The sequence below is a fragment of the Microbacterium paraoxydans genome (genome assembly GCF_900105335.1).
GTDB lineage: Bacteria > Actinomycetota > Actinomycetes > Actinomycetales > Microbacteriaceae > Microbacterium > Microbacterium paraoxydans.
The window spans coordinates 1335269-1390549 of record NZ_LT629770.1 but is presented as its reverse complement, the minus strand read 5'-3'; the positions used below and the strand labels follow the sequence as shown (position 1 = coordinate 1390549).

Annotated in this window: 55 protein-coding genes and 1 tRNA gene (2 of these 56 only partly in view); 30 read left to right on the top strand and 26 right to left on the bottom strand. The window is 71.6% G+C overall.

Annotation, left to right across the window (positions count from 1 at the left end):
- The 4 genes in view from BLU02_RS07030 to BLU02_RS07015 are tightly spaced (at most 40 nt apart) and all read right to left on the bottom strand, a layout consistent with a single transcriptional unit that may run on beyond the window.
- Window positions 1–66, bottom strand: partial view of a glutamine amidotransferase-related protein gene (locus tag BLU02_RS07030; RefSeq protein WP_060922826.1) — the 5' portion only. Its footprint begins 651 nt before the window's first position; only the first 66 of its 717 coding nucleotides appear in the window; the start codon lies at window positions 64–66; its stop codon lies beyond the left edge, outside the window.
- Between the two features lie 40 nt (window positions 67–106).
- The gene (locus tag BLU02_RS07025) at window positions 107–856 is read right to left on the bottom strand and encodes a LysR substrate-binding domain-containing protein (protein WP_025102476.1); all 750 of its coding nucleotides are present in this window, start codon (window positions 854–856) and stop codon (window positions 107–109) included.
- Between the two features lie 10 nt (window positions 857–866).
- Window positions 867–1142: a hypothetical protein gene (locus tag BLU02_RS07020; protein WP_060922827.1), complete on the bottom strand. Its 276-nt coding sequence runs from the start codon at window positions 1140–1142 to the stop codon at window positions 867–869.
- On the bottom strand, window positions 1139–2701 hold the full coding sequence (locus BLU02_RS07015; protein WP_083370915.1) for a PspC domain-containing protein: 1563 nt from the start codon (window positions 2699–2701) through the stop codon (window positions 1139–1141). Before BLU02_RS07015 ends, BLU02_RS07020 begins: the two co-directional genes overlap by 4 nt.
- A 114-nt stretch (window positions 2702–2815) precedes the next feature.
- Here BLU02_RS07015 and BLU02_RS07010 point away from each other — a divergent pair, with 114 nt between their 5' ends.
- Together BLU02_RS07010 and BLU02_RS07005 are read left to right on the top strand one after the other, a co-directional pair.
- Complete coding sequence (locus BLU02_RS07010) at window positions 2816–4042, top strand: ATP-binding protein (protein ID WP_060922615.1); 1227 nt, start codon at window positions 2816–2818, stop codon at window positions 4040–4042.
- Window positions 4035–4694, top strand: coding sequence for a LuxR C-terminal-related transcriptional regulator (locus BLU02_RS07005; protein ID WP_025102472.1), 660 nt, complete (start codon window positions 4035–4037; stop codon window positions 4692–4694). The genes BLU02_RS07010 and BLU02_RS07005 overlap by 8 nt, the downstream gene beginning before the upstream one ends.
- A 6-nt stretch (window positions 4695–4700) precedes the next feature.
- Here the strand turns inward: BLU02_RS07005 and BLU02_RS07000 are convergent, their stop codons facing one another.
- From BLU02_RS07000 to BLU02_RS06970, 7 genes are all read right to left on the bottom strand, one after another.
- Window positions 4701–5108, bottom strand: a complete 408-nt coding sequence (locus BLU02_RS07000; RefSeq protein ID WP_025102471.1) for a DapH/DapD/GlmU-related protein — start codon at window positions 5106–5108, stop codon at window positions 4701–4703.
- Window positions 5109–5189: 81 nt separating this feature from the next.
- Window positions 5190–5963, bottom strand: coding sequence for a DNA-formamidopyrimidine glycosylase family protein (locus tag BLU02_RS06995; RefSeq protein ID WP_060922617.1), 774 nt, complete (start codon window positions 5961–5963; stop codon window positions 5190–5192).
- On the bottom strand, window positions 5963–6757 hold the full coding sequence (locus BLU02_RS06990) for an EI24 domain-containing protein (RefSeq protein ID WP_060922618.1): 795 nt from the start codon (window positions 6755–6757) through the stop codon (window positions 5963–5965). Before BLU02_RS06990 ends, BLU02_RS06995 begins: the two co-directional genes overlap by 1 nt.
- 18 nt (window positions 6758–6775) lie before the next feature.
- The gene (locus BLU02_RS06985; protein ID WP_060922619.1) at window positions 6776–7042 is read right to left on the bottom strand and encodes a Txe/YoeB family addiction module toxin; all 267 of its coding nucleotides are present in this window, start codon (window positions 7040–7042) and stop codon (window positions 6776–6778) included.
- Window positions 7039–7287, bottom strand: a complete 249-nt coding sequence (locus BLU02_RS06980; RefSeq protein WP_025102467.1) for a type II toxin-antitoxin system Phd/YefM family antitoxin — start codon at window positions 7285–7287, stop codon at window positions 7039–7041. Before BLU02_RS06980 ends, BLU02_RS06985 begins: the two co-directional genes overlap by 4 nt.
- Before the next feature lie 47 nt (window positions 7288–7334).
- Window positions 7335–11918, bottom strand: coding sequence for an ATP-dependent helicase (locus BLU02_RS06975; protein ID WP_060922620.1), 4584 nt, complete (start codon window positions 11916–11918; stop codon window positions 7335–7337).
- A 150-nt stretch (window positions 11919–12068) separates the two neighbouring features.
- Complete coding sequence (locus tag BLU02_RS06970) at window positions 12069–13751, bottom strand: ABC-F family ATP-binding cassette domain-containing protein (RefSeq protein ID WP_060922621.1); 1683 nt, start codon at window positions 13749–13751, stop codon at window positions 12069–12071.
- A 281-nt stretch (window positions 13752–14032) separates the two neighbouring features.
- Here BLU02_RS06970 and BLU02_RS06965 point away from each other — a divergent pair, with 281 nt between their 5' ends.
- Window positions 14033–14305 carry a hypothetical protein gene (locus BLU02_RS06965; protein ID WP_060922622.1) on the top strand — a complete coding sequence of 91 codons (273 nt, stop codon included), beginning with the start codon at window positions 14033–14035 and terminating at the stop codon, window positions 14303–14305.
- Here BLU02_RS06965 and BLU02_RS06960 read toward each other — a convergent pair.
- Window positions 14278–14958 (bottom strand): alpha/beta hydrolase, encoded by a 681-nt coding sequence (locus tag BLU02_RS06960; protein ID WP_060922623.1) that lies wholly within the window; start codon window positions 14956–14958, stop codon window positions 14278–14280. The genes BLU02_RS06965 and BLU02_RS06960 overlap by 28 nt on opposite strands.
- A gap of 65 nt (window positions 14959–15023) precedes the next feature.
- Here BLU02_RS06960 and BLU02_RS06955 point away from each other — a divergent pair, with 65 nt between their 5' ends.
- Together BLU02_RS06955 and BLU02_RS06950 are read left to right on the top strand one after the other, a co-directional pair.
- Complete coding sequence (locus tag BLU02_RS06955) at window positions 15024–15629, top strand: DUF4916 domain-containing protein (RefSeq protein ID WP_025102462.1); 606 nt, start codon at window positions 15024–15026, stop codon at window positions 15627–15629.
- A 223-nt stretch (window positions 15630–15852) separates the two neighbouring features.
- The gene (locus BLU02_RS06950; protein WP_060922624.1) at window positions 15853–17634 is read left to right on the top strand and encodes a sunset domain-containing protein; all 1782 of its coding nucleotides are present in this window, start codon (window positions 15853–15855) and stop codon (window positions 17632–17634) included.
- Window positions 17635–17729: 95 nt separating this feature from the next.
- Here BLU02_RS06950 and BLU02_RS06945 read toward each other — a convergent pair whose 3' ends face one another.
- Window positions 17730–18797, bottom strand: a complete 1068-nt coding sequence (locus BLU02_RS06945; protein ID WP_025102460.1) for a threonine aldolase family protein — start codon at window positions 18795–18797, stop codon at window positions 17730–17732.
- Between the two features lie 60 nt (window positions 18798–18857).
- On the opposite strand from BLU02_RS06945, the gene BLU02_RS06940 reads away from it, so the two are divergent.
- Window positions 18858–20291, top strand: a complete 1434-nt coding sequence (locus tag BLU02_RS06940; RefSeq protein ID WP_060922625.1) for an MFS transporter — start codon at window positions 18858–18860, stop codon at window positions 20289–20291.
- Window positions 20292–20309: 18 nt separating this feature from the next.
- Here the strand turns inward: BLU02_RS06940 and BLU02_RS06935 are convergent, their stop codons facing one another.
- Window positions 20310–20969, bottom strand: a complete 660-nt coding sequence (locus BLU02_RS06935) for an SDR family NAD(P)-dependent oxidoreductase (protein WP_083370914.1) — start codon at window positions 20967–20969, stop codon at window positions 20310–20312.
- A gap of 102 nt (window positions 20970–21071) precedes the next feature.
- Complete coding sequence (locus BLU02_RS06930; RefSeq protein WP_060922395.1) at window positions 21072–22523, bottom strand: DUF6421 family protein; 1452 nt, start codon at window positions 22521–22523, stop codon at window positions 21072–21074.
- 72 nt (window positions 22524–22595) lie between these two features.
- On the opposite strand from BLU02_RS06930, the gene BLU02_RS06925 reads away from it, so the two are divergent.
- Complete coding sequence (locus BLU02_RS06925) at window positions 22596–23054, top strand: Lrp/AsnC family transcriptional regulator (protein ID WP_060922394.1); 459 nt, start codon at window positions 22596–22598, stop codon at window positions 23052–23054.
- 7 nt (window positions 23055–23061) lie between these two features.
- Here BLU02_RS06925 and BLU02_RS06920 read toward each other — a convergent pair whose 3' ends face one another.
- The gene (locus BLU02_RS06920) at window positions 23062–24087 is read right to left on the bottom strand and encodes an ArsR/SmtB family transcription factor (RefSeq protein ID WP_060922393.1); all 1026 of its coding nucleotides are present in this window, start codon (window positions 24085–24087) and stop codon (window positions 23062–23064) included.
- Window positions 24088–24132: 45 nt separating this feature from the next.
- Here BLU02_RS06920 and BLU02_RS06915 point away from each other — a divergent pair, with 45 nt between their 5' ends.
- The 3 genes from BLU02_RS06915 to BLU02_RS06905 are packed head-to-tail and all read left to right on the top strand — an operon-like array spanning window position 24133 to window position 25802.
- A complete protein-coding gene (locus tag BLU02_RS06915) occupies window positions 24133–24492 on the top strand; it encodes a cupin domain-containing protein (protein WP_060922392.1) in 360 nt (119 codons plus the stop codon).
- A gap of 14 nt (window positions 24493–24506) precedes the next feature.
- Complete coding sequence (locus tag BLU02_RS06910) at window positions 24507–24797, top strand: DUF4287 domain-containing protein (RefSeq protein WP_060922391.1); 291 nt, start codon at window positions 24507–24509, stop codon at window positions 24795–24797.
- A 36-nt stretch (window positions 24798–24833) separates the two neighbouring features.
- A complete protein-coding gene (locus BLU02_RS06905) occupies window positions 24834–25802 on the top strand; it encodes a 1,4-dihydroxy-2-naphthoate polyprenyltransferase (protein ID WP_060922390.1) in 969 nt (322 codons plus the stop codon).
- A gap of 260 nt (window positions 25803–26062) precedes the next feature.
- Here the strand turns inward: BLU02_RS06905 and BLU02_RS06900 are convergent, their stop codons facing one another.
- The gene (locus BLU02_RS06900; protein WP_060922389.1) at window positions 26063–26353 is read right to left on the bottom strand and encodes a DUF4229 domain-containing protein; all 291 of its coding nucleotides are present in this window, start codon (window positions 26351–26353) and stop codon (window positions 26063–26065) included.
- Window positions 26350–27288: a hypothetical protein gene (locus BLU02_RS06895; protein WP_060922388.1), complete on the bottom strand. Its 939-nt coding sequence runs from the start codon at window positions 27286–27288 to the stop codon at window positions 26350–26352. The genes BLU02_RS06900 and BLU02_RS06895 overlap by 4 nt, the downstream gene beginning before the upstream one ends.
- A gap of 369 nt (window positions 27289–27657) precedes the next feature.
- On the opposite strand from BLU02_RS06895, the gene BLU02_RS06890 reads away from it, so the two are divergent.
- The 5 genes from BLU02_RS06890 (at window position 27658) to BLU02_RS06870 (ending at window position 33539) form a co-directional block, all read left to right on the top strand.
- The gene (locus BLU02_RS06890) at window positions 27658–28635 is read left to right on the top strand and encodes a glycosyltransferase family 2 protein (RefSeq protein WP_060922387.1); all 978 of its coding nucleotides are present in this window, start codon (window positions 27658–27660) and stop codon (window positions 28633–28635) included.
- A complete protein-coding gene (locus tag BLU02_RS06885; RefSeq protein WP_060922386.1) occupies window positions 28635–29999 on the top strand; it encodes a polysialyltransferase family glycosyltransferase in 1365 nt (454 codons plus the stop codon). Before BLU02_RS06890 ends, BLU02_RS06885 begins: the two co-directional genes overlap by 1 nt.
- 11 nt (window positions 30000–30010) lie before the next feature.
- Window positions 30011–31171, top strand: coding sequence for an acylneuraminate cytidylyltransferase (locus tag BLU02_RS06880; protein WP_060922385.1), 1161 nt, complete (start codon window positions 30011–30013; stop codon window positions 31169–31171).
- A 92-nt stretch (window positions 31172–31263) separates the two neighbouring features.
- Window positions 31264–32136, top strand: a complete 873-nt coding sequence (locus tag BLU02_RS06875; protein WP_060922384.1) for an N-acetylneuraminate synthase family protein — start codon at window positions 31264–31266, stop codon at window positions 32134–32136.
- On the top strand, window positions 32133–33539 hold the full coding sequence (locus BLU02_RS06870; protein ID WP_060922383.1) for a DUF6716 putative glycosyltransferase: 1407 nt from the start codon (window positions 32133–32135) through the stop codon (window positions 33537–33539). The genes BLU02_RS06875 and BLU02_RS06870 overlap by 4 nt, the downstream gene beginning before the upstream one ends.
- Window positions 33540–33557: 18 nt before the next feature.
- Here BLU02_RS06870 and BLU02_RS06865 read toward each other — a convergent pair whose 3' ends face one another.
- Window positions 33558–34385, bottom strand: coding sequence for an SDR family oxidoreductase (locus BLU02_RS06865; protein WP_060922398.1), 828 nt, complete (start codon window positions 34383–34385; stop codon window positions 33558–33560).
- A 220-nt stretch (window positions 34386–34605) separates the two neighbouring features.
- Between BLU02_RS06865 and BLU02_RS17415 the strand changes: the two genes are divergently transcribed.
- Together BLU02_RS17415 and arfB are read left to right on the top strand one after the other, a co-directional pair.
- A tRNA-Met gene (locus BLU02_RS17415) sits at window positions 34606–34681 on the top strand.
- Window positions 34682–34722: 41 nt separating this feature from the next.
- The gene (gene arfB / locus BLU02_RS06860) at window positions 34723–35163 is read left to right on the top strand and encodes an alternative ribosome rescue aminoacyl-tRNA hydrolase ArfB (RefSeq protein ID WP_060922382.1); all 441 of its coding nucleotides are present in this window, start codon (window positions 34723–34725) and stop codon (window positions 35161–35163) included.
- Here the strand turns inward: arfB and BLU02_RS06855 are convergent.
- Window positions 35129–35794 (bottom strand): TetR/AcrR family transcriptional regulator, encoded by a 666-nt coding sequence (locus tag BLU02_RS06855; RefSeq protein WP_025102437.1) that lies wholly within the window; start codon window positions 35792–35794, stop codon window positions 35129–35131. The genes arfB and BLU02_RS06855 overlap by 35 nt on opposite strands.
- 70 nt (window positions 35795–35864) lie before the next feature.
- On the opposite strand from BLU02_RS06855, the gene BLU02_RS06850 reads away from it, so the two are divergent.
- Window positions 35865–37142, top strand: a complete 1278-nt coding sequence (locus BLU02_RS06850) for an MFS transporter (RefSeq protein ID WP_231919654.1) — start codon at window positions 35865–35867, stop codon at window positions 37140–37142.
- Between the two features lie 38 nt (window positions 37143–37180).
- On the opposite strand, the gene BLU02_RS06845 is transcribed toward BLU02_RS06850, so the two are convergent.
- From BLU02_RS06845 to BLU02_RS06835, 3 genes are all read right to left on the bottom strand, one after another.
- On the bottom strand, window positions 37181–39253 hold the full coding sequence (locus BLU02_RS06845) for a bifunctional lysylphosphatidylglycerol flippase/synthetase MprF (RefSeq protein WP_060922396.1): 2073 nt from the start codon (window positions 39251–39253) through the stop codon (window positions 37181–37183).
- Between the two features lie 49 nt (window positions 39254–39302).
- Window positions 39303–39956: a DsbA family protein gene (locus tag BLU02_RS06840; protein WP_060922381.1), complete on the bottom strand. Its 654-nt coding sequence runs from the start codon at window positions 39954–39956 to the stop codon at window positions 39303–39305.
- 64 nt (window positions 39957–40020) lie between these two features.
- Complete coding sequence (locus BLU02_RS06835) at window positions 40021–40440, bottom strand: hypothetical protein (RefSeq protein WP_060922380.1); 420 nt, start codon at window positions 40438–40440, stop codon at window positions 40021–40023.
- A gap of 74 nt (window positions 40441–40514) precedes the next feature.
- On the opposite strand from BLU02_RS06835, the gene BLU02_RS06830 reads away from it, so the two are divergent.
- Genes BLU02_RS06830 through BLU02_RS06820 form a run of 3 tightly spaced genes read left to right on the top strand, consistent with a single transcriptional unit; the run spans window position 40515 to window position 43388 of the window.
- Window positions 40515–40865, top strand: coding sequence for a PLD nuclease N-terminal domain-containing protein (locus tag BLU02_RS06830; protein ID WP_025102432.1), 351 nt, complete (start codon window positions 40515–40517; stop codon window positions 40863–40865).
- A gap of 14 nt (window positions 40866–40879) precedes the next feature.
- Window positions 40880–42529 carry a 2-succinyl-5-enolpyruvyl-6-hydroxy-3-cyclohexene-1-carboxylic-acid synthase gene (menD, locus tag BLU02_RS06825; RefSeq protein WP_083371073.1) on the top strand — a complete coding sequence of 550 codons (1650 nt, stop codon included), beginning with the start codon at window positions 40880–40882 and terminating at the stop codon, window positions 42527–42529.
- A 16-nt stretch (window positions 42530–42545) separates the two neighbouring features.
- Window positions 42546–43388, top strand: a complete 843-nt coding sequence (locus BLU02_RS06820) for a polyphosphate kinase 2 family protein (protein ID WP_060921231.1) — start codon at window positions 42546–42548, stop codon at window positions 43386–43388.
- Between the two features lie 11 nt (window positions 43389–43399).
- On the opposite strand, the gene BLU02_RS06815 is transcribed toward BLU02_RS06820, so the two are convergent.
- Window positions 43400–44653 carry an isochorismate synthase gene (locus BLU02_RS06815; RefSeq protein ID WP_060921232.1) on the bottom strand — a complete coding sequence of 418 codons (1254 nt, stop codon included), beginning with the start codon at window positions 44651–44653 and terminating at the stop codon, window positions 43400–43402.
- A 35-nt stretch (window positions 44654–44688) separates the two neighbouring features.
- Between BLU02_RS06815 and BLU02_RS06810 the strand changes: the two genes are divergently transcribed.
- Genes BLU02_RS06810 through BLU02_RS06785 form a run of 6 tightly spaced genes read left to right on the top strand, consistent with a single transcriptional unit; the run spans window position 44689 to window position 50644 of the window.
- The gene (locus BLU02_RS06810; protein ID WP_060921233.1) at window positions 44689–45252 is read left to right on the top strand and encodes a DUF402 domain-containing protein; all 564 of its coding nucleotides are present in this window, start codon (window positions 44689–44691) and stop codon (window positions 45250–45252) included.
- Entirely contained in the window at window positions 45249–45968 is a 720-nt protein-coding gene (locus BLU02_RS06805; protein WP_060921234.1) for a class I SAM-dependent methyltransferase, read from the top strand. The genes BLU02_RS06810 and BLU02_RS06805 overlap by 4 nt, the downstream gene beginning before the upstream one ends.
- A 43-nt stretch (window positions 45969–46011) precedes the next feature.
- Window positions 46012–47073 carry a polyprenyl synthetase family protein gene (locus BLU02_RS06800; protein ID WP_060921235.1) on the top strand — a complete coding sequence of 354 codons (1062 nt, stop codon included), beginning with the start codon at window positions 46012–46014 and terminating at the stop codon, window positions 47071–47073.
- Between the two features lie 58 nt (window positions 47074–47131).
- A complete protein-coding gene (locus BLU02_RS06795) occupies window positions 47132–48505 on the top strand; it encodes an FAD-dependent oxidoreductase (RefSeq protein ID WP_025102425.1) in 1374 nt (457 codons plus the stop codon).
- Window positions 48506–48565: 60 nt separating this feature from the next.
- A complete protein-coding gene (locus tag BLU02_RS06790; protein WP_060921236.1) occupies window positions 48566–49597 on the top strand; it encodes a hypothetical protein in 1032 nt (343 codons plus the stop codon).
- Window positions 49598–49633: 36 nt separating this feature from the next.
- Entirely contained in the window at window positions 49634–50644 is a 1011-nt protein-coding gene (locus BLU02_RS06785) for an alpha/beta hydrolase (RefSeq protein WP_060921237.1), read from the top strand.
- Here BLU02_RS06785 and BLU02_RS06780 read toward each other — a convergent pair.
- Entirely contained in the window at window positions 50635–51267 is a 633-nt protein-coding gene (locus BLU02_RS06780; RefSeq protein WP_060921238.1) for a GntR family transcriptional regulator, read from the bottom strand. The two genes, BLU02_RS06785 and BLU02_RS06780, sit on opposite strands and share 10 nt — an antisense overlap.
- Before the next feature lie 413 nt (window positions 51268–51680).
- On the bottom strand, window positions 51681–52169 hold the full coding sequence (locus tag BLU02_RS06775; RefSeq protein WP_025102421.1) for a YajQ family cyclic di-GMP-binding protein: 489 nt from the start codon (window positions 52167–52169) through the stop codon (window positions 51681–51683).
- Window positions 52170–52253: 84 nt separating this feature from the next.
- Here BLU02_RS06775 and BLU02_RS06770 point away from each other — a divergent pair, with 84 nt between their 5' ends.
- The 3 genes from BLU02_RS06770 to BLU02_RS06760 form a co-directional block, all read left to right on the top strand.
- Window positions 52254–52727, top strand: a complete 474-nt coding sequence (locus tag BLU02_RS06770; RefSeq protein ID WP_231919653.1) for an NUDIX domain-containing protein — start codon at window positions 52254–52256, stop codon at window positions 52725–52727.
- A gap of 170 nt (window positions 52728–52897) precedes the next feature.
- A complete protein-coding gene (locus BLU02_RS06765; RefSeq protein WP_060921240.1) occupies window positions 52898–54109 on the top strand; it encodes a sugar ABC transporter substrate-binding protein in 1212 nt (403 codons plus the stop codon).
- 72 nt (window positions 54110–54181) lie between these two features.
- Window positions 54182–55281: the 5' portion of an ABC transporter permease subunit gene (locus tag BLU02_RS06760; RefSeq protein WP_060921241.1), read on the top strand. 505 nt of this gene lie beyond the right edge of the window; 1100 of the gene's 1605 nt are visible here — the first part of the coding sequence; the start codon lies at window positions 54182–54184; its stop codon lies beyond the right edge, outside the window.

Below are 55281 nucleotides of genomic sequence, written 5' to 3'. Positions count from 1 at the left end.
CGAGGCGTGCTCGGCATCCGCCGCCCCGGTCTCGGGTCGCACGCAGACGTAGAGAAGCGAGGCCATCAGGCGATTCTAACGAGGGGGAGGGTCCGGTCCTGACGGCTCAGCGGGACGAGTTCGCGGTGCGTCCTCGGACGATGCCGACGAACGTCTCGACGTCGGGCGTGGTCCGGTCGCGCGGCCAGGCGAGGGCCACGGTCGAGACCGGGCCGTCGGCGAGGACGCGGTAGTCGGCGTCCTTCCGGTGGTGCAGTCGGGCCAGCGACATCGGCACGAGGACGATGCCGACACCCGTCGCCGCCGTGGCGATCGCGTCGGCGGTCGGCAGGGGTCCGACGCGTGCGGGGATGGTGCCCGGCACCTGCACCGGCCCGAGCACGTCGTCGGACAGGGAGTGCAGCACCTCGCCGTCGAGGTCGGCGGTCGTCAGCTCGTCCGCCGCGAGCAGGTGCGAATCGGTCGAGGCCACGACGACCGGGACCTCGTCGTACAGCGGGATGACGTGCAGGGCGTCGTCGTCCAGCGGGAGGCGCACGAGGGCGGCGTCGAGATCGTCGAGCGCCTCTCGCTGCCCGGCTACCTCGATCGGGACGAGTTCGAGGGCCACGTGGGGCAGTCGCCGCTTCCACGTGTCGATCCACTTGCCCGGCGTCGCTCCGGGCACGGCACCGAGGCGGAACGTCCGCGGCTCCTCGGGTGCGGCGGTGGGCGCGTCGAACACGACCTTCTCGGCGCGGGGTGAGCGGCGCGGGGCCGGCTTCCCCTGGCGTGAGCCGCCGCCCGCGGCACGGCCCCGGTGGGCGGGGGAGCCCTTGCCGGAGCCCTTCGCGGGTCGTCGTCCCTGGTGCGCCATGGGATCCAGGCTACTCGGCGTGCTCGGAGTCCTCGGCGGGGGAGTTCCGCTGGGTCCGCCGGACCAGTCCGGCGACACCGCCGACGAGGAACAAGGCCCCCGCCGTGAGGAGCACGATCGTGAGCAGGGTGGCGGGAGTCATCGTCCCGACGCCGTCGGCCAGCGCGGCGCGGCGCTCCGCATCCGTGAGGAACCACAGCGCCCCCGCGGCGATCGCGGCGAAGGTCGTGCCCCAGATGATGGATGCCCAGCGCACCCGGGGTGCGGTGATGGTCTCGGTGCTCATTCCTGGCCCTCCTCGGGCTCTTGCAGGGTCACGACGATGACGCCGCTCGCCTGGTCGATGGTCACGGGCTGGATCGTGGAGGGACTGCCCTCCTCGGCGGAGATGTTCGCGGCGAGGACGTTCTCGTCACCCCGCGGCGTGGCGGCGATGACGCCGGTGTCCATGACCATCGGGTCTTCCGGATCGACGCGGAGCCAGCTCACCTCCACCCCGTCGCCCACAGTGCCGCGGAGCTGCAGCTGCACGCCGGCATCGACGAAGATCTCGGTCCGCCCCGACCCCTTCTCGATCTCGATGGGGCGGGGGCCGCCGTCGTGCCGGTGGAGCTGCAGGTACAGGTCGCCGAACGGCTGTCGGACGTGCGCCTCCTGGTTGTTCGTGAGCGAGGCGTACCCGAGGGTGAGACCGGGCATCGTGGACAGGAAGCCCGTGAGGAGACCCGCGGCCAGCGTCAGCACGGTGAGGAAGGCCAGGGCGCCACTGCGGCGACGGAGGGCTCCTGCCGTGATCATCGCCAGGGCCAGGACCAGCGCGCCGGACAACAGCCCCAGCGCGCCGCCGAGGGCTTCACCGACGGCGAGTCCCACGCCGGCGCCGACGACGATCGCGAGTCCGAGGGCGGTCATGACGAAGGGGAAGCCGGCGCGCGGATTCGACGCGCGGCGGACGCGTCGGCGCTCCGCGGCTGCGGCGGCGAACACGGCCGCCTCGGCCTGACGCTCCCGGCGGAGCTGGTCGCGTGCGGCGCGCTCCGCATCCTGCTGCTGCCGGCGCCAGGCCTGATCCTGCTCCTTCCAGGCGGCGTGCTGGGCGCGCCAGGTCTCCAGCGCGGCGGGGTCCTGGGTGCCCGGAGGCAGGGGTGCCGGAGGTGCGGGGATGGCGAGGACGTCGGGCCCGATGGTGTCGGCGAGCGGTACCGAGACCGGAGCGTCCGTCGCCGTGGAGGGAATGGCGTCCGCCCCCGTGGCGGGACCCGAACCCGCGTCGGGGGCGGACGCAGCCGGGGCCGCCGGATCGGCGGAAGCCCCCGCCGGATCCGGCGCGGAAGCGCCCGGAGTGCGGCGCGCGGCACGCACGATGAGGAAGAGCAAGGCGGCGGCGAGCACGAGCCCGACCACCCAGGTGAGGGTCGACAGTGCCGACCAGCCGTCGTAGCCGAGGCCGAACAGGCGCCCGGCGAGCGGTGCCGTCGGGAAGAGCCCGATCACGGCGAGGGCGAGGATGCCGAGTTGCACGGGATCGTACCGGCGCTGCAGCAGATCACGCAGATGCACGCGGCCGTCGACGTCCGGCAGCACCGCCCAGGCGAGGGCGTACAGGAACAGGGCCGGAAGACCGAAGAGGGCCGCCACGACGAGGACCCCGCGCACGATCAGCGGATCGATGCGGAGGCGGATCGCGATGCCCGCCGCGACACCGCCGAGCCAGCCGTCGGTGCGCACCACGCCGAGGCCGGCGACCCACAGCAGGAACCGGTCGGCACCGCGCGGCCGGCGGGGGGCTTCCGGTGCCGATGCCTCGTGGTCGGCGGGCGGTGGCGGAGCGGTCGGAATCGTCATGAGTCGATCCTCGCGGTCCGCAGCGCCGCGGGGCCATGGGGGGATCCCCTGAGCACACCCTGATTCCGCGCCGGGGAGGTCCCGGAGAGGGGAGGCGGATGATTGGATGACGGTATGCCCTCCGCCGTCTCCACACTCCCCGGCTCCGCGCCGGCGACCGTGCGACCGGCGCTGACCCGCGACCGCGACGCCCTCGTGACCGGGGTGAGCGCCGGACTCGCACGCCACCTCGGTGTGCGCGTCGGGCTGGTGCGGGCGCTGTTCGTCGCTCTGACGCTCTGCGGCGGTGCGGGCGTGCTCCTGTACGCCTGGTGCTGGACCTTCATGCCGTGGACGGACGGGACGACCGCGCCGACGCGTCGCCTCCCGGTCGCCTGGCTCCTGCTGGTCCCCGCGGCCGTCGGCGCCCTCGTCGTCGTGGTGTGGCGCGGGGGCAGCGACTGGCTGAACGGATCGATCCCTCCGGGCACGGCGGCCGTGGTCGTCGGCGGCACCACGCTGTGCGCGACCGCCTCCGGGCTGTGGGCGACGCTCATCGATCGCACCGACACGGCCCGCGGCCCTCGGCACACCACCACCGTCCGCATCCTCGCGGTGCTCGTCCTCGGCCTCGTGGTCCTCCTGCTCCTCTCGTGGCCGATCGCGCGCTCGGGTGTCGTGCTCGTTCTGCTCCCGCTGGCCGGGCTGGTGACGGTGGTGGCCTCGGCCCTCATCCCGCGCTGGCGGGAACTGGCGGGGGAGCGGGTGCGCCGCATCCGGGAGGAGCAGCGCAGCGTCATGGCCGCCCACCTGCACGACTCGGTGCTGCAGACGCTCGCCCTCATCCAGAACCGGGCCGGGGCATCGAGCGAGGCGGCACGACTGGCCCGCGCGCAGGAGCGGGAGCTGCGTGCCTGGCTGTACGACGGCGATGCTCCGGCGGACAGCGACCTGCCGACCGACCTGCGCGACTACGCCGGAGCGCTCGAGATCGACCACCCGGTCCGGATCGAGGTGGTCTCCGCCGGGCTGTCGGCGGAGCGGGCGAGCGGGGAACTGGCAGCTGCGGCCCGGGAGGCGATGCTGAACGCCGCCCGGCACGCGGGCGGCGAGATCTCCGTCTACATCGAGGGTCGTGTCGACGGGGTCGACGTGTTCGTGCGCGACCGCGGTCCCGGATTCCGGCTCGACGAGGTGCCCGGCGATCGGCTCGGCGTGCGGGAGTCGATCATCGGGCGGTTGCGTCGCGCGGGCGGCACGGGGTCGGTGCGCAGTGACGACGCCGGTACCGAGGTGCATCTGCGCCTGCCCACCATCTCGTCCCCGGAGCGGGGACCGATCCGACAGGAGCCCCGTGGCTGACCCGCTTCGCGTCGTGATCGTCGACGACCACTCCATCTTCCGCTCGGGCCTGCGGGCCGATCTCGATGCGAGCGTGCAGGTCGTGGGCGAGGCGGCGGACGTGCCCTCGGCGATCGCCGTGATCGTGGAGACGGACCCGGACGTGGTGCTCCTCGATGTGCACCTCCCCGGCGGTGAGGGCGACGACGCGACGGGTGGGGAAGCCGTGATCCGAGGGACGCGGCCGACCACGACGCGGTTCCTCGCGCTGAGCGTCTCCGATGCGGCGGCCGACGTCGTCCGGGTCATCCGGGCCGGGGCGCGCGGCTACATCACGAAGGGGTCATCGGGCCGCGAGGTGAGCGAGGCTGTGCGCGCCGTCGCCGAGGGGGACGCGGTGTTCTCGCCGCGGCTCGCGGGATTCGTGCTCGACGCGTTCGGCGCCGTCGCCGGCGAGACCGCCACCGCGACGGACGAGCTCGACCGCCTCTCCTCGCGCGAGCAGGAGGTGATGCGACTGATCGCCCGCGGCTACGCCTACAAGGAAGTCGCCGCCGCGCTGTTCATCTCGATCAAGACCGTCGAGACGCACGTGTCGTCGGTGCTGCGCAAGCTGCAGCTCTCCTCCCGCCACGAGCTCACCGCCTGGGCGTCGGAGCGGCGCCTGCTCTGAGAGCGGTCAGGCCGCCAGCCAGAGACCTTTCTGATCGGTGGCGACGGTGAGCCCCGCCGCGACCGTCTCGTCGTCGCCGATGCGGGCGCCTCGCACGATGCGGGCGCCGGCGCCGATGTCGGTGCGGACTCCCACGTGCGCGTGATCGCCGACCGCCGCGCCCTGGCCGACGTGCGCGTGGGCGTCGATGTACGCGCCCTCGCCGATCACGGCGTCCTCGTCCACCCACGCACCGCGGGCGACGATAGCCCCCGCTCCGACGCGTGCTCCCGGTTCGATGTAGGCTCCCGCCTCGATGTGCGCCTTCGGATGCACCTTGGCGCCATGCGCGACGAGACCGCGACCGTTGGCGTGCTTGCGGTACCGCAGCGTCGCTCCGTGGTCGTTCTCGATGTCGACGTAGTTCTTGCCCACGATTCCTCCCGTGCTCCGGAGTTCTCCGGATATATCAACAACCACGGGAGGGGGAGATTCATTCCCGCGGATGGATACGGCTCAGCGCTGGCACCGGGGGCACCAGAACGTGATCCGCTCTCGGGTCGGATCGGCCCCCAGCTCCCCGCGACGGATGAGCGTTCCGCAGCGCCGGCAAGGGCGTCCGGCGCGTCCGTAGACCCACGTGGCCTGGCCCGGACGATCGATGCCGGTGAAGGTGCGGTTGCGGCGGTCGCGGTTCGCGCGGATGGTCCGCACACCCAGGTCGAGGAGGGCGGCGACGTCGACCTCCGGGGTCGGGGTGGTCGGCAGGATTCCGCGGAGGAACAGGAGTTCTGCCGCGTACTCGTTGCCGAACCCCGCGACGTTGCGCTGATCGAGCAGGGCGACGTGGATGGCCCGGGTGTCGGCGCCGAGCCGGCGCGCGGCCTCGATCGCGTCCCAGTCGGCGGCGAGCGGATCGGGGCCGAGGTAGCCGACGAGGTCGTCTTCATCGCGGGTGGGGACGACTTCGACTTCGGCGATGTCCACGCCCACCGCCTCGCGCTCCGCCGTGCCGACGATCGCCCGCACCTTGAACGCGGGATGCCGCCACTTCTCGCCGGGCCGGTACACGAACCAGGCGCCGTCCATGCGCAGATGCGAATGCAGCGTGCTCTCGCCGATCCGCAGCAAGAGGTGCTTGCCGCGGGGGATGGCGCCGTGCACCCGCTGTCCGGTCAGATCGAGGGTCGCGAAGCGCGGCACGCGGAGGTCGAAGCGCGTTACCTCCCCGCCCGCGAGGGCCTCGTCCAGGCGGCGGGCCGTGCGGAAGACGGTATCTCCCTCGGGCATCAGGCGATCCCCGGAGTGCGGTCGTGCCGTCCCGGGGCCGGTGCAGGGGTGGCGACGGCGAGCGGGGTGCGGGCCTGCATGTCGCGCGCCAGCATCGTGCTTCCCGCGACCGCGGCCGGCATCATGGCGACGGCGCCGCCCGGGATGAGGAAGCAGAGCTGGGTGGCGACGCCGAAGCCGAGCACGCGGGCGCGACTGCCCGAGAACAGCGCGGCGCGGGCGGCGGGGCTGAGATCGCGCGCATCGAAGGCGCGACCGGTCAGCTCCCGCGCGAGCAGGCGGCCCGTGAGGACCACGCCGGACACCGCGCCGAGGACGCCGCCGACACCGGGTACGAGGCCGATGAGGAGAACGAGGACGGCGATCAGGAGGCCGAGCACGACCAGTCGGAGACCTTCACCGACGGTGGTCCAGAAACTGCCGCCGTCGGCGGGAGGCGGGTCGCCCAGGTCCTTCTCCACGGCATGCCAGATGCGCTGATAGAACGGGTCGCCGATCGTGAGGGTGAGGGCGCTGAACACCGAACTGGCCAGCGCGAGCGCGGCGGCGACCACCACGAGGCTGACCGCGGTCCGCAGGAACCCGCGCCAGGGCTCGACCCAGCCGTCGGCGAAGGGGGTGAGCCACGCGGACAGCGACGGCATCGACAGGATCAGCGGCACGAGGACGGCCGCGAGGAGCACGAGCGCGATGACCGCGGGGACGAGCCCGAGCGCCATCAGGCCCGGACGGGTGCGCCACACGCCGAAGCCGCGGAACAGGGTGCGGACGCCGGCGGCGAACTCTCGGATCATGGCTCCAGGGTAGGGGGGTCAGTAGTGATAGCGGGCCTGCAGGATGGTCACGTGGCGATCGGTCGCCGTGTAGACGAGGCGATGAGCCTCATCGATGCGCCGAGACCAGGCGCCGGCGAGCGCGTGCTTGAGGGGCTCGGGCTTGCCGATCCCCTGGAAGGGGTCGTCGCGGAGGGTGTCGGCGATCAGGAGGTTGATTCGCTTGAGAGCACGACGGTCCTCCGTCTGCCAGTACACGTAGTCCTCCCACCCTTCGGGTGTCCAGACGAGGTGCCGGGCCGTCATGCCTCGTCGAGGTCGTGCTCCGAGACGTCGCCGTCGCGGGCAGCGGCCAGGGCGCTGAGGAGTCGCTGAGCGTTCGCGGGCGAGCGCAGCAGGTAGCTCGTCTCCACCAGGGAGTCGTACTCCGCCTTGGACATGAGGACGGCACTTCCTCGGCGCGAGGTGATCTCCACTTCGCTGTGATCGAGGTTCACGCGCTCGATCAGGCCGAACAGATCGCGCCGCGCTTCACTCGTCGTGATGGCCATGTCGTTCCCCTTCTGGTACGGAATATGGTACCACTCGTGAGGCCGAGTCAGACGGCCTTGCGAAGGGTGAAGCCGCGCGGCGTCTGGACGAAGCCCGCCTCCTGCAGGGCCCGCCCGAGGATCGTGCCGTACACGCCCTCTCCGTTCACCTTCTCGACCGTGAGGGTGTCGAGGCGGCGGTCCCTGGCCGTCGTCGCGAGGTCGGCGGCGGCGGCCTGCAGCACCTCCTCGTCGTCCGTGAAGCACAGCACGGTCCGTCCGCCGCGCTCGAGCGACAGGACGAGGGCGCCGTCGACGAGCACCACGAGCCCGCCGGCCTTGCGCCCCGGGCGATGCGAGACGCCCTCCAGCTTCGGCCACCCGAGCGCCGCACCGTAGGGGTTCGCGGGGTCGGTGGCCGCCAGGGTGACGGCCTTCCGCGGCGGCGGATCGGCGAGGCCGGCGTACGTGCGGAGACGGTCGACCGTGGCGGAGGCGGCGAACTGCGCGGCGCCGAGCTTCTCGATCACGTAGCCGCGACGGCAGTGCCCCGCCTCCTCGAATCCGGCCAGCACGCGGTACGCCTGCGCGAAACCTCCGGGGACGCCCTCGGACTGCACGGCCCCGCGGGTGACCACCCCGTAGCGGTCGAGGAGCAGTCCGGCGGTGACGGTCGCGCGCCTCGCCGGATCGGTCTCGACCTCGGGGAGCAGCGACCAGCGACCGCCGATGGAGGTCGGGCGCGGAGCCGTGCGCGTGAGCGACATGCCGCGATAGGTGCGCGCACGCGGAGCGCGACGCTTGACCTTGTGGGCCTGGGAGCCCCCGGTCAGCAGCGAGCGGATCGGCGCGAAGGTGTCGTTGGTCACGTGCCCGGACCAGGTCAGCGACCACAGGGCCTCCAGCACCGACTGCTCGTTCTCGGCGCCGGTCATCTCCTTGAGCTGCGCGGCGAAGTAGGCGCCGCCCGCCGCGAGGGCCGCGAGGAGGCGCGCCTCCAGCGACTCCGCGGCGATCTCCGCGTCCGGATCGGGCAGGGTGAACGGGGCGAGATCGGCCGGGTGCAGCGAGACCCACCCGTCGCGGCCGGGGAGCGTGCCGTGTCCCGACCAGATCACCTCGCCCGCGGCCGTGAGTTCGTCGAGCATCGCCGGGGTGTAGTCGCGCACCCGCGACGGCAGGACGAGCGACTCCCAGGCGCTGGCGGGGATGGGGACGCCGGCGAACTGCTCGATCACGGTGAGCACGCCGTCGATGCCCTCCAGGGGTCGACCGAGATGCTGCCAGTCCGGCAGGAACCGGGCGTAGGCCTCCGGGGAGACCGGCTCGACGGACCCGCGGATCGCCGCGAGCGACCGCATGCGCAGCCGCCGCAGCACCTCGGTGTCGCACCACTCGATGTCGTCGCCGCTGCCGGCCGCGGTGGGGAGGAAGTACCCGCTCGTGAGGCGGCCGTTCGTCTCCAGGCGTTGCAGGGTGTGCCGGGCGACCGCGGTGCCGAGACCGAAGCGCTCAGCGACGGACGCGGTGGTGAAGGGGCCGTGGGTGCGGGCGTGACGGGCCACGAGGTCGCCGAGGGGATCCGCCAGCGGCTCGAGGAAGGCCACGGGGATGCCGGTCGGCAGGGCTGCGCCGAGAGCGTCGCGCAGGCGTCCGGCGTCCTCGATCGCGGCGACCCTGGCCACCCCGGCGATAGTGACGGGGATGGCCCGCCGCGCGGTCACGAGGTCGTCGAGCAGCGTCGCCGCGGTCGCTCCGCCGGTGGACTCCGGATCGAGGCGTGCCGCCACCTCGTCGGCGTCGAGCGGGCCGAGCAGCCGGAGCAGGTCGGCGACGCCCTCCACGCCGCGCGCCCGACGCTCCGGGTCGAGGCGCTGGGCCTCGCGCTCGAACTGCGCGATGACGTCGGGGTCGAGGAGCTCGCGCAGCTCGACCGTGCCCAGCAGCTCGCCCAGCAGTGCGGGATCGACGGACAGGGCGGCCGCTCGGCGCTCGGCCAGCGGCGAGTCGCCCTCGTACATGAACGCGCCGACGTAGCCGAAGAGGAGGTCGCGCGCGAACGGCGACGGCTGCCCCGGCTGGGTCTCGACGAGGCGGATGCGGCGGTCGGCGATGCTGGTCGCGAGCTTCCGGAGCGACGGCAGGTCGTAGACGTCCTGAAGCACCTCGCGCAGGGTCTCCAGGATCACGGGGAAGGTGGGATGCCGGCGGGCGACCTCGAGGAGCTGGGCCGAGCGCTGGCGCTGCTGCCAGAGCGGCGTGCGGCGGTTGGGGTTCGTGCGGGGCATGAGCAGCGCCCGCGCGGCGCACTCGCGGAACCGCGAGGCGAACAGCGCCGAGCCGCCGACCTCCTGCGTGACGAGCTGCTCCAGCTCGTCCGGATCGAACACGAAGAGCTCCGCACCGGGCGGCTCCGACTCGGCGTCGGGGATGCGCACGATGATGCCGTCGTCGCTCGCCACCGCGGAGCCCTCGACGCCGAGACGCTCCCGCACGCGCGCATTGATCGCGAGCGCCCAGGGCGCATGCACCTTCATGCCGTACGGGGAATGCAGGATGACCCGCCAGTCGCCGACCTCGTCGTGTCCGCGCTCCACGGTGAGCGTGCGGTCCGTCGGCAGGGTGCCCGTGGCCTCCCGCTGCTCGGAGAGATGCGCGAGGAGATTGGCCCGCGCCTGCTCGTCGAGCCCGGCTGCGATGAGACGCTGCTCCGCCTTCTCCGGCTTCGCGGCGGACACCTCGCGGGAGAACGTCCCGAGCGCCTCGCCCAGCTCGAACGGGCGGCCGATGCCGTCGCCGTGCCAGAACGGCACCTTGCCCGGCTGGCCGTAGGCGGGGATGACGTTGACGCGGTCGTGGGTGATCTCGGCGATGCGCCAGCTCGTGGTGCCCAGGGTGAACACGTCGCCGACGCGGGACTCGTAGACCATCTCCTCGTCGAGCTCGCCCACGCGGGCACCCGTGGACTCGCCCGCCACGAAGACGCCGAAGAGGCCGCGGTCGGGGATGGTGCCGCCGCTCGTGACCGCGATCCGCTGTGCCCCCGGGCGGCCGGTGAGCGTGCCGGCATCGCGATCCCAGACGAGGCGCGGCCGCAGCTCGGCGAACTCGTCGGAGGGGAAGCGGCCGGCCAGCAGGTCGAGGGTGGCCTCGTACGCGGAGCGGGGGAGCGACTGGAACGGGGCGGACCGGCGGACGGTCTCGAACCACTCCTCGACGCTGATGGCGCCGAGGGCGCTGGCCGCGACGGTCTGCTGGGCGAGGATGTCGAGCGGGTTCCGCGGCACCTGGATGGCCTCGATCTTCCCCGCCAGCATCCGCTCCGTCACGATCGCGGTGTGCAGCACGTCGCCGCGGTGCTTCGGGAACAGGGCCGCGCGGCTGATCTCGCCGACCTGATGTCCAGCGCGACCCACGCGCTGGAGTCCGGAGGCCGCGGACGGCGGCGCCTCGACCTGGATCACGAGGTCGACGGCACCCATGTCGATGCCGAGCTCCAGGCTGCTCGTGGCGACGACGCACCGGAGCACCCCCGACTTCAGCTCCTCCTCGACCTGCGCGCGCTGTTCTTTCGACACCGAGCCGTGGTGGGCCTTGGCGAGCACCGGATCGGCGCCCGCGGTGGTTCCCGCCTGCGCCATCATCGCGGCGGGCACGGCCGGCTCCGGAAGCGCGACCCCGATCCGCTCCGCATAGATCTCGTTCAGCCGTCCGGTCAGCCGTTCGGCGAGGCGGCGGGAGTTCGCGAAGACGATGGTGGAGTTGTTCTGGAGGATGCGGTCGACGATCGCCTCCTCGACGTGCGGCCACACCGAGCCGGTGACCTCGGTGTACTCCGCATCGATCCCCGGGGCCTCCGGCGGCGCCCCGGGCGGGGGTGGCGGGTTGGTCATGTCGTCCATCGGCACGACGACGCCGAGCTCGAAGGTCTTCGATGCCGGGGGAGCGACGATCTCGACCGGGTCGGCGCCGCCGAGGAACCGCGCGACCTCGTCGATCGGGCGGACGGTGGCCGAGAGGCCGATGCGCTGCGCTGCGGTCTCCGCGCCGTGGGAGCGGCGGAGGGCGTCGAGGCGCTCCAGGCTCACCGCGAGGTGCGCGCCGCGCTTGGTGGCGGCGACCGCGTGCACCTCGTCGATGATGACCGTGTGCACGTCGCGCAGGGTGTCGCCGGCCCGGCTCGTGAGCATGAGGTACAGCGACTCGGGGGTCGTGATGAGGATGTCGGGCGGATCGGATACTAGTTTGCGGCGATCGCTCGACGTGGTGTCTCCCGAGCGGACGCCCACGGTGATGCCGGGGGCGGTGAGACCGAGCCGCCGCGCGGACTGCCCGATGCCGATGAGGGGCGAGCGCAGGTTGCGCTCCACGTCCACACCGAGGGCCTTGAGCGGGGAGATGTAGAGGATCCGCGTGCGGGACCCGTCCTTCTTCGGCTCCTCCGGGAGGGCGGCGCGCTCGCGGAACACGCTGTCGATGGCCCAGAGGAACGCCGACAGCGTCTTGCCGGAACCGGTCGGAGCGACGACGAGGGCGTGCTTGCCGGCGGAGATCGCCTCCCACGCGCCCGCCTGCGCCGGCGTGGGTGCGGTGAAGGCACCCCGGAACCAGTCCTGTGTGGCCGGGGTGAAGCGGTCGAGCACGTCGCTCATGCCTCCATCATTCCCGACCCCACCGACATCCGGCCCGGACCTTGACAGCCCCCTCTCCCGCCCGCACGACCCGGTCCCGCCCGCACGACCGAACCGTGGTTCCGGTCGTGCGGGCGGACAAGGGTCGTGCGGGCGGGAGAGGTGACGAGGTCACACGACCTCCTGCAGCACGCCGTCCGCGTCGATCTCGAGCGTGAGGTCGAGGTCGAGTCGGGAGAGGAAGGCGTCGTCGTGACTCACCACGAGCACCGCCCCGCGGTAGGCCCGCAGCGCCTCGACGAGCTGGTCGACCGTGTCGAGATCGAGGTTGTTCGTCGGCTCGTCGAGGACGACGAGGTGCGGAGCCGGATCCGTGAGGAGCAGCCGGGCCAGAGCGACCCGGAACCTCTCCCCGCCGGACAGCGCGGACACCGGACGGTCGGCCGTCCCGCCCCGGATGAGGAACCGCGCGAGCCGGTTGCGGAGCTCCTTCTCCGGGACCTGCGGTGCCGCGACGGCCACGTTCGCGAAGGCGGACAGGCTCTCGTCGAGACCGTCGACGCGCTGCGGGAGGTAGCCGATCCGGTCAGTGAGCGCCTCCGCCCGGAGCTCCGGCCGTTCACAACTCAGGAGATCGCGCCCGATCTCCGCCTTCAGCGTCGGATTCGGACGTTCCGGCGCCTCTTGTCCTGAGTTGTGAACGGCCCCGTCGACCAGCCGCTCCAGCAGGGTCGTCTTGCCGGCGCCGTTGCGTCCGACGAGGGCCACGCGCTCCGGGCCCTGGATCACCCATGACCGCTCCGGTCCGCCGAGCTCGGCGATCCGGCGGCTCCGCGACACGTCGGGGTCCGGAAGCTCGATCTTCATCGAGGCGTCGGAACGGACCCGCCGTCCCGCGGCATCGTGTGCCGCGCGCGCCGCGTCCTCCTTCGCGCCGACCTCGGTGCGCAGCCTCCCCGCGGACACCTCGGCGGCCATCTTGCGACCGTGCGCGACGATCTTCGGGACGCGCTTCTCGACCTCGGCCTTCTTGGCGGTCCGGGCCCGGTGAGCGAGCTTGACCTCGGCCTCGATCCGCTGGCGCTTCTCCTTGCGGAGCACCTGGGCGGCGGCGACCTCGGCCTGCTTCGCCGCGTCCTGCTCCGCGTCCAGCCAGGCGCGCCACTCGGAGTAGGGGCCGCCGAACACGGAGAGGTTCCGTCCGTACAGCTCGGCGGTGTCGTCCATGAGCTCGAGCAGAGCGAGGTCATGGCTCACGACGATGAGCGTGCCCTTCCACGACTGCACCATCGCGGCGAGGGCCGCCCTGGCGTCACGGTCGAGATTGTTCGTCGGCTCGTCGAGGAGGGTGAGGGGAGCCCGCCGCAGCCGGATGCCGGCGATCGCGACGAGCACGGCCTCCCCTCCGGACAGCTCGCCGACCGTGCGGTCGAGGAACGCGGGGGCGAGCCCGGCCTCCGCGAGGGAGGCCTCCGCCCGCGCCTCGATGTCCCAGTCGTCGCCGACCGCGTCGAAGTGCGCGGGGTCGACGTCACCGGCGGTGATGGCCCGCACGGCATCGAGGGCGGCCGTCACCCCGAGGAGGTCGGATACCCGGCGGTCCACGTCGAGCGTGAGCTGCTGGGGGAGGAAGGCGACCTCGCCCGAGGTGCTGAGCGTTCCGGAGGTGGGGGAGAGTTCCCCGGCGATCAGCCGGAGCAGCGTGGACTTGCCGGCGCCGTTGCGGCCGACCAGTCCCGTGCGCCCGGCGCCGAAGGCTCCGGACACGCCGTCGAGGGCGACCGTGCCGTCGGGCCAGGTGAGGGAGAGGCGGTCGAGGACGACGGCGGCGTGCGAGGAAGAGGGCTGTGACATGGGGTGTCTCCTGTCGAGTGCGAGGGTGCACTGACACCGAGCCCTTCGGACCGTGGAGTCACGGAAGCGGAGGAGGGCGTCTGCCGGGGAGTCGGCGATCGTCGGGTCAGCGCGCGAGAAGAGGGGCGCGGAGGCGACGATTCAGATCAAAGGACTTCCAGACACGGCGGACAGGACGCCACGACGATACCCGGGCGTGTCGCGCCGCGCAACTCCCGGGCGTGTCGCCGCTCCGTCGCGCGGGGGATGCGGGGCCGCGCGACGGCTCGTACCGTGGAGGCATGTCAGACGATCGGAACCCCAGTCCCGAGGAGATGCGCGCCAGGACCGGCCTCGGCATCGGTCTCGCGCTCGGCGTCGCCATCGGTGTCTCCATGGGCGTCGCGTTGCAGAACTGGGCGCTCGGCCTGGTCTTCGGCGTCTCGATCGGCATCGCGCTGTCCGTGGCCTTCCGTGGATCGGGAGGCAGCGCCGAGAAAGGGTCGGAGGACGACGACGACGCCGGATCGGACTCCGCCGACGGCGCTCAGGACGGCCGGGACCCCTCCGCCTGATCCGCGCCGATCCCCTCGACCCAGGTCGTGAGGAACCGGTGCACGTCGCCGAGCTCCTCCTCCGAGATGCTGTGGGTCAGTCCGCTGTAGACGCGACCGGACAGGGACGTGTGCGCGGGGAGCCATTGCGCCGTGTGGGCGATCAGCGGCGCGGGGATGACGTCGTCGCGCGAACCGCGGCCCCAGAACACCGGGGGGCTGACCTCCGCGAGGTGCGCATCGCCGGGAAGGGCGTCCGGGGCGGCGTAGCCGCTCAGCGCGACGACCGCGCCGAACCGTTCGGGGGCCAGCCGCAGGGCCTGTAGCGACACCGCGGCGCCCTGGGAGAACCCGAGCAGCGCCACCGACGGCGCGTCCGCCGCGGCGTCGTCGAGCCAGCGCAGGAACGCCTCCGCCGCGAGGGTGACGGCGGCGGAGCTGCGTCCGTCGAGCCCCTCGATCGGGTACCAGGAGCGACCGGGGGCCGGCCACGGCGGAGTCAGCGGTGCGGCGACGGAGGCCACCGCGACGTCGGCGGGGAGATACGGGACGAGGCCGAAGAGGTCGTGCTCGTCGGCGCCGTACCCGTGCAGCAGCACGAGCAGCGGGAGCCCGGCGCGGTCGGTGCGCGACCAGCGCGTCGCCGCATCGTCGATCGTCAGGTTCTCGGTCACACCGTCATCCTGCCAGGGCTCGCGCCGGTGCTGCCATCGACGAGGACGGCTGGTAGAAAGGAGGCATGGCGGTGCGCACACCCGATCCGGAGCCGGAGCCCGAAGACGAGGGCCTCGGTTCGTTCCGCGATGCGAACCCGCCGGTGCCGGATGCGAACCCCGGCTGGCTGAGCGACGTCGAGCTGGAAGAGGCGCGGCGCCACCTTCCGATGCTCTACGTCGAGGCGATCCCCGTGCGCACGGACGGCTCCGGTCAGGTCACCGAGATCGGCGTGCTGCTGCGGTCCACCCCGCTCGGAGAGATCACACGCACCATCGTCTCGGGCCGCGTGCGCTTCGGCGAGACGATCCGCGACGCGCTGTTCCGCCACGTCGAGAACGACCTCGGGCCGATGGCCTTCCCGCTCCTGCCGCCGCAGCCGCTGCCGTTCACGGTGGCAGAGTACTTCCCCATCCCGGGGGTGAGCGCGTATCACGACGACCGTCAGCACGCCGTCTCCCTCGCCTTCGTGGTGCCCGTGACCGGGACGTGCGAGCCGCGCCAGGACGCCCTCGAGGTGACGTGGTTCTCGCCCGAGGCCGCCGCCTCCGACGCCGTCGCCGCCGAGATGGAGGGCGGCCGCGGCACTCTCATCCGCCACGCGCTCGCCAGCCTCGGCCTCCTTCGCTGAAGCTCGTCCTTCTCCCTCCTACTTCTCCCCGAGACCCCGGGTTCGAGTCGAGACCCCGGCTACCGCGCGCGCATAGTGCGGGGTCTGGGCGAGAACCCGGGGTCTCGGCGCGCGGTCAAGGCTTGTCTTCCGAGCCAGGGACCCTGTATCCATGACGAAGGTGATCTGCTCAGAACGCCCTGATCCTCGCGGTCGTCGACCGCGTCCGTCCCGAAGGATGCCCATGGCGTTCGCCGCTCCTCTCCGCACCCTCCGCGCACTGGCCGTCACGGTCGCCGTTGCGCTCCTCGCCTCCGGGCTCGTCTTCGTCGCGGCGCCCGCCACTGCGACGGCTGCCGCCGACCCCGCCTTCCCCGGGGTCGCTGAAGCGCTTCCCGCTGCGGTGGAAGCGGCCGCGGGGGTCGCTGCCGCCGATCCCGGTGAGGCGGATCCGGCGGGCACCGCCACCGTCACCGGACGGGTCACGTTCCCGGACGGCACCGATCTGAGTATGGGGCGGACTTTCGTCGCGGCCTATGCGCCGGGGGCGGACGTCGGTTCCCCGCTCGCGGCCGCCGCCGTGACCGACGGGTCTTACTCCCTGCGCGTCCCGCAGGGCGACGTCGTCCTCGGCGTGGTGTCGGAAGGGCGCGCCGTCTTCGATCAGGGTGGTCCGCAGAGCGGCGAGATCGTGTCCGTGGGACCCGACGGGGTCGTGCGTGACGTGGTGCTCGAGCGCTCCGCCCTCGTCTCCGGGCGCGTCACCGCGCCGACGGGCGTGGACATCACCGGGCAGCGGGTCGTCGTCGCCGTCTACCCGGTGGCCGGAGCCGGTGCCGCGGTCTCCGCTGCCAACGTCGTGACGGACGCCGGTACCTTCGCGGTCGGCGGGCTGCCGGCGGGCGAGTATCGCGTCGCCTTCGTGTCCTCGGTCGCGGGCGCGGTCTCGGAGTGGTGGCAGGACGCGCCTCGATTCGAGAAGGCTCGACCGCTTGTGCTGGCTGCAGGGGAGGCGCGGCCGGGGATCGATGCCGCACTCGAGGCGTTGCACCGCATGGAGACCTCGGTGCCCACGATCAGCGGTACGCCTGTCGTGGGGCAGACCCTTCGAGCGCTCCCGGGGGCCTGGACCGCGGGGGCCGCGCTCAGCTACCAGTGGTACGCGAACGGAAAGGCGATCGCCAAGGCGACAGCCTCCTCCCTCGCGCTGACGACAGCGCAGGCGGGGACGCGCATCACCGTTCAGGTCACCGGGAAGAAGGCCACCTTCGCGTCGGCGACGGTCGCCTCAGCGGCGACGGCCGCCGTGCTCCGCCCGCTCGTCGCGCCGACGCCGTCGATCACCGGTACGCCGACCGTCGGGCAGACCCTCAAAGTCCGGACCGGAATCTGGACGGCGGGAACACGGCTGACGTATCAGTGGTACATCAACGGCGCCCCTGTCGCACGTGCCACCGCAGCCTCGTTCACGCTCCCGTCGTCGGCCGCCGTGAAGACGGTGACCGTCGTCGTCTCCGGGACCAAAGCCGGGTACGCCGCCGCATCGCGGCGCTCGAAGCCGACAGCCGCGGTGAAGGGGATCCTGTCCGCACCGACGCCTCGGATCACCGGATCAGCGATCGTTGGCTCTCGCCTCACCGCCGTGCCGTACACCTGGACCAGCGGCACCCGGCTGAGCTACCAGTGGTACCTCAATGGCCGGGCCATCTCCCGTGCGACCGGCTCGACGCTCGTCGTCACCCCGGCGATGGTGAAGGCGAGGATCACGGTTCGCGTCACCGGCACGAAGAGCGGCTACATCTCCGCCGCGCGCACATCGGCTCGGACGGCCGCCGTCGTCTATCCGGGGCGCACCAAGCCGATCTCGACCTGGAACTGCCCCGCGTGGGCTCCCATCAAGGGCAACGCGCAGTCGATGATCTATCACGTGCGGAGCGGGGCGTACTACGCGAAGACGAAGCCGGAGGCGTGCTTCTCCACCGAGAGCGCCGCCGTCAAGGCGGGCTACCGCAAGTCGAAGCGGTAGGCCTCCGTCAGCCGAGACCCCGGGTTCCCGCCCATACCCCGGCGTACACCCGCGAGCGCCCCGGGGTCTCGGCGCGAACCCGGGGTCTCGGCGCGTCAGGGGCGGGTGAGGCGGGCGAGCGCGTCGACGAAGGCGTCGACGTCGGACTCCTCGGTGTCGAAGCCGCACATCCAGCGCACCTCGCGGCGGGCGGCGTCCCAGTCGTAGAAGCGGAACACGTCGCGGAGCTGATCGGCGACGCCCTCGGGCAGGGTCGCGAACACGCCGTTCGCCTGCGTCGGCTGCGTGAACTCCACCCCGACGATCGATCCGTCGGCGAGACCGTCCTCGATCCGCGCGCGGAGCCGGGCCGCCATGGCGTTGGCGTGCCGGGCGTTGCGCAGCCAGAGGTCGCCGTCGAGCAGTGCGATGAGCTGCGCCGAGACGAAGCGCATCTTCGACGAGAGCTGCATGTTGAACTTGCGTGCGTAGTTGAGGCCCACGGCGGCGTCCGGGTTCAGCACGACGATGGCCTCGCCGAGCATGGCGCCGTTCTTCGTGCCGCCGAAGGTGAGTACGTCCACCCCGGCGTCGGTCGTGAATGCCCGCAGCGGCAGATCGAGGGCGGCGGCCGCGTTCGACAGGCGCGCGCCGTCGACGTGCAGCTTCATGCCGCGCGCGTGGACGTGATCCGCGATCGTGCGGATCTCCTCCGCCGTGTACAGCGTGCCGAGCTCGGTCGACTGCGTGATCGAGACCACGAGCGGCTGCGCGCGGTGCTCGTCGCCCCAGCCCCAGGCCTCGCGGTCGATGAGCTCGGGGGTGAGCTTGCCGTCGTCGGTGGGGACGGTGAGGAGCTTGAAGCCCCCGATCTTCTCCGGCGCTCCGCCCTCGTCGACGTTGATGTGCGCGGTCGAGGCCGCGATCACGGCCCCCCAGCGCGGCAGCATCGACTGCAGGCCGGTGACGTTCGCCCCGGTGCCGTTGAACACGGGGTACGCAGCGGCGGTGTCGCCGAAGTGTGCCTGGAACACCTCCTGCAGGCGGGCGGTGTAGGCATCCTCGCCGTAGGCCACCTGATGGCCCCCGTTCGCGGCCGCGAGGGCCGCCAGGACCTCGGGGTGGATGCCGGAGTAGTTGTCACTGGCGAAGCCCCGGATGGCGGGGTCGTGCGGGATGCTCACCGGACAAGCCTAATCGCCTTCCCCTACCGGATGTCCGAGGCCCGCTCTACCCTCGAACCCATGGAACGCAGCGCGGCGAAGACCGCTTTCGCGAACGTCCTCGTCAACACGTTGATCGCCAACGTCACGACGAGCTTCCTGTGGTTCGCCCTCACCTTCTGGGTCTACATCGAGACCCGGTCGGTGCTGGCCACGGGCATCATCGGCGGTGCCTACATGCTGTTCGTGGCGTTCTTCGCGATGGTGTTCGGCACCATCGTCGACCGTCATCGCAAGCACCGCGTCATGCTCCTGTCGAGCGTCATCTCGGCGGCGGCGTTCCTCGTCGCGGGCGTCCTCTACCTGTGGCAGCCCGAGGCGTCCCTGCTCGACCTCGGCGGACCGTGGTTCTGGCTGTTCTCCGGCGTCATCCTGTTCGGCGGGGTGATCGAGCAGCTCCGCAACATCGCGCTGTCCACCACGGTGACGCTGCTGGTGCCGGAGGAGAAGCGCGCCAACGCCAACGGTCTCGTCGGCACGGTGCAGGGGCTCGCCTTCCTCGTCACGAGCGTCTTCTCCGGCCTCTCCATCGGCTTCCTCGGCATGGGGTGGACCCTGGGGATCGCGATCGTGGCGATGGCCCTCACCTTCGCGCACCTGCTGTTCATCCGGATCCCGGAGTCCGAGCCCGAGGTCGACCCGGAGGCGAAGAGCGCCGTCGACTTCCGCGGCAGCGTCCAGGCCATCCGCCAGGCGCCCGGACTGTTCGCGCTCATCGTCTTCTCGACCTTCAACAACCTCATCGGCGGCGTCTACATGGCGCTCATGGATCCGTACGGGCTCACGCTCTTCGACGCGCAGATGTGGGGGTTCGCCCTGGCCTTCGCGTCGACCGGATTCCTGATCGGCGGGGGACTGGTGGCCAAGTTCGGCCTCGGCAGGAAGCCCGTGCGCACGATGCTGCTCATCGTGATCGCGATGGGACTCCTCGGGGCGATCTTCATGCTGCGCGAATGGTGGCCGCTGTACGTCCTCGGCATGTGGGTGTACATGGCGCTCGTGCCGCCCGTCGAGGCCGCGGAGCAGACCGTGATCCAGAAGGTCGTCCCGTTCGCGCGCCAGGGACGGGTGTTCGGCACCGCGGCCGCGATGGAGGCGGCGGCGGCCCCGATCACCGCGTTCCTCATCGCCCCGATCGCCGAGTTCCTCGTGATCCCGTACATGGACAGTGCGCAGGGGCAGCGGCAGTGGGGGTGGCTCCTCGGCGACGGTGAGGCGCGCGGCATCGCACTCATCTGCCTCTTCGCGGGTCTGATCATGGTGGTCGCCGCGACCCTGGCCTTCTTCACCCGGTCATATCGCACCCTCACCGAGCTCTACGCGACCGCCCCGGATTCGGCTCCGGAAGAGGCTCCCGAACCGGCAGTCGACGCCGTGGATGAAGCGGGCGACGGCCCGCACGCGATCCGTGACGCCCCACCGATCGTCCCCGGCATACCGCCCGAGCCCCGGTGACCGCCCGAGGAGCGGGATTCAGCCCAGGTCGAGCACCCGGTCGTTGAGGTCGGCGGCGTCGGTGTCCCAGAGTCCGACGAGACGCGCGGCGAGGGCATCGGGATCGAGCGCCTTGGCGCGGAACACGACGGCAGCGGCGCGCAGCGGTTCGTCGGCCTCGCGCGCCGCCTTGGCGTACCCCTGGGCGACGGCACGGGTCCAGGCCTCGCTCGCTGCCTTGACCGCCGCGTAGTTCGCTCCGCCGGCGAGGGGGCGTGCGACGGAGGTCGACGACACGATCGCGAATCGTCCGGCGGCGGAGGCGCGGAGGGGGCCATCGAACGCGCGGCTCGTCGCGCGCACCGCCTCCAGCGCCGGCAGCAGCGCCGCGAAGTCGTCGTCGGTCTGCCCGGCGAGTCCGCCGCCGCCCCGCCAGCCGCCCACGAGGGGCACGACCGCATCGACCGTCTCGAGCCGCCCGGCGAGCGCCGTCATGTCGGCGAGGGAGGTCGCGTCGGCGACCGCCGTCTCGGCGCCCGCCTCGGCCAGGGCGCGTAGTCGCTCGGACGTGCGTCCGGTGGCGATCACCCGGGCACCGGCATCGCGCAGTGCTCGCGTCGCCGCGAGTCCCGCCGCGCTTGTCGCCCCCGCCAGCACGACCACCCGGCCCTGCGCTTCCCGGCTCGTCGGCGTCGTCATGCGGTGTCCTCTCGGTCGGAGATGCCTCTGCGGCCGGACCCGGGATCCGGGTCTCCGGCCGCAGAGGGGGTGCGCCCCAGCGTCACAACGGAGCGATGCGGATCAGTCGTCCGTACCGCGGATGCCGACCGTCGACTCGATGACCGGCTTCATCTTCTTGTCGAGCGTCTCGAAGAACATCGACAGCGGGAACTCGTCGTCCAGGACCGCATCGGTGTAGCCCTTCGGTGCTCCGGCGAGGATCTCGTCCGACAGCCCGCGCGCCCACTGCGATGCGGGGTGCGGGGTCAGCGTGCCGCGGACCAGCTCGTACGCGGCGAGCCAGTGCGCGACCTTGGGGCGATCGATCGAGTGCCAGTACAGGTCGTCGATCGCGTCACCGAGGGCCACGACGGCGTCCGGCACGTTCTCCCAGTCGAACGCGAGCGCCGTGTCGGTCCAGTGCAGCACGCCGCGCTGGTGCAGCCACGCGAACAGGAGCTGGCCACCCACCGCGTCGTAGTTGCGGACGCGCGTGCCGGTGATGGCGAAGCGGAAGATGCGGTCGAAGATCACGGCGTACTGCACGAGGTGCGCGTACTCGTGCATCTCCCGCTCGGTCTCCGTGAGCTCCTCGCCCGCGGCGACCCGGGCATCCAGCGCCCGCTCGATCTTCACCGACTCGCGGAACGCCGTCATGTCGCAGCGCATCTCCTCCAGCGAGTACAGGAAGAACGGCATCCGCTGCTTGATCATGAACGGGTCGAAGGGCAGGTCTCCGCGCATGTGGGTGCGGTCGTGGATGATGTCCCACATCACGAAGGTCTTCTCGGCGACCTCCTGATCCTCCAGCATCGCCGCCGCGCGCTCGGGAAGGTCGAGGTTGGTGATCTCCGAGGCTGCACGGACCACGCGGCGGTAACGGGCGGCCTCACGGTCCTGGAAGATCGCGCCCCACGTGAAGGTCGGGATCTCGCGCATGGCGACGGTCTCCGGGAAGAGCACCGCGGAGTTCGTGTCGTAGCCGGGCGTGAAGTCGACGAGTCGCAGCGAGACGAAGAGCTTGTTGCCGTAGTCGCCGGCCTCGAGCGCGGCGATGAACTCCGGCCAGATGGTCTCGACGATGAGCGCCTCGACCAGGCGGTCGCTGGAGCCGTTCTGCGTGTACATCGGGAAGACCACGAGGTGGCGGATCCCGTCGATGCGGTGCTGCTGCGGCTGGAAGGCCACGAGCGAGTCGAGGAAGTCGGGCACGCCGAAGCCCTCGGAGGCCCAGCGCTCGAAGTCGGCGACGGAGGCGGCGAGGTAGTCCGCGTCGTGCGGGAAGGCGGGGGCGAGTGCCCGGATCGCGGCGGTGATCTGCCTGACGAGGGCGGTCGCCTGGTCCTGGGTCGCTGAGCTCGTCGAAGCGCCAGGGATCGAGCCGTCCTTGATCTGCAGTTCACGGATGGCGATCGCGGCCTGCTTGAGCTGTGCCCAGGCGGCGGAGTTCTCCGCGATCGACGCATCCTCGACGACCTCGGGTTCGCCGACGACGGCCTGAACAGCGGAACTGTTGGCGGAAACGAGGGACATCGGAACCTCCGATCGCAGTGAAAAACGGAAAGATTCCGGTGATAACGGAATCCTGACGATAATCTTACAGCCATGGATGATTCTGTCGACCGTGCGATCCTGGCGACCATCTCCCGCGACGGGCGGGCGACGCTGTCGCAGCTCTCCGACGCCGTCGGGCTGTCGGTGTCGGCCGTGCAGTCCCGGCTGCGGCGGCTCGAGACCCGCGGCGTCATCACCGGCTACCGCGCGATCCTCGACCCCGAGCAGGCGGGCACTCCGTTGTCCGCCTTCATCGAGATCACGCCGCTCGATCCGGCCCAGCCCGACAACGCCCCCGAGCTCCTGGAGCACCTCGACGCGATCGAGGCCTGCCACTCCATCGCCGGCGACGCGAGCTACATGCTCTTCGTCCGCGTGCCGACGCCGCGCGACCTGGAGCAGCTCGTCCGCGACGTCCGGCTCGCGGCGAACGTGAGCACCCGCACGACCGTGGTCCTGCAGACCTACTACGAGCACCGGCCCATCATCCCGGTCTCGACCGCCGAGTAGGGCGGCGTCAGAGCAGCGCGCCGACGAGCGCCTCACCCAAGGGGGTGCGCACGTGCTGCATGCGGGAACCGTCCCGCTCGCTCACCACGAGCCCGGCGTCCCGCAGCACGGTGAGATGGTGTGACGCCGTCGACAGCGCGAGCCCCGCATCGGCGGCCACCTCCGAGGTCGTGCGGGGCGTCCCCGCGGTGAGGAGGATGCCGGCGCGCGCCGGGCCGAGCAGGGCGCCCAGGGCGGCCACGGTCTCGGTGGTGTCCCGTGCCCACCCCGCGGTCACGCCACGGGCGGGATAGAACAGCGTCGGCTGTGCCGGTGGCTCGGTGAGCACCAGGCAGCCCCAGGACGAGAGGACGGAGGGCACCAGCACGAGACCGCTGCCGCGGCAGTCCACGTCCTCGCTGTGGCGGCGGAGCGAGACCCGCACCGCGCCCGCGCCCCACGAGACCTGGGGATGGAGGGCTCCGGCCATCCCGGCGATGCCGGTCGTCGCGATCGCCCGGGCGCGAACGGCGATGTCGGCCCGGAGGAGGCGCTCCAGCTGAGGCCAGGCCGGTGCCAACGCGGCCTCCCAGACCTCCTCCCAGGCATCGGCGATCATCGCACGGGCGCGCGCCGGCCGGGCGGACAGGTCGCGCAGGGCCTGACGCTGTGCACCCGTCGAGCGCTGGATCCGCTTGCCGAGGTCGACCCGCAGCGGGTCGAGTGCCGCCTTCCGCAGGGCGGTGAGTTCCGCCTCGGGGGTCAGGTCGCCGCGCGGCGTGCTGGTGAGGAAGTCCGGGAGGTAGCCGTCGTCGCCGATCACCGTCGCCAGGAGCGCGAAGGGGTCGCGAGGCAGCCCCTCCCGCGCGGTGCGGAGCCACCCCCACTGCAGGGGGTGCGCCGCCGGGCGGAGGAGCACGCGCACTGCATGCGCCAGTTCGTGCCCGGGGGAGATGCCGAACCGCACCGCCTGGATGTCGCCGGCACTCAGGTGGAACTCGACCCGGTGATCCGGGTGGTCGACGCCCTCGACCGGCGCGGAGTTTCGATCCACGTCGAAACTCTAGGAGGTGCGACGCCTGCTGTCGACACTGGGGTCATGACCGAGATCCACGTTCCTCCGCTCGTCCCGAGCGGTGCGATCCGCATCGGCACAGGGCGCAGCCGCCGATTCGTCGGCGCCGACCACGGAGCCGCCGTCTCCTACTTCTTCGTCGAGAACCAGCCAGGAGAGGGGCCGGGGCTGCACTGGCACCCCTACTCTGAGACCTGGATCGTGCTCGAGGGCACGGTGCGGATCCGGATCGGCGACGACGTCCTCGTCGCGCGAGCCGGAGACACCGCCACCGCGCCCGCCTTCACGCCACACGGCTTCACCAACGCGGGGACCGGGCTCCTCCGGATCCTGTGCATCCACGCGTCCGACACGATCATCCAGACGTTCCTCGACGAGGACTGAGAGCGGAGACCACCATGTCCTTCCAGGCGTACCTCGACAAGGTCGAGACCCAGACCGGCCTCACGCCGCGACAGTTCATCGCCCTCGCGCACGAGCAGGGGTTCGACGAGAGCACGAAGTCCACCGTCGTCCTGAACTGGCTCAAGCAGGAGTACGGCCTCGGCCACGGCCACGCGCAGGCGATGGTCCACGTCATCCTCAAGGGGCCGAAGATCAGCGACAAGCACGTCGGCACGACCGGGGCGCACGCCGACAAGACCGACGAGCTCTGGCTCGACGGCAAGGACAGCAACCCGCACCGCTGAGTTCGCCGCCTCGCCGCGACGACTAGGATTCCGTGGGTGGCAGCATCCTCCCAGCGCAAGAAGAAATCCGGTCGGCGCACCCCGCCGCGCACCAGCGGCAACCCGGCCAAGCGGCCGGTCGTCGAGGCGGGTCCCGTGACGATCGGCGACTGGATCGGTGCGGCGCGTCTGCGCACGCTGCCCCTCGCGATCGCCCCCGTCATCATCGGTACGGGAGCCGCGCGCAGCACCGGGCCGGAGTTCCACTGGGTGATCGCGCTCGCGTGCCTCGCCGTCGCGGTCCTGCTGCAGATCGGCGTGAACTTCACCAACGACTACAGCGACGGGATCCGCGGCACCGACGCCCATCGGGTCGGCCCGGCGCGGCTCACGGCCTCCGGGCGGGTGAAGCCGCGCACGGTGCTCGTCATCGGCCTGGTCTTCTTCGCGCTCGCCGCGGTGGTCGGTATCGCGATCGTCGTGCGGACCGGGCAGTGGTGGATGCTCGCCGTGGGTGCGGCCTGCATCGTCGCCGCGTGGTTCTACACCGGCGGGAAGCGGCCCTACGGGTACTACGGCCTCGGTGAGGTCTTCGTCTTCGTGTTCTTCGGGCTCGTCGCGACTCTCGGCACCACCTGGGTGCAGGTCTTCATGCTCCCGCAGCAGGCCTGGCTGGGGGCGATCGCCGCCGGACTGTTCGCGTGCGCGGTGCTGCTGGCCAACAACCTCCGCGACATCGATCAGGACCGCGAGGTCGGCAAGCGCACGCTGACGGTCCTCATCGGCCGCCGCGCCACGCAGGTCCTCTTCACGCTCTTCGTGCTCGTGCCGTTCGGCATCGCCGTGTTCCTCGCGTTGCTGTTCCCGATCGCCTGGATCTCGCTGCTCGCGCTCCTGGCCGGTCTTCCCGCGATCGCGATCGTCTGGACCTACCGGCAGCCGCGGGAGCTGGTCATCGCCCTCGCCCTGACGTCGCTGACCTCGCTGCTCTACGCGGGCGCCCTGTTCTGGGCCTTCGTCGGCTGAGCTGCTCCCCGTCCTGCGCCTCTCCGGGCACAGCTTCGGAGCTCGCGACCGACACGCCGCCGTCGTGGACCTATCCTCGGCGCGTCGTGCGGTGGCTCCGAAGTCCTGCCCGGCGACCCGTGCACCGGGACCGAGATGCCGCTCGAACCTATGGGTCAGCCGAGAGTTTTGAGACACGGTCCAACAATCGGACCTGCCTCAGAGGCCGCCAACAATCGGACCTGCCTCAGAGGCCCGAAGCTGTGTACGGCGGACCTGCGTCAGGGGCGGTCGTCGGGGGCGCCGTCGACGAGTTCGTCCTCGGCCGCGGCGTCGGCCTGCTGCCCGGAGACCCTTCCCTGCCGGCGCTCGTGCAGGCGCGCAGAGGCGTCGGAGAGCGGGGTGCGCAGGAACAGCATCGAGATGCTCGCGCCGATGAGGGCCGCGAAGATCGCCGCCAGCCACCAGAACTCGCGGAAGATCGGGAAGAAGAACCACAGGATGGCCAGCGGGACGAGGAACGCCAGCAGGCGCAGCACGGTGTAGACGAGGAGGGGGGCGGGCTTCTTCACCCGTTCAGTCTACGTTCGCCCCCCGTGCTCAGGCTGTGACGCCGGAGTCCGAGGCTCGCGAACGGGATGCCCCGCACCACGCGCCGCCACGGATGTTCCCCCAGGGTCCACAGCAGCTCGTCATCCGGGTCCAGGGCCAGATCCTCGCAGCCGACCGGCAGGGCCACCGGGTGGCGGGTGAGGGCTTGGCGAGGTCCCGACCACAGCACTCCGGGGCGCAGGTGATCGGACTGCGACACGAGGTAGTGGTCGCCCCACCGCACGGCTCCCTGCATATGCCGGATGCCGGGGATGAAGCGCTCGAGTTCGACGAAGCCGTCGGCGGAGTCTTCGGGGATCGCGAACTCGCCGACCACCCCGGTCTCCTGACCCCGGTACTCGCCGATGAGCACGCGGGGGAGCGGTGTCCCGTCCGCGTCGAACACCCGACCGACGAAGGAGCACCGGAGGGCGACGGGATGACGGCGGGTCCGCACCGCCACCACGGCCGTGCGTCGGTCCCGACGGCGTGCTCCTCCGCGCACCCGCTGGGCGTCGGCGCCGTGCACCCGTCGAAGCGCGCCCAGGTCGAACTCCCAGATGCCCTGCCCTGTCGCGGCGGCGAACAGCCGGTCGCCGACCCAGGCGAGACCGCCGGCGTGGATCGGGGCAGGCTGAAGGACGTCGTTCTCGTCGGTGATGGCCAGCACGATGTCGATGCGGCGGGCGCGTTCGCGATCCACGAGGGTCACCCGGGAGGCGAGGTGGCGCCCCGAGGCATCCTGGCGGAACCAGCTCACCGCGAGCGCTCGGCGTCCCCGGCGCTCTCCGACGTCGATGCCCTGGGGGTACCACCGCTGGGTCCAGGAACGCGCGCTCAGCCAGCGCACCTCGACGCCGCCGCTCCGACGCCGCCGCAGCACCGGTCGCGAGATCGTGTTCCAGGGCCACCGCATGCCTCCATCGTCCTCGATCCGACGGTGGTGTGCGAATTTTCACGGATTGACCTAGGTCGATTCGCGCGATCGAACAGACGGTTGTATCGTGTTACGTGTTGAGTGCTGATCTTCATGGAGTCGCTCTCGACGACGCCTCGCGGTTCGCTGGTGGGGGCCAGTACCGCCGCGGGGTGGCCGTCGCCTCACGGTGGCGGTTCACCGGGTGTTCGCATCCGGCAGTGCAACGCACTGGGGGTGTGGCTCGTTCGGGTGCGGGCCACACCTCAGCGCGCATCTCGCGCCGACACCGGGCGTTCACCACGCGGTCGCCCTCCGGACACCGTCGCCTGTCAGGATGACGAGCCCATCGTCCATCCCGGGAGCTCCGTGCGCACGCCCCTCGTCACCGTCATCCTGCCTGCCAAGGACGCCGGGCCGTACATCGGCACCACGCTGGAGACGCTCACCCGGCAGTTCGATGATCCGGCCGCCCTCAAGCTCGTGGCGATAGACGACGGCTCGCGAGATGACACCGGCGCGCTTCTGGAGCACTACGCGGATCGGTTCCCGCGCGCTGAGGTGCTCCGCAATCCGGAACCGCGCGGGCTCGCCTCGGCACGCAACCAAGGGCTCGCGCATGTGGAAGGAGAGGCGTTCTGCTTCGTCGACGGCGACGACTGGATGCAGCCGCAGCGCCTCGCGGTCCTCGCCGCGCGCCTGCGAGAGCTCCGATGCGACTTCCTCCGGACGGATCATGTGACCGTCTCCGGGATGCGACGCGCGCTCGTCCGTGCTCCGTATCCGTGGCGGGAACGGGTCGTGCCGCCCCGGGAGGCGATCCTCCCCGTCGATGAGCCGAGCATGGTGGACTACCCGTTCGCCTGGGCGGGACTGCTGCACCGCCGCGTGCTCGACCGCGGGCTGGCCGCGTTCCCCTCCGGCCTCTTCACGGCCGAGGATCGTCCGTGGGTCTGGCGCCTGCACCTTGAGGCCGCCTCATTCGCCGTGGTGGACGCCCCGGCGCTGCTCTACCGTCGTGGCGTCGAGAGCTCGCTCACCCAGGTGCACGACCGCCGCCAGCTCGACTTCGCCCCGGCGCTGACCCAGGTGCTCGACCTCGTCCGGGCGGACCGCGAGGCCGACCGCTTCCTTCCGAAGGCCGTCTGGACCGCGCTCGCCCTCAGCGCGCATCACCTGGTGCGCTCACGGCGCATGACGCCGCCCGTGCGGAGGGAGATGCGCCGGCGGATCCGGCTGCTGTTGCAGGACCTCCCCGCCGCGGAGGTCGCCGGGGTGCTCGCCCGGCTCGACGGACCACGTCGGCGGGTGCTGGCGCGAAGCCTGCGCCGCGGAGGTCACGCCTGATGAGTCGCCTCTTCGCCCTGCACAGCGCCTACGGACTCGCCACCGCGGCCGCCGCGATCGACGCCGGGCTGCTCGACGAGGGCACCGACGGCGGCGGTCGGATGGCGGAGCGGGTGCTCGTGCCGTTCACCTCGTCGCGCGTCCCGGAGACGGTCGTGGGCATCGCCGAGGATCCTGCGCTGCGCTCCCTCCGCGGCCGTTTCCATCGGGTGGAGGCGCTGGCCGACGTGCTCGGTCCCCTGCATCCGAGTGCGTGGGAGCCGACGGATGCCGACCTCCCCGTCCTGGGTCGGCTTCTCGCGCGAGCGTGGCGGCTCGACCCGCGGGAGATCGAGCTCTTCGTGCAGAGCCCCCAGGTCGCACCCGCTCGCACGCTCCTCTCCCTGTTCCCGGAGGCCCGGGTGACCATCGTCGGCGACGGCCTCATGACCTACGCGCCGATGCGGGTCCGGCTGCCGCATGCGGTTGCGGCACGCATCGAGCGCGTCGTGTACGCCGACGTGGTGCCCGGCGTCCGTCCGCTGGTGGGGTCTCCGCACGCGGTGCCTGTCCCGGTGCCTCCCGAGTCCTTCGCCGCTGCTCTGCGCGAGACGGGCGAATCCTCAGAGGGGCCCCCTGCTGCAGGGCCGGCGACCGTGCTCGTACTGGGACAGTACGTCGCGGCCCTCGGCCTGATGACTACGGCCGAGGAGGTCGCGCTCCAACGGCGCCTGGTCGACCGGGCGGCGGAAGAGCGCCCGGAGCGGATCGTCTTCAAGCCCCATCCCGCGGCACCGCCGCAGCTCGCCCACGCCGTGCGCGCGCATGCGGAGAGTCGCGGTCTCACGTTCGTGGAGGAACGCGGTCGCCTTCCTGCCGAACTCCTGGCGGAGCGCCTCGACGCACGCACCGTCGTGGCGACCTTCTCGACGGCTCTGCCCACGGTCCGTACCCTGTTCGGGCGGACGATCGGTGCCGCAGGGACGACGGAACTGCTCCGCACCCTCGCCCCGGTGGAGAACAGCAACCGCATCCCGCTGACGATCGTCGATGCGCTCACCCGGACGCCCTCGCCCTACGCCGACTCGGATCGGCTGCAGCTCCTCGTCGACGCGGTGGGCTACATGATGCAGCCGGAGATCGCAGGACACCTCCGCGTCCGGGCCGAGCAGTTGCTCGACGGCCTCGACGAGGAGGAACGTCGCCGCTACTTCGCCCCCGACCGGTTGGCTGCGCTCGCCCTTCCCGGGGGCTCGGCACCGCGCGGCGCGCGCGGCCTGCTGCGTCCACGCGGAGGCGTGGGTCGGGTCGAGGAATGGCGGCTCACGGCTGTCGGCGCCCGCCGCCGTGCGGGCCGAGCCTGGCGGGAGATCCGGGGACGATGAGGAGACACGACATGGACGAACGCGTGCGGCCGGCGGTGGCGATCATCCCCGCGCGGGGCGGGTCGAAGCAGATCCCGAGGAAGAACCTCGAGCGTGTGGGAGGGGTTCCGCTGGTGGCCAGAGCCGTGCACGCCGCGCGGGCGGCGGCGTGCTTCGATCTCGTGGTCGTCTCGACCGACGACGACGAGATCGCCGCGGTGGCCGAGGAGGCGGGCGCACGGGTGGTCCGGCGTCCGGCCGAGCTCTCCGGAGACACCGCGGCCTCGGAGGCGGCGATCCTGCATGCGCTCGATGAGCTGGAGCGCGACGGCGAGCGCTTCGAGATCGTCGCCTTCCTGCAGGCCACCTCGCCCTTCCTCCCGAGCGCGGCGCTGGCCGGTGCCGTCGGCGACGTGCGGCGGGGAGAGTCGGACAGCGCCTTCTCCGCCGTCGAGACCTACGGCTTCCTCTGGCACCGGGGGACCGACGGCACGGCGGAGGCGATCAACCACGAGGCCGGCCACCGCCCTCGCCGCCAGGACCGAGAGCCGCACTACCTGGAGACCGGAGCCTTCTACGTCTTCCGGGCAGACGGGTTCCGCGCCCATCGACACCGTTTCTTCGGTCGTATCGGGATCGCCCCCGTGCCTGAGGAGACCGCGATCGAGATCGACGACGACGCACAGCTCCAGGCCGCTCGGGCCCTCGCCGTTCTGCACGAACGGCCCGGGCGCGTCCCCGCCCGCGCCGTGGTCACGGATTTCGACGGCGTGCACACGGACGACACCGCGATCATCGACGCCTCGGGCGGGGAGCGGGTGCGGGTCAGCCGGGAGGACGGGATGGGCGTCGCGCTCCTGCGGCGGGCGGGGGTGCCGATGCTGATCCTCTCCACCGAGGTGAACCCGGTGGTGCGAGCCCGAGCCGACAAGCTCCGTGTCCCCGTCCTGCACGGGATCGACGACAAGGAGGCTGCGCTCCGACAGTGGGCCCGGGAGCAGGATGTGGCGCTCGCCGACGTCGCCTACCTCGGCAATGACGTCAACGATCTCCCCGCGATGCGGATCGTGGGCTGGCCGGTCGCCGTCGCGGACGCGCACCCGCTCGTGCGGGCGGAGGCACGCGTCGTGCTGCGGCGGCGCGGCGGCGATGGAGCTGTGCGCGAGCTCGTCGAGCGGGTGTTGTCGAGCTGACGGCCCCCGGTAACCGTCCCGTCGGCCGGTGTTCACCCGTGGCCCGTACTCAGGAAGGACGGGGTGAAAACCGCTCGACGACCGGAGGAATCATGACTGTCAGCATCGGATCGCACGTGATCGGCGGCGGCCGTCCCGCCTACGTCATCGCGGAGATCGGCCTCAACCACAACGGCGACGTCGACATCGCGAAGCGCCTCATCGACGTCGCGGCCCGAGCCGGCGCGGACGCGGTGAAGTTCCAGAAGCGCACGCCCGAGATCTCCACGCCGGAGCACATGCGCGATGTGCCGCGGGAGACGCCGTGGGGAACGATGACGTACCTCGACTATCGCCGTCGGGTGGAGTTCGGCCGTGACGAGTACGTCGAGATCGGCGACCACGCCACGATGCAGGGCCTGGACTGGTTCGCCTCGCCGTGGGATGTGCCGAGCGTCGCGTTCCTCGAAGACCTCCACGTCGTGGCGCACAAGGTCGCGTCGGCGAGCCTGACCGACACGGAACTGCTCGTCGCGCTGCGGGAGACCGGGAAGCCGGTCATCCTCTCGACGGGCATGTCCACGATGGAGCAGATCGATCGTGCGCTGGACACGCTCGGCACCGACCGCGTCGTCCTCATGCACGCGACCTCGACCTACCCCCTCGAGCCCGAGGAGGCGAACCTGCGGGTGATCGCGACCCTGCGAGACCGCTACCCCGGGATCCCCGTCGGGTACTCGGGACACGAGCGGGGCCTGCAGATCTCGCTCGCCGCGGTCGCGATGGGGGCGGTCGCCGTGGAGCGCCACATCACGCTGGACCGGACGATGTGGGGCTCCGACCATGCCGCATCCCTGGAGCCGGGAGGGCTGGAGCACCTGATCCGCGACATCCGGGTCATCGAGAGCGCGGTGGGCGACGGCGTCAAGCGCGTGTTCGACAGCGAGCGCGCGCCGATGGCGAAGCTCCGCCGCGTGCCCGCATGACCGCCGATGCCGGGATGCGTGTGGTCGCCATCGCGGACGCCGACTCGTTCGTGAAGTGGGCGGCATCGCTGCTGGGGGCCGTGCCTGGTCTGCGGTCGCAGCTCCTGCTGGTGCGCACGCCGCTGACGGTGAGTGGCGCGCAGCAGGATGCGGCACTGGCGGGCACCGGCTTCGGCGCCGCTGACGTCACTCGGCTCGACCTCGATCGCGTGGTCGGATGGCTCGAGGCCGAGCGCCCTGACGTCGTGCTGCTCGCCGGGCGGGGACCGTTCGTCCGGCTCCTCGGCGGAATCGTCGATGCGCTGCCGCATCGCCCCGTGACCGTCTCCGGGCTTCCCGGCATGGCGATCCCCGCACAGCGTGGGGCGCTCGACTATCGACGACACACCGACCTGCTGATCGTGCACTCGCACCGCGAGCGCCGGGCGTTCGCCGAGCTCGGCGAGCGCATCGGGGTGCAGATGCCGCTCGCGCTGGCGACCCTCCCCTTCGCGCGGGGACGCGAGCGGTGGGGCGGCAGCCGTCTCCGGGAATCCAGGGCGGCCGGATCCCTCTCCGCGGGTACGGGCGGAGTCGCTCTCGCGGAGCGTCGTGTCGCCGCGACGCCATCGGCGCTCCGCCGGCCCGGGGCGACGGACGTCGTCTTCGCCGGGCAGGCCCTCGTCCCTGCCCGCCCCGAGCAGCGAGCGGCGATCGCCGCCCTGCTCGTGCGCGCCGCGGAGGCCGAACCGCCGCGCCGGGTGGTCGTGAAGCTGCGGTCCCGTCCGGGGGAGGCTGAGACCCACCGCGATCGTGATCCGTACACACGGCTCTTCATCCATGGCCGCCCGGCGAACCTCGTCTTCTCGCACGCGCCGATGGCGACCGCTCTCGAGTCCGCCGCCGGCCTGGTCACGGTGAGCTCGACGGCGGCGGTCGAGGCGCTGGCCCACGGGGTTCCCGTGATCGCGCTCGACCGCTTCGGGGTGCACAAGAGCCTGCTCAACACGGTCTTCATCGGAAGCGGTCTGCTGGGCGGCGCCGGCGAGGTCGTCGCCGGCCGATTCCGCCACCCGCACCCGTCCTGGCTCCGCGACAACTACTTCCACCCGGAGGCGGAGTCGGACTGGTGGGACCGGGTACAGGAGCTCGTCGCGCTGCGGCGGGCCGGCGCCCTGCCGCATCGCCGGGTGCCCCCGGCCCGGGGTGGGGCCTGGCATGAAGCCTGGCGTCGCGCGAGCGTGCTCGGCCGCACGGACCGCTCCCTCACCGGACGCCTCGCGCTCGCCGCCGGCGTGCCCGCGACGCGTGCGCTCTCGGTGCTGCGTTCGGGCCGCCGTCGGACCGGTCAGGACACCTGGGCCGACCCGACCACGGACTACACGCTCGAACCGAACCCGTTCCAGGACTCGATCCGCCGCTGAGTCACGGCCGGTCCGCGCTCAGACCGTGCGCCAGTCGTGGCTCTCGATCGCCGCGCCCGCCTGGGGTCCCATCTGCAGCATCCCGCCGTCGATCACGACGGAGGCGCCGGAGATGTAGGCGGCCTCGGGCGAGGCGAGGAACGCGATCAGGGCGGCGACCTCGCGGGCGTCGCCGGGGCGTCCGAGCGGGATGCCGGGGCGGTCCTCGGTGTGCGGGTCGGTGTCGGTCTGCCCGGTCATCGGGGTCGCGATCTCACCCGGAGCGACGCTCACGGCGCTGATCCCATACCGGCCGAGCTCCAGTGCGAGGTTCTTCATGAGTCCGCCGAGGCCATGCTTGGCGGTGTCATACGCGCTCGCCCCCACCATCGGCTGGTGCTCGTGCACGCTGGTCACGGAGATCAGCCGCCCACCGCGCCCCGCGGTGACCATCGACCGGGCCGCCCGCTGCAGGCAGACGAAGGCTCCGGTGAGGTCGGTGTCGAGCACCCGGTTCCACTCCTCGAGCGTCACGTCGAGGAACGGGGTCTGGAGCCCGGCCCCCGCGTTGTTGACGAACACGTCGACGCCGCCGAGTTCCGCGATCAGCCCGTCGACCACGTCGCCGCACGCGGGGATGTCGGAGACGTCGAGCTGTGTCACCACCGCGCGGGCGCCGTGGCTGCGCACCTCGTCCGCGGTCTCCTGGGCGCCGGCCTCGTCGCGGTGCCAGGTGATGCCGACGTCGATACCCGCTGCGGCGAGGGCGACGGCGGTGGCACGACCGATCCCGGAGTCGGCACCGGTCACGATCGCGCGGCGGGCCTCGGCCTCCAGCCGCGCCTGCGGCTCTCCGGCCTCCGCCATCGGCGTCGGGGTCTTGTCGTTGTGCTGAGATTCGGACATGTCGGCCTCCTGCTCGGGCGTCATCGGTGCGAGCGACGGTACGGCGGCGGCGCGGCGCGGTCGAACCGGTTGACGGCGAGCGACGGCGACGCTAGCCGTCTCCGTCATCCGGCGACTCATGGTGTTATCCCAGGCAACGGTTCTGGCGGGGATGATCACGGCCGGGTAACGTCATCCCCATCGCGGCGATCCGGGCGGTCCCGGGCCCCGGCTCATATCCGGAGGCGTTGCGGGTTCGACTCCCGCCGTCGCGTCCACTCCGTCCTCGGCTCGTCCGTTCATCCCGGATGATGGAGGCATGCCTTCCGCCCCTCGCCCCGGACTCCGGGTGTCCGCGGGTCTGACGATCCCGGAGGCCGAACTGTCGTGGCGGTTCTCGCGATCGTCGGGGCCCGGCGGTCAGGGCGTGAACACCACGGACTCCCGGGTGGAGCTGGTCTGGGATGCGGCGAACTCCGCGGCCCTGTCGCCGACGCAGCGCGACCGGATCCTGGAGAGGCTCGGCGGACGGCTGGTCGACGGCGTGCTGACGATCGCCGCGTCCGAGCACCGCGCGCAGCTGCGCAATCGGGAAGCTGCGCGGGATCGGCTTGCCGCCCTCGTCGCGGAGGCGGTGCGTCCGCCGGCGCCCGCCCGGCGGGCGACGAAGCCGAGTCGGGGGTCGAAGGAGCGGCGGCTGACGGCCAAGCACCGCCGCACCGACGTCAAGAGCCTGCGGCGGCGCCCCCGCGAGGACTGACGTCCGGACCCGTCTGTGCGCTCCGCGAGCCGGTGAGCCGCTCCTCGATCGGGGCCCAGCCGTTTTCGAGGAGAGCGGAGCCGGCGTCGAGCACCGCCTGCTGGTCGTCGCTCTCGGTGACGAGGATCTGCATCTGCAGGACGAACCGCGCGTACACCCGGACCTCGGGGGTGGGGGTCGGGATGCCGAGCTCCTCGGCGATGGCCGCGGCGAGCGCATCCTCATGGCGCAGCCACATCTTCGACGCGTAGTCGCGGAGCGCCGGCGTGTCGTTGAGGAAGCGCAGGAAGACGCGGGCCACGTCGTCACCGTGCTCGTCGAGGTTGGCGCCGACCTCGGCCGCATAGAAGTCGTGGATGGCCCGGTTGATCGTCACGCCGGTCGGCCGGTCGCGCACCGCCGAGACGAGGCGATCGCGCTGCTCGTCGTCCTCGTCGAAGACGAGCGCCTCCTTCTGCGGGAAGTGGGCGAACACGGTGGTGGGGGAGACATCGGCGGCGTCGGCGACCTCGCGGATGCTCACGTTGTCGAATCCGCGCTCCAGGAACATCCGGGTGGCCACGTCGGAGATGTTCTTGCGGGTCGCGGCCTTCTTGCGCTCGCGGCGGCCCGGGGGTGGGGGCGTCGTCATGCGGCCACCTTATCGCGCATCCGAACCAAAACTGTATTGACACGAAAACTGGTATCGCTACACTTTCGGTATGACTTCACCTCATCTCCCCGTTCGCGGCGCCGGCCGCGCCTGGGTCATGCTCGTCGTCCTGACGATGCTCACGGTCATCGGCATGACCGTCGTCCTTCCTGTCCTGCCGTTCGTCGTGCTGCAGTACGTCGCGCACGAAGACGACCTCGCCCTCTGGGTCGGGGTGCTGGAAGCGGTCAACGGGCTGTGCGCCTTCCTCGCCGCACCGCTCCTCGGGCGGCTCTCCGACCGGTTCGGACGACGACCCGTCATCATCGTCGCGGCGTTCGGCGCGGCCTTCTCGATGGCCCTGTTCGGCGTGGGTGGGGCGATCTGGGTGCTCGTGCTCGCCCGTGTCATCCAGGGGCTGACGGCCGGAGACCTTCCCGCCCTGTTCGCCTACCTGGCCGACATCACGCCACCCGAGAAGCGCGCGCAGCGCTTCGGGCTCCTCGGCGCGCTGACCGGGATCGGCACCATGATCGGCCCTGCCATCGGCGGTCTGCTCGCCGCGATCGACCTGCGCCTGCCCGTGTTCCTCACCGCGGCGGTCGGTCTCACGATCGCGGTCCTCAGCATCTTCCTGCTGCCGGAGAGCCTGCGGCCGGAGAACCGCATCGCCCGGATCGCTCTCCGCGACGTCCAGCCGTTCGGCGTGTTCCGTACCGCGTTCGGTCGGCCCGAGCTCCGCGGGCTGATGATCGCGTTCGCACTGCTCGCGCTGCCGTTCGGATTCTTCGTGAACAACTTCAGCGTGCTGGCCCTCGACGCCATCCAGTGGGGGCCGACGCAGATCGGCCTGCTCACGGCAGGCGTGGGCATCATCGACATCCTCATCCAGGGCGTGCTGCTCGGCATCCTGCTGCCGCGGATGGGGGAGCGCGGCGTGATCGTCAGTGCCATCACCGCGCAGGCGGTCGGTCTCGCCGGTCTCGCGGTCGTGGCTTCCCTGCTCGCCCAGCCGTGGCTCTTCATCGTCGGGGCGCTCCTGCTCGCCGCCGGTCAGGGCGCGGCGCAGGCTGCGATGGACGGGGCGATGTCCAACGCCGTCGGCGACGACGAGCAGGGCTGGCTCGGAGGCGCCACGCAGTCCCTCAACGCCGCGATGGGCACGATCGCCCCGTTGATCGCGGCCGCCCTCTACACCGCGGTCAGCCATGCCGCGCCGTACTGGCTGGGCGTCGGGATCATGGTCGTCGCCGCATTCGTCGTCGCGCGAGCGCATATCGCGAACACCGCGAAGCGTCCCGTCTCGGAGACGCAGGACGCCGTCGGCGTCGCCGAAGCGCGGGTCTGAGCAGAAGGACCCGGCGCGGCGTCCAGGGTCCGCGGGGGTCAGCGCTCCCCGCGGACGAGCTCCACCCCCGCCCCGGCGAACTGCCGCAGCGTGGCATCGGGGAGGAAGGCCCGGGTGAGGGCGCCGCCGATGCGGGTGAGGTCGCTCTCGTCGCGGAAGAGCAGGTACATGGTCTCGTAGCGGGGGTGGAACTTCTCCTTGAACCGGTGCAGCGAGCGGAAGCCGTAAACGGGCTCGAGCGCGTCGGCGAGGCGCTCGCTCAACGCGGCGATCACCCCCGCGTCCGGCGGGTAGTCGTGTGCGAGCGGAGCGCCGGAGAGCGACATGATCTCGGCGCCCTCCTCCGAGAACTGCTGGGCGGAGGCGCCGATCAGGTACTCCATCACCGGTCCGAAGCCGCCCTCGCGGCGTCGCATGAGGTCGAGGGTCCAGCCGCGCACCACCCCGCCCTCCCCGTACACGGGCAGCCAGGACAGGAAGCCGTCGACGTCGCCGTTCGGAGCGATAGCGAGCGCGAGGCGGACCTCGGGGTCCTCCGCCTCCTCCAGGGTCCCGAGCGTGAACCGCATCTCCGGAAGGTCCTTGTCGCCGACCCATGCCTCGGAGATCGCGCGGAGCTGCTGCCGCAGTCCCCAGGTCTCCGCGGCGAGGTGGGTGAGCCGGAAGGTCATCTGCTCCCGCCCCGCCCGGTTGAGGGAGGTGCGCACCGGTTGCCAGCGCTTGCCGGTGAAGGTGAGGCCGGGGAGGTCGACGATCGTGTCGTCCGCCACCACGAGGCTGCGCCAGGTCTCCGGGACGGCCTCCCTCGTCGCCTCGTCCGCGCTGAAGAAGCACGGCACGAGGCCGGCGTCCTCGGCCGTGTGGATGAAGTCGCGCACTGCCGTCGCACGGGACTCCGCCGGCCCGATCGGGTCGGCGAGCGCCAGCGCGACGCCGTTGCGACGCTGATACGCGACGATCCCGCCGTCCACGCGGGCATAGCCGTTGCCCTCCCACGTCGTCATCCAGGAGAGCGTGCCGCCGCCATGCGCCCGCAGTTCGCGGCGGAGCTCGTCCGGCGTCGGGGCGGGCTGCCGGCCGACCCCGGTCGAGCGGCGAGCGCGGAACGCCCGCCGCACCGCGACGAGGTAGACCAGCACCAGTGCCCAGAGCACGCCCGTGGCGAGCGTGAGCTCGGTCTCCGCGTCGATCACCGTCTCGAGCTGCGCCTCGCTCGTGAGGATGATGAGGACCAGGACGAGGGTGGCGGCCAGCACGTTGAGAGGTCCGAGGATGATGGCGACGACCCACGCCCAGCGGCGACCGCGCCGCAGGCCGTTCGCGATGAAGAGGATCACAGCGACGTCGATCGCCGTGTCGATGAACCCGCCGGAGGCCGGGTCCGTGGGGCCGAACGGGCCATCGGTCGGCACGAGGACCGTGATGATCTCGATGGCCACGAGCGTGAGCACGGCCATCACGGCGATCAGCCGCTGCTCCCGGACGGTCGTGCGCCGCACGCGCAGGCTCCGGTCGACGAAGAGGATGAGCAGCACCGCGAACAGATGCTCGAGGTCGGCGAGCTTTCCCCAGAACATCATCGCGACGAAGACGAATCCGAGGAGCACCAGCCACGCGCGCACCCGCCACGGCGGACGGAACAGGCCGACGGCGGCGGCGATGCAGGCCATGGTCCCGCCGGACGCCCCGACGTCGAGGGCCTGCGCCTGGGTCTGCGCCCACGCCCACGGCAGCTGCGACACGAGCAGCAGGAACAGGGCGGTGGCGAAGACGGCGAAGAGCTGTCCGACCGCGAAGTAGGCGACGGCGACCCGCGTGCCGCGACGGTGCTCCAGGAAGCCCATGCCCCAGAACCCGGCGATGGTGAAGAGGTAGACCCAGGGTTCATTGACGAAGAACGTCCCCGTGACCGGCGTCCACCACTTGCCCTCGGCCAGGCTCGGCAGCCCGTAGGCGACGGCGGGGAAGAGGGCCGAGTCCTCGAACGGCCGCCACAGCCCCTGCCAGATCACGCCGGTGAGCAGCACGAGACCGATCATCGTCAGCGTCGCCGGCGTGGTCCGCAGGGCCCCGAACAGGAGGCGGGCCGACGAGGGGCGCTCCGAGGTCATGCGCTCAGCGTAGAGGTGGGGCCGCCGCACGGCGACCCCACCCACCGGATCACTCGGCGACGGCCTTCGCGATCGCCTCCTCCAGGTCGTTCCACTCGACGAGTTCGACCTTCTCGCCGTCGACGAAGAAGGTCGGGGTGCTGCTCACGCCCAGCCGCTCGCCGTCGCGCTTGTCCTGCTGCACACGGGCGAGGGTCGCCGGATCGGCGACCGCGGCGTCGTACGCGGCCAGGTCGAGGCCGAGGTCCTCGGCGAACGCGCGGAACACCTCGGGTGTCTCCGCCGACTGCTCGCCCCACTGCGCCTGCGTCTCGAACAACCTGTGGAACATCTCCTCGTAACGGCCCTGCTGCGCGGCGGCCTCGGCGGCGAGAGCGGCCTGCGTCGAGTTCACGTGCCCGGGCAGGGGGAAGTACCGGGTGACGTACCGGATGTCGCCGTCGTAGGTGGCGCGCAGCTCCTCCACGATCGGGTAGAAGGCGCCGCAGGCCTCGCACTCGAAGTCGAGGAACTCGACGACCGTGACGGCGTCGGGGCCGCCCTCGTCGAGCACGTGGGAGTCGGTGCGGACGGTGGGCAGCTTCTCGCCGGCCTCGGGGTCGGGCTGCGCGGGCTGCTGGCTGAGGGCATAGACGATGCCGACGACGAGCAGCACGACGGCGACGGCGACGGCGATCAGGGTCGCCTTGACGGGGGTCTTCATGGGGTCTCCAAACACGGGTGATACGACGAGGGGTGCCGCGGAGGCGGCTGGAGCCGGCGTCGGATCAGGTGCGGGAGATGGAGAGCTGGATGAGCGAGACCGCGGGCACGAACGGGCGGGGGCCGGCGCGGAACCGTGTGGTCGCCCGGGGGAGGAGATCGCGGAACCGCAGGCCGCTTCTGGTGCGCAGGTGCCGGAAGAGAAGGACGAGGGCGACGCAGCAGAGAGCTGCCGCCGCGCACGCCGCCGCGGCGGCCGGATCCGCCGGTGCGACCTCGGTGACCGGTCCCGCAGCCGAGGTGTCGACCGGCTGCGAGACGCCCGGGGCGAGGCACAGGGTCGCGTGCGCATCCGCCGTCCCGTGCGAGGCCGACCACGCGCCGACGACGAGCAGGAGCGCGAGGCCGACGGCGATGACGATCCGGCTCTGCAGGACCCGCTCGGCGCGCGCTCGCGGCGTCGGAACGGGGGCGAGGGGCGGCATGTCCCGCGCAGTCTAGCAACGGACGCTTTGCCCGCCCCGGGCCCGTCCGACCCCGACATGCCTACACTGGAGGGGTGGCGAGACTACTGATCGTCGGCGGCTTCCTCGCCGCCGTGTTCTGGGTGTACAGCATCGTCGACTGTGCCGTGCAGCCGGCGACGCGGCACCGGGGCGTGCCCAAGGCCGCCTGGGTCGCCATCGTCGTCCTCATCCCCGTCATCGGCGGGATCCTCTGGTTCGTCATCGGCCGTCGCCGGGCCAACGACCAGGGCGTGCCGCGCACCGTCGCTCCCGACGACGACCCCGCGTTCCTCCGCAGCATCAGCAAGGCGGAGCAGGACGCCCGCATCCGTCGTCTCGAGGAGGAGCTCGCGCGGCTCGACGAGGAGACCGACGAGCCGCCCGCCGCGGATCCGCGCCCGTGACGTCGTCGCCGGCGATGGAGGCCGCGGCCTCCCTGTTCGCCGACCTCGTGTCCCACGGCGTCCGTGATGTCGTGGTGTCTCCCGGCTCGCGGTCGCAGGCTCTCGCGCTCGCCGCGGCGGCCTTCGCCGACGAGGACGCGCTGCGCGTGCACGTGCGGATCGACGAGCGGGTCGCCGGATTCACCGCCCTCGGCATCGCACGGGAGACCCGGGTCCCCGTCGCGCTCGTATGCACCAGCGGCACGGCTGTCGCGAACCTCCTCCCGGCCACGATGGAGGCCTTCCACTCCGGGGTGCCGCTGCTGCTGCTCACCGCGGATCGGCCTCCCGAGCTGCGGGGGGTCGGTGCGAATCAGGCGACCGTCCAGGAGGGGCTGTTCCACCCCTGGGTCCGTGCGCAGCTCGACGCGCCCGTCCCCGGAGACGGCACGTGGGACGGCCTCGCCGCGCGCGTGGTCGGCCTCGCGCTCGGAGCGGCGGAGCCCGAGTCCGGGCTTCCCGGCGTCGCCGGTCCGGTGCACCTGAACCTTCCGTCCCGCGAGCCGCTGTCGGGTGCGATGCCGACACGGACGCTGACGCCGGGGGAGGCGCCGCGCCTGCCGGAGCCGGAGGCGTTCGCGCTGGAGCGCGGGCCGCGCACCGTGGTCCTCGCGGGCGCCGATGCGGGTGCCGCGGCGGAGGAGATCGCCCATGCCGGTGGGTGGCCGCTCATCGCGGAGATCGTCAGCGGCGCGCGCTTCGGACGCCAGGTGGTGCACGGGTATCGTCGGCTGCTGTCCCGGGACGACCTCGGCGGACGCGTCGAACGGGTGGTCGTGCTCGGACACCCGACGCTCAGCCGCGAGGCCGCACGGCTGCTCTCCCGCGCGGACGTGGACGTGATCGCGGTCCGCAAGGGCGGCGAGGAGCTGAATCTGAATCACCGCACGCGCGCCGTCGCGGCCGTCACGGTCGCCCAGGGGGAGACCGACCGGGAGTGGCTCGGCGCGTGGATGCGGGCCGCCGCCGATGAGGCCGTTGATCTCAGCGAGAACGCCCCGGACACCGAGGGGCTCTCCTCCACCGACTTCGCCGCCCGTCGTGACGCCGTGCGCGCGGAACTCGACGCGGTGCGACGCCCGCTCGACCGGGAGCGCCTCGTGGATGCGGTGTGGCGGGCCACCTGGCCGCATGACCGTCTGGTCTTCGGATCGTCGCGCCTCGTCCGCGTCGCCGACGAGGTGCTCGGCGGCAAGAAGGTCCCCGTGCACGCCAACCGCGGACTCGCCGGGATCGACGGCACGATCGCCACCGCCACGGGTATCGCCGTCGCCAGTCAGGCCGCCGGGGCCCCCGGCGTGACCCGCGTGCTGCTCGGCGACCTCGCGTTCCTCCACGACGTCGGTGCGCTGCTGTCCCCGAGCGACGAGACGGAGCCGCGCCTCCAGGTCATCGTCGGCAACGACGGCGGTGGGACGATCTTCGACGGCCTGGAGGTGGCGGGCACCGCGCCGGCCGCACATCTCGATCGCGTGTTCTACACCCCGCACGGGGTGCGCCTGGAGCACCTCGCGCTCGCCTACGGCTGGGAGTATCAGCGGGTCACCACGCGCACCGCTCTCGACCAGGCGCTGACGACGCCGCGCGGCGGTCGCCAGATCATCGAGGTGCCGCTGCCGCGGTGACTGGCATCATGTGCGTATGAACGCGCACACCTGGACGCAGAACCTGCGGGTGCGGCCCGGCTTCCGCCTCGCCGACGTCGACCCCGACAGCAAGCCCGGCTATGACCACGGCAAGTCCCGCGGCACGGCCGACCTCGACGCGGGTCTCGAGCGCCTGAACGACCTGCAGGAACGGCTGTTCGCCGAGAGCCGGGTGGGCACGGCGCAGGACGCGGTGCTGCTCGTCCTGCAGGCGATGGACTCCGCAGGCAAGGGCGGCATCGTCCGGCACGTAGTCGGGGGCGTCGATCCGCAGGGCGTCGCGCTCGCCGCGTTCAAGGCGCCGACGGCGGAGGAGCGGCAGCACGACTTCCTGTGGCGCGTCGAGAAGAGACTGCCGGAGCCCGGGTTCATCGGGGTGTTCGACCGCTCGCACTACGAGGACGTGCTCATCGGACGGGTACGGCAGCTCGCCGACGCCGCCGAGATCGAGCGGCGCTACGACGCGATCAACGCGTTCGAGGAGCGCGTCGCGGCCTCCGGCGTCCGCATCGTCAAGGTCATGCTGCACATCTCCCCGGAGGAGCAGAAGGCGCGGCTGATGGAGCGCCTGGAGCGCCCGGACAAGCACTGGAAGTACAACCCAGGCGACGTCGACGAGCGGATGCTGTGGCCGCAGTACATGGAGGCGTACCAGACCGTCTTCGATCGCACGTCCACCGAGGCTGCGCCCTGGTACGTCGTGCCGGCGAACGCGAAGTGGTACGCGCGGCTGGCCGTGCAGGAGCTGCTGCTCGCCGCCCTCGAGGACATCGACCCGCAGTGGCCGGTGGCCGACTTCGACGTCGAGGCCGAGAAGAAGCGCCTCGCCGCGAGCTGACCGCGCCGGGCTCAAGCCAGCGCGTCCACGAGCGGGCGGAACTTCACGCGTGTCTCGAGGAGCTCGCTCTCCGGATCCGATCCGGCGACGATCCCGGCCCCGGCGTAGGCCGTGACCGCGATCGCGTCGTCCGTCGTCGTGAACTGCGCGCACCGCAGGGCGATGGCCCACTCGCCGTTGCCGTCCGCGTCGACCCAGCCGACCGGTCCGGCGTAGCGCCCGCGGTCGAACGGTTCGAGCTCCCGGATGGCGGCGATGGCCGTCGGTGTCGGGGTGCCGGCGACGGCTGCGGTCGGATGGAGTGCGCGCACGAGGTCGAGGGCGGAACGACCGTCCTCCAGCTCGCCCTCCACATCGGTCGCGAGGTGGAAGAGGTTGGGCAGCTTGAGGAGGAAGGGCTGCTCGCTCGCCGCGAGGGCCCTGGTGTACGGGCGGAGGGATGCGAGCACGCTCTGCACGGCGTACTGGTGCTCGTCGAGGTCCTTGGTGCTGGAGGCGAGGTGCGCGGACGCGGCGGTGTCGGCGTCGGCGTCGGCCCCGCGTCCGATCGTCCCGGCGAGCACGCGCGCGGTCACCGTCCGGTCCTGCACCGTGACGAGGGTCTCCGGGCTCGCGCCGATGAGTCCGTCCACGGCGAAGACCCAGGTGTCCGGGTACCCGGTGGCGAGCGCGCGGACGAGCCGCCGCAGGTCGGAGCCCGCGGGGATGGTGCCCTGGAGGTCGCGGGCGAGGACGACCTTGCTGAGCTCGCCGTCCGCGATGCGGTCCAGCGCGCCCCGCACGGCGTCCTGGTAGCCCTGGGGGCTCTGCGCTCCGGGGCCCACGGTCCCCGCCCAGTGCGGTCCGTACTCCGCGGGCTCGACGGCACCCGGCGCACGCTCGTCGTCGGACCGGCGGATGCGGGTCTCCCAGAAGCGGTCGCCATGGCGGCCGAGGATCCGCGACGGGATGACGAGCACGCTGTCGGCGCGCGAGTCCTCGTCGAAGGTGAAGGCCCCGAACGCGACGAGTCCGGTTCCGGGGAGTCGCAGCGGGTCGGAGACCACGGCCGCCGCCGCGAGACCCTGCCAGAGCGTCGCGAGGGTCTCGGCGCGGGTGCGCCCCTCCTCGGCCGACGGGCGGAGCTCGGCGAACGGCTCACCCACGGCCACGATCCCGTCGCCGCGGCGGAACCAGGCGAGCGGGCGGGCGGGGTCCGCGAAGGAGAGGAGGTCTTCGACCGGGTCGATCTCTCGGGTCTCCACGACCAGGGGGGTGTGCTGCACGACTCCAGCCTATTCCGCGGACGTAGGGTGGGCGGATGAGCGATGCGCGTCCCGCAGCCGGTGCCGAGATGATCTTCCAGTGGCGCAAGTGGGACGGGTCGCCGCACTGGCGCCACGAGTGCGTGTACCTCGGTGCCGACCGGTGGGGCGACTGGGTGGGGCAGCCCACCGGCTGGCACAGCGCCCGCCCGGGAGCCGAGTTCCACGCCGCCACGCCGAACGTCACCCTCGTCCCGCCGAGCGCCGACTTCGCGCTCACCGTCAATCGCCGCCACCCCCGGGGGATGCGCGTCTACATCGACCTCGGGTGGGACGTGCGGTGGGCGGACGACCCGCTGCTCGCGACCGGGATCGACATGGACCTCGACGTCGTCCGCGTGGAGGGGGAGCGCGGCACCTGGGTGGACGACCGCGACGAATGGGCGGAGCACAGCGCCCGCTACGGCTACCCGGCCCCCGTCATGCGGCATCTGGAGGAGCTGGCGCTCGACCTCGAGACGCGGGTCATGGAACGCACGGCGCCGTTCGACGACGCCACGGCCGATCCCTGGCTGGACCGACTCGAAGCGCTGGACCTCGCGCCTAGACTGGACGCGTGACCGCGAACGACAAGAACCGCGCCGATCTCGGCAAGGACCCCGCCCGCGTCAGCGGCATGTTCGACCAGGTCGCCGCCGGGTACGACCGCACGAACACCGCGATGACGTTCGGCAACGACGCGCTCTGGCGGGCCGCGACCACCCGCGCCGTCGCCCCGAAGCCGGGCGAGCGCATCCTCGACCTCGGCGCGGGCACGGCGTCCTCCTCCGCCTCCCTCGCCCGCAGCGGCGCGCAGGTCGTCGCGGCGGACTTCTCGCCCGGCATGCTCGCCGAGGGCCAGCGCCGCCACGGAGCGATGCGCAACCTCTCGTTCGTGCAGGCGGATGCCACCGCCCTGCCGTTCGCGGACGACGAGTTCGACGCGGTGACGATGTCGTACGCCCTGCGCAACGTGAACGACCCGAAGAAGGCGCTGCGCGAGCTCTACCGGGTGACCAAGCCGGGCGGCCGCCTCGTCATCAACGAGTTCTCCACCCCTCCGGGCAAGCTCTTCCGCGGGGTCTACCGGTTCTACAACGCGCAGGTGCTCCCGCGCGTGGCCCGGGTCGCCGGAACGAATGGCGACGCCTACGACTATCTGAACGAGTCGATCCGCGACTGGCCCGACCAGAAGCGGCTGTCCGCATGGATCAGGGAGGCCGGCTGGCAGGACGTCGCCTACCGCAACCTCACCTTCGGCATCGTGGCCCTGCACCGGGCGCGCAAGCCCGCGTGAGCACGGCGCGAACGGCGGCACCCGACGCAGGTAGGCTGGGAGCGTGACTTCGAGCCCCAGCGCCCCGGGTTCGCGACTCGCGAGCCGTCTCGGCTTCAGCGATCGCGTCTTCGTCGGTCCCGCCGCGCGTCGCATCGCCCGCACCATCGAGGACGGACTGGAGCTGGTCGAGACCGGGCTCGCGGACGACGTGCGTGTCGCCGACCCCCTCGCCGACGCCGCCAGCCGCTATCTGTACGAGGCCGGGGGCAAGCGCATCCGCCCCGTACTGACGCTGCTCGCGGCGCAGCTCGGCGACGGCAACACCCGAGAGGTGATCGACGTCGCGAAGGCACTGGAGATCACGCACCTCGGCTCGCTCTACCACGACGACGTCATGGACGGCGCCGACCGCCGCCGCGGTGTCCCCGCCGCGCAGACGGTGTGGGGCAACAACATCGCCATCCTCACCGGCGACATCCTCTTCTCGCGCGCCAGCCAGCTCATGTCGCGGCTCGGCGAGCGGGCCATCCGGCTCCAGGCCGACACGTTCGAACGCCTGGTCCTCGGGCAGATGCACGAGACCCTCGGTCCGCAGCCGGACGACGACCCGATCGCGTTCTACATCCAGGTGCTCGCAGACAAGACCGGTTCGCTGATCGCCGCGGCCACCCAGGGCGGCGTGATCTTCTCGAACGCCCCCGCGGAGTACGAGGAGCCGCTGCGCGTCTACGGCGAGAAGATCGGCGTCGCCTTCCAGCTCCTCGACGACGTGATCGACCTGTCGGCCAAGCCCGAGGAGACGGGCAAGGTCCCGGGCACCGACCTGCGCGCGGGTGTCCCGACCATGCCGTACCTCCTGCTCAAGGCGGAGGACGACGACGCCGCGGCCGACCTCGCCGCCCGCATCGACGACGGCGTGGCCCTCATCGCCGACGGCGCCGACCCGGCGATCCTCGACGGACCGCTGGACGAGCTCCGCGACCACGCCGTCACCCAGAAGACCCTCGAGCTCGCCCACGCGTGGACGCAGGAGGCGATCGACGCCCTCACCGCACTTCCGCGCGGCACCGTGCGCGAAGCGCTCACCCGATTCGCCGAGACCCTCGCCGAGCGCTCCAGCTGACACCGTGCACGGGCCCCGGGCCCGGGTGTCTCCCGCGACGGCACACGAAAGGACCTCCATGACCAAGCTGAGACTGGCCATCGTCGGCGCAGGCCCCGCGGGCATCTACGCCGCGGACATCCTGCTGAAGGCCGAGCGCAAGTTCGACGTGTCGATCGACCTGTTCGAGCAGCTTCCGGCCCCGTACGGGCTCGTCCGGTACGGCGTCGCCCCCGACCACCCCCGCATCAAGGGCATCATCACCGCCCTGCGCGACGTGCTCGACCGTGGCGACATCCGCCTCTTCGGCAACGTCCGGTTCGGCGAGGACATCACGCTCGACGACCTCAAGAAGCACTACAACGCGGTCATCTTCGCCACCGGGGCGATCCGTGACACGTCGCTGGACATCCCCGGCATCGACGCGGTGGGCTCCTACGGCGCCGCCGACTACGTGAGCTGGTTCGACGGCCACCCCGACGTGCCGCGCGAGTGGCCGCTGGACGCCGCCTCGGTGGCGGTCCTCGGCAACGGCAACGTCGCCCTCGACGTCTCCCGCATGCTCGCGAAGCATGCGGAGGACCTTCTCGTCACCGAGGTCCCCGAGAACGTGTACGAGGGGCTCAAGGCGAGCGCCGTCACGGACGTGCACGTGTTCGGCCGCCGGGGCCCGGCCCAGGTGAAGTTCACGCCGCTGGAGCTCCGCGAGCTGGGGGAGCTGCGCGACGTCGACATGGTCGTCTACGACGAGGACTTCGACTACGACGAGGCCTCGAAGGACGCAGTCGCGAGCAACAAGCAGGTCATGGTCATCGACCGCATCCTGCAGTCGTGGCGCAAGCGCGACTCCGTCAACAACGCCGGCGGCACCGCCTCGCGCCGCCTGCACCTGCACTTCTGGGCGCGCCCGGTCGAGGTGCGCACCGACGAGAACGGCCGTGTCGCGGCTCTCGTGTACGAGCGCACCCAGCCGGACGGCCAGGGCGGTGCGGTCGGCACCGGTGAGCTGCGCGAGGTGCCCGTGCAGGCGCTGTATCGCGCGATCGGCTACTTCGGCTCGCCGCTGCCCGGGGTCCCCTTCGACAAGAAGCACGGCGTCATCCCGAACCACGAGGGCCAGGTGCTCGCGAAGGACTCCAACGACCGCGTCCCCGGCGTGTACGCCACGGGGTGGATCAAGCGCGGCCCGGTCGGCCTCATCGGCCACACGAAGTCCGACGCCATGGAGACCGTCCGTCACCTCATCAACGACCAGGGCTCGTGGTGGCACCCGGAGGACCCGTCCGAGGAGGCCATCCCGGCGCTGCTCGCCGAGCGCGGCGTCGCCTGGACCGACCTGGACGGCTGGCACCGCCTCGACGAGCACGAGATCAGCCTCGGCGCGCCCCAGGAGCGTGCACGTGTGAAGGTCGTCCCGCGCGACGAGATGGTGCGCGTCTCCCGCGGCGAGTGAGTCGTCTCGGCGCCGGGGCGTGCTCCCGGCGCCGGGTCCCCGCAGCCCTAGGCTGAGGCCATGCGACCTCGTGCACTCCTGGCCCTCGGCGCCGTGGCCGTGCTCCTGCTGTCCGGCTGTGCACCCGAACCCGAGGTGAAGCCCACCGGCACGCCGACGGCCGCCGCCACGGTCGCGCCCACTCCCGCATCGGCGGAAGCGCCCACTCCGGCCTTCGATGTGGACTGCGCCGATGTCGCCGAAGCGATGTCGGGCTCCGCCGGCGAGGTCGAGGGTGAGGTGGCGGAGGCGCTGGGTGTGTGGTCGTCACCGAGCTGGTACCCCGGTCCCGCGCAGCACATGTTCCAGCGGGCGGGCGGCATCGCCTGCTCGGCGGGGACGGCGGAGCGCAACTGGGAGGTCACGATCCTCCCCGGGGCCGAGGAGACGATCACGGGCGCGGAGTCCCGCGGCGGGTACTACGGTGAGGAGTCCCGCTGCGAGAGCGGCGGATACTGCTTCTTCCAGCTGGTCGACGGCGACGTCCTGGTCTCGGCGACCGTCGTGGATCCGGAGAAGGGGCCTGACGATATTGCGACGCTCGAGGAGGCCCTGCGCGGACTCGGCGCGGCAGCCGTGGCGTCGCTGCGTGAGGTGGATGTGCTGGAGAGTGCGGTCGAGGGCGTGGACTGCACGCGGTTCCTCACCGCGACGGAGCTCGCAGAGCAGGTCGACGCCGAGGTGCACGTGATCGACGCGTTCGGCGGATGGTCCATCCCGGCCGAGGTCTACCAGGAGCGCAACGGTGCGCGGATCTGCTACTACGCCTCCGGGGACGACGAGTACGCGGCCCAGGGGTACATCATGCTCACCACGCTGCCCGGTGGCGCGTGGGCGTTCGACGAGCTCGAGGACGGGGAGGAGATCGCGATCGAGGGCGTGGATGCCGCCCGCACCGGCGTCGACGAACTCCGCCGTCCGGTGCTCGATCTTCGCGTGGGTGCGGACTGGCTGCGTCTCACGACGTTCGACGGGTCGGGGATCGACGACCTCGCGCCGATCGCGGCCACCATAGCGGACGACTTCGCCGTCGCCCGTCCGGGCGGCGAGTGACGCCGTGGGCTAGCCTGGGCGCGAGGGGGAGGACGCATGGCCGAGTGGGTTCCGGATGTTCTCGGCGATGAGTTCGCCCAGCTCACCCTCGACCTCGGCAGCGACGAGCAGGGTCCGGTGGTCGCCACCCTCGTGCGGGCTCTGCCGGCTCCGGTTCCGTGGTGGGAGCGCGCCCGGCGCCGTCGCCCGTTGCTCGAGGGCGTGGACGTGCTCTACATCCACGGGTGGTCGGACTACTTCTTCCAGAAGCGGTTGGCCCGATTCTGGACGGCTCGCGGTGCCCGCTTCTTCGCCCTCGACCTGCGCAAGTACGGGCGCAGCCTGCGCGAGGGCCAGACCCCGGGCTACATCACCGACCTGTCCACCTACGACGAGGACATCGCCGCGGCCCTGGACGCGATGGGGCGCGGCGAGGACGGCGAGGAGAGCGGGCGACGCCTGATCCTCTTCGGACACTCGACCGGCGGCCTGACGCTGAGCCTGTGGGCGTCGCGGCATCCCGGTGCGGCCGACGCCCTCATCCTGAACAGTCCCTGGCTCGAGTTCCAGTTCGCTCCCGTGCGGGCCGCGATCGCCCCGATGGTCGAGTTCCAGGCACGGATCCGGCCGCTCGACGTCGCGCCGCAGGTCGACCTCGGCTACTACACCCGGGCGCAGCAGGAGGTGGCCGACCCCGACGACCCGATGGAGGTCAACACCGCCTGGCGTCCCGTGCAGACGATGGCCGTGTACGCCGGGTGGCTCAACGCGATCCTCACCGGGCACAAGGCCGTCGCCGCGGGTCTCGACATCGCGGCGCCGGTCTGCGTCCTGCTGTCGAAGCGGTTCGTGCCGCCGACCCGGTGGTCGGAGGAGCTGACCTCCGCCGACTCCGTGCTCGTCGTCGACGACATCGCCCGCGCGGCCCTGCGGCTGGGTTCCACGGTGACCGTCGAACGGATCGACGGCGCCCTGCACGACGTGTTCCTGTCCCGACATGAAGCCCGGGAGGACGCGTACCGCCGCCTGCACCGCTGGGTCGTCGGCTGGCGCGCCGTTCAGACGTAGTACATCGCGCGTGCGAGGCGCTCCGCCTCATCGCCGTCGCCGGAGCGCACCGCGTCGGCGAACCCCGCATAGACCTGTCGCATCCGCTCGCGATCGCCGGGACGCACGACCCACCCGCGCAGGTTCCGGGTCACGGCGACGGCGACATCGTCGATGAGCATCCGGTGCTGGCGGTTTCCGCTGTGGTCGGCGAGGTAGGCGAAGACGGCCCATCGCGCCCGTGCCGTCGATGCGCCGTCGGCGAGCGAGTCCTGCATCCGTGCGATGAGATCCTGCACGCGCTCCCGTTGGACGGCGCTCAGTCTCGGCACCGCCATCCGCGCCGTGATGCCGCCCTGGTAGCCGGCGAACTCCAGCGATTCGGCCACCACCTGCGGCGTGACCATCGTCACCTCCGTGTACCGGCTCGGGTACATCGTCACCAGTCCCAGTCGCTCCAAGCGCTGGAGCGCTTCGCGAACCGGCGTCCGCGAGACGTGGAGCTCGTCCGCCACGTCGACGTCCCGGATCCGGTCGCCTTCGGCGAACTCTCCCTCCGTGATGAGCCGCCCGATGTGGTGGAACACCTCATCCGCCAGCAGCTGCTTGTTCTCTCCGATGCTCTTCGACTCGATCTGCCCCATGGCCCAGCCCCCGGTCGTTCTTGGTCTGCGACCGGCGTCCACTCCCGGGCGGTGAGGGAGCGACGGTCGCAGGATTGCCGTCATGCCTCCACGGGGGGCCGATCCGCGTGGGGGCGCGCAGCGGGCGGGGAGGCTTGTCATGAACCCGGGACCGGTCGGCGTGCGACGTCGGCAGACCCCAGGCCGACGCGAGCTTCGGGGGCCCGCGCCGCTCCCTCCCCTGAGCCGGCGTGGCATCCTCGAAGCGCATCCACCGCGGCGATCGGGCGTCGGACGGGGATGGCGTCGGAGTCGTGACGAATCACGACCGCTTCCAGTCTCGACGAAGAACACCGATATCTCGGTATGCGTTGACCGGGGAAAAGAAAGGGCCCGGGATGACTCCCGAGCCCTGGCCTCCGACGCGAATGGCGTCAGCGGTAGTTGATGAACTGCAGATCGATGTCGAGGTCGCTGCCCTTGAGGAGCGCGATCACGGCCTGGAGGTCGTCGCGGCTCTTGGACTGCACGCGGAGCTCGTCGCCCTGGATCTGGCTCTTCACGCCCTTGGGGCCCTCGTCGCGGATGATCTTGCCGATCTTCTTCGCGTTCTCCGAGGAGATGCCGTCCTTCAGGCTCGACAGGATGCGGAACTCCTTGCCGCTGGCGAAGGGCTCTCCCGAGTCGAGGCTCTTCAGGGAGATGCCGCGCTTGATGAGCTTGGACTGGAACACGTCGAGGACGGCGTTCGCGCGCTCCTCGGTGTTCGCGGTGATGAGGATCTGCTCGCCGCTCCAGGCGATCGAAGCGCCGGTCCCCTTGAAGTCGTAGCGCTGCTCCACCTCTTTGCGCGCCTGGTTCAGGGCGTTCTCGGCCTCCTGGCGATCCACTTTCGAGACGATGTCAAAGGAACTGTCAGCCATGACTCAACTGTATCCGCGGGGGTGCGGAAAGTCCCGTGAGCGGGCTCACGGGGCGCGCGCCGCCCCGGCGCCTAGACTTCGTCGATGCCGATGTCGCCCTACGTCGAGGCGATCCGTGCGCGGATCGGACACGACTTCCTCCTGCTGCCCGGTGTCACCGCCGTCATCCGCGACGGCGAACGGTTCCTGCTGGCCCGACACGCGCACTCCGGCGTGTGGAGTCTGCTCGGGGGCGGCATCGAGCCCGGTGAAGAGCCCACGGACGCGGTCGCCCGGGAAGTCCTCGAAGAGACGGGAGCGCGTCTGCGGATCACAGGACTCATCGGCGCGTACGGTGGCGACCCGATGGCGGTGACCTATCCGAACGGCGACCAGGTCGGCTACGTCACGGTCGCCTACGAGTGCGAGCTGCTCAGCGACCCGGCACCGGACATGGACGAGATCGTCGAACTGCGCTGGTGCCCGCGAGAGGCCATCGCCGCCTTGCCGCGGCGTGACTGGATCGACCGCGTCATCCGCGATGCGCCGCATCGTGCTGGCGGTGACGCCGCGCGCTGATGCCCTCACCATCGGCTGATATGGAAGCGTTTTCATATCAGGAGAGTCTCGTCGTGCCGATCACGGGTTGATATCAACGCGCTCGCGGATTGTGATCGCCTTTCGAAACGATGCATACTGTAAGCGCTTGCAGTCTTGCAGGCGCTCAGCACTGAGAGAGGCACACACCAATGAAGGTGAACAAGAGGGGCATGGTCGCCGCGGGCGCCATCGCCATCGTTTCGGCTCTGACGCTCGCCGGCTGCTCGACCGGCTCCGGCGGCGACGACTCTTCCTCCGGTGGAGACGGCGGCGGCACGCTGACCGTCTGGGTCGACGCCGAGCGGGTCGACGCGCTGCAGGGCGCGGCGGACGCGTACCAGGAGAAGACCGGTGTCACGGTCAAGCTGGTGGGGAAGTCCGTCGACGACATGAAGGACGACTTCATCCAGCAGGTCCCGACCGGCAAGGGCCCCGACGTGGTCATGGGCGCTCACGACTGGCTCGGCGAGCTCTCGACCAACGGCGTCGTCGCGCCGATCGAGCTCGGCGACAGCTCTGAGGACTACCTCCCCGTCGCGCTCCAGGCGGCGACCTACGAGGGCACCGTCTACATGCTCCCGTACGCGGTCGAGAACATCGCGGTCCTGCGCAACGCCGACCTCGTCCCCGAGCCCGCGACGAGCTTCGACGACATGGTCTCGAAGGGCACCTTCGTGGTGGAGCAGGGCGCCGAGGGCAACCCGTACCACCTGTACCCGTTCCAGACCGCGTTCGGCGCTCCGGTCTTCGGCACCGACGACAGCGGCAGCTACGACCCGACCGACCTGCAGCTCGGCAGCGAGGGCGGCTTCGCCTTCGCCGACTGGCTGGGAGCGCAGGGCGCGGCCGGCACGCTGAACACCGATATCGACGGCGAGATCGCCAAGCAGCAGTTCCTCGACGGCACCGCCGCCTTCTGGCTGACCGGCCCGTGGAACGTGGGCGCGGCCACCGAGGCGGGCATCAACGTCGAGATCGACCCGATCCCGAGCCCGACGGGGGAGACGGCCTCGCCGTTCGCCGGCGTCAAGGGCTTCTTCGTGAGCGCCGAGTCGAAGAACAAGGTCGCGGCCAACGACTTCCTCGTCAACTACCTCGGCACGGAGGACGTGCAGCTGGAGCTGTTCAAGGCCGGCAACGTGCTCCCGGCCCTCACGGCTGCCGCCGACACCGCGGCGTCCGACCCGATCATCGCCGGCTTCCAGGCCGTCGGCGCCGACGCGGTCCCCATGCCGGCGATCCCCGCCATGGGCGCTGTCTGGCAGTTCTGGGGCGTGGCCGAGGCCGCCATCATCAACGGCGAGGACCCGCAGGCGACGTGGCAGAAGCTCGTCGACGACGTGACCGCCGCGATCGAGTAACGGCCGACAAGATGACGACCCTGCCGGGGCGGGCCGACCAGCCCGCCCCGGCAGGACCATGACGAGGACGACATGACAGACACCGAAGAGCGCACCGCGCCCCCCACTCCTCGGCAGCGCCAGGCGGCGAAGATCGCCGAGGCGGCCTCCCGACCGATCGGGTGGATGCTGCTCAAGATCCTGTTGCTGGCGATCGTGGACGCGATCGCCGTCTACGCCGTGTTCGTGCTGCTCGTGCAGCACGAGTGGCTGGTCCTCGGCCTCGTCGTCGCGGTGACGGTCCTCGTCAACTACATCTACTTCTCCCGCAAGCGCATCGCGGCGAAGTACCTCACCCCCGGCATCATCTTCCTGGTCCTGTTCCAGGTCTTCACGCTCCTCTACACGGGCTACATCGGCTTCACGAACTACGGCACCGGTCACAACGGGAGCAAGGAGCAGGCGATCTCGTCGCTGCTCGCCTCCGCGCAGGAGCGCGTCGAGGACTCTCCGACGTACCCCGTCACGGTGGTCGAGCAGTTCGGCACCTACGGCCTCCTCGTCACGGATCCGGAGGACGGCGATGCGCTCCTCGGCACGGCGGAGCAGCCTCTCGCCGAGGTCGACGCGGAGTTCGAAGGCGGCAAGGCCGTCGCCCTGGACGGGTGGACCACTCTTCCGCTCGCCACCGTCTTCACCCTGTCGGAGGAGCTGGAGCAGCTCTCCGTCCCGTTCAGTGACGACCCCAACGACGGCAGCCTCCGTGCACCCGACGGTCAGAACGGCTACCTGTACGTCTCGACGCTGATCTACGACGCCGCTGCGGACACGATCACGGACACCGCGACCGGCACGGTCTACAGCGACACCGGCGACGGTGCGTTCACGGCGGAGGACGGCGAGCAGCTGCTGCCCGGCTGGCAGACCACGGTCGGCTTCGACAACTTCGTCCGCGCGGTGACCGACGAGTCCATCCGCGGCCCGCTCATCTCCGTCACCGTCTGGACCTTCGTCTTCGCGCTGGTGTCCGTCGCGACGACCTTCTTCCTCGGCCTGCTGCTCGCGCTCGTCTTCAACAACACGCGCATGCGCTTCCGCAACGGCTACCGGATCATCCTCATCCTCCCGTACGCCTTCCCCGCGTTCCTCTCCGCGCTCGTCTGGGCCGGGATGATGAACGAGAGCTTCGGGTT

Excerpts from the sequence above, each read along its gene's own strand:
- BLU02_RS07025 (WP_025102476.1), bottom strand. The coding sequence starts at position 856 with ATGGCGCACCAGGGACGACGACCCGCGAAGGGCTCCGGCAAGGGCTCC.
- BLU02_RS07020 (WP_060922827.1), bottom strand. The coding sequence starts at position 1,142 with ATGAGCACCGAGACCATCACCGCACCCCGGGTGCGCTGGGCATCCATC.
- BLU02_RS07015 (WP_083370915.1), bottom strand. The coding sequence starts at position 2,701 with ATGACGATTCCGACCGCTCCGCCACCGCCCGCCGACCACGAGGCATCG.
- BLU02_RS07010 (WP_060922615.1), top strand. The coding sequence starts at position 2,816 with ATGCCCTCCGCCGTCTCCACACTCCCCGGCTCCGCGCCGGCGACCGTG.
- BLU02_RS06995 (WP_060922617.1), bottom strand. The coding sequence starts at position 5,963 with ATGCCCGAGGGAGATACCGTCTTCCGCACGGCCCGCCGCCTGGACGAG.
- BLU02_RS06990 (WP_060922618.1), bottom strand. The coding sequence starts at position 6,757 with ATGATCCGAGAGTTCGCCGCCGGCGTCCGCACCCTGTTCCGCGGCTTC.
- BLU02_RS06985 (WP_060922619.1), bottom strand. The coding sequence starts at position 7,042 with ATGACGGCCCGGCACCTCGTCTGGACACCCGAAGGGTGGGAGGACTAC.
- BLU02_RS06980 (WP_025102467.1), bottom strand. The coding sequence starts at position 7,287 with ATGGCCATCACGACGAGTGAAGCGCGGCGCGATCTGTTCGGCCTGATC.
- BLU02_RS06975 (WP_060922620.1), bottom strand. The coding sequence starts at position 11,918 with ATGAGCGACGTGCTCGACCGCTTCACCCCGGCCACACAGGACTGGTTC.
- BLU02_RS06970 (WP_060922621.1), bottom strand. The coding sequence starts at position 13,751 with ATGTCACAGCCCTCTTCCTCGCACGCCGCCGTCGTCCTCGACCGCCTC.
- BLU02_RS06965 (WP_060922622.1), top strand. The coding sequence starts at position 14,033 with ATGTCAGACGATCGGAACCCCAGTCCCGAGGAGATGCGCGCCAGGACC.
- BLU02_RS06955 (WP_025102462.1), top strand. The coding sequence starts at position 15,024 with ATGGCGGTGCGCACACCCGATCCGGAGCCGGAGCCCGAAGACGAGGGC.
- BLU02_RS06950 (WP_060922624.1), top strand. The coding sequence starts at position 15,853 with ATGGCGTTCGCCGCTCCTCTCCGCACCCTCCGCGCACTGGCCGTCACG.
- BLU02_RS06940 (WP_060922625.1), top strand. The coding sequence starts at position 18,858 with ATGGAACGCAGCGCGGCGAAGACCGCTTTCGCGAACGTCCTCGTCAAC.
- BLU02_RS06935 (WP_083370914.1), bottom strand. The coding sequence starts at position 20,969 with ATGACGACGCCGACGAGCCGGGAAGCGCAGGGCCGGGTGGTCGTGCTG.
- BLU02_RS06930 (WP_060922395.1), bottom strand. The coding sequence starts at position 22,523 with ATGTCCCTCGTTTCCGCCAACAGTTCCGCTGTTCAGGCCGTCGTCGGC.
- BLU02_RS06925 (WP_060922394.1), top strand. The coding sequence starts at position 22,596 with ATGGATGATTCTGTCGACCGTGCGATCCTGGCGACCATCTCCCGCGAC.
- BLU02_RS06915 (WP_060922392.1), top strand. The coding sequence starts at position 24,133 with ATGACCGAGATCCACGTTCCTCCGCTCGTCCCGAGCGGTGCGATCCGC.
- BLU02_RS06910 (WP_060922391.1), top strand. The coding sequence starts at position 24,507 with ATGTCCTTCCAGGCGTACCTCGACAAGGTCGAGACCCAGACCGGCCTC.
- BLU02_RS06895 (WP_060922388.1), bottom strand. The coding sequence starts at position 27,288 with ATGCGGTGGCCCTGGAACACGATCTCGCGACCGGTGCTGCGGCGGCGT.
- BLU02_RS06885 (WP_060922386.1), top strand. The coding sequence starts at position 28,635 with ATGAGTCGCCTCTTCGCCCTGCACAGCGCCTACGGACTCGCCACCGCG.
- BLU02_RS06880 (WP_060922385.1), top strand. The coding sequence starts at position 30,011 with ATGGACGAACGCGTGCGGCCGGCGGTGGCGATCATCCCCGCGCGGGGC.
- BLU02_RS06875 (WP_060922384.1), top strand. The coding sequence starts at position 31,264 with ATGACTGTCAGCATCGGATCGCACGTGATCGGCGGCGGCCGTCCCGCC.
- BLU02_RS06870 (WP_060922383.1), top strand. The coding sequence starts at position 32,133 with ATGACCGCCGATGCCGGGATGCGTGTGGTCGCCATCGCGGACGCCGAC.
- BLU02_RS06865 (WP_060922398.1), bottom strand. The coding sequence starts at position 34,385 with ATGGCGGAGGCCGGAGAGCCGCAGGCGCGGCTGGAGGCCGAGGCCCGC.
- arfB (WP_060922382.1), top strand. The coding sequence starts at position 34,723 with ATGCCTTCCGCCCCTCGCCCCGGACTCCGGGTGTCCGCGGGTCTGACG.
- BLU02_RS06855 (WP_025102437.1), bottom strand. The coding sequence starts at position 35,794 with ATGACGACGCCCCCACCCCCGGGCCGCCGCGAGCGCAAGAAGGCCGCG.
- BLU02_RS06850 (WP_231919654.1), top strand. The coding sequence starts at position 35,865 with ATGACTTCACCTCATCTCCCCGTTCGCGGCGCCGGCCGCGCCTGGGTC.
- BLU02_RS06845 (WP_060922396.1), bottom strand. The coding sequence starts at position 39,253 with ATGACCTCGGAGCGCCCCTCGTCGGCCCGCCTCCTGTTCGGGGCCCTG.
- BLU02_RS06840 (WP_060922381.1), bottom strand. The coding sequence starts at position 39,956 with ATGAAGACCCCCGTCAAGGCGACCCTGATCGCCGTCGCCGTCGCCGTC.
- BLU02_RS06835 (WP_060922380.1), bottom strand. The coding sequence starts at position 40,440 with ATGCCGCCCCTCGCCCCCGTTCCGACGCCGCGAGCGCGCGCCGAGCGG.
- menD (WP_083371073.1), top strand. The coding sequence starts at position 40,880 with ATGGAGGCCGCGGCCTCCCTGTTCGCCGACCTCGTGTCCCACGGCGTC.
- BLU02_RS06820 (WP_060921231.1), top strand. The coding sequence starts at position 42,546 with ATGAACGCGCACACCTGGACGCAGAACCTGCGGGTGCGGCCCGGCTTC.
- BLU02_RS06810 (WP_060921233.1), top strand. The coding sequence starts at position 44,689 with ATGAGCGATGCGCGTCCCGCAGCCGGTGCCGAGATGATCTTCCAGTGG.
- BLU02_RS06795 (WP_025102425.1), top strand. The coding sequence starts at position 47,132 with ATGACCAAGCTGAGACTGGCCATCGTCGGCGCAGGCCCCGCGGGCATC.
- BLU02_RS06790 (WP_060921236.1), top strand. The coding sequence starts at position 48,566 with ATGCGACCTCGTGCACTCCTGGCCCTCGGCGCCGTGGCCGTGCTCCTG.
- BLU02_RS06785 (WP_060921237.1), top strand. The coding sequence starts at position 49,634 with ATGGCCGAGTGGGTTCCGGATGTTCTCGGCGATGAGTTCGCCCAGCTC.
- BLU02_RS06780 (WP_060921238.1), bottom strand. The coding sequence starts at position 51,267 with ATGGGGCAGATCGAGTCGAAGAGCATCGGAGAGAACAAGCAGCTGCTG.
- BLU02_RS06775 (WP_025102421.1), bottom strand. The coding sequence starts at position 52,169 with ATGGCTGACAGTTCCTTTGACATCGTCTCGAAAGTGGATCGCCAGGAG.
- BLU02_RS06770 (WP_231919653.1), top strand. The coding sequence starts at position 52,254 with ATGCCGATGTCGCCCTACGTCGAGGCGATCCGTGCGCGGATCGGACAC.
- BLU02_RS06765 (WP_060921240.1), top strand. The coding sequence starts at position 52,898 with ATGAAGGTGAACAAGAGGGGCATGGTCGCCGCGGGCGCCATCGCCATC.